The organism is Streptomyces montanus (assembly GCF_005786655.1).
Lineage (GTDB): Bacteria > Actinomycetota > Actinomycetes > Streptomycetales > Streptomycetaceae > Streptomyces > Streptomyces sporangiiformans.
In genome coordinates this window covers 151,638-207,634 of sequence record NZ_VBZC01000003.1, presented here as the reverse complement: position 1 = coordinate 207,634, position 55,997 = coordinate 151,638, and the positions used below count along the sequence as shown (strand labels likewise).

55 protein-coding genes and 3 pseudogenes (2 of these 58 cut by a window edge) are annotated in these 55,997 nt (G+C 69.7%); 30 read left to right on the top strand and 28 right to left on the bottom strand.

Features of this window, described 5'->3' with window-relative positions:
- The 5 genes from FE633_RS03615 to FE633_RS03595 all read right to left on the bottom strand — a co-directional run.
- On the bottom strand, positions 1-611 hold the 5' portion of the coding sequence (locus FE633_RS03615; RefSeq protein WP_138043587.1) for an ABC transporter substrate-binding protein. It extends 373 nt beyond the left edge of the window; the window shows 611 of its 984 coding nt (coding positions 1-611); the start codon lies at positions 609-611; the stop codon falls past the left edge of the window.
- A gap of 126 nt (positions 612-737) precedes the next feature.
- Positions 738-1,490 (bottom strand): amino acid ABC transporter ATP-binding protein, encoded by a 753-nt coding sequence (locus FE633_RS03610; protein WP_138043661.1) that lies wholly within the window; start codon positions 1,488-1,490, stop codon positions 738-740.
- Between the two features lie 59 nt (positions 1,491-1,549).
- Positions 1,550-2,560 (bottom strand): amino acid ABC transporter permease, encoded by a 1,011-nt coding sequence (locus tag FE633_RS03605; protein ID WP_138043660.1) that lies wholly within the window; start codon positions 2,558-2,560, stop codon positions 1,550-1,552.
- Between the two features lie 11 nt (positions 2,561-2,571).
- Positions 2,572-3,108, bottom strand: a complete 537-nt coding sequence (locus FE633_RS03600; protein WP_138043586.1) for a GNAT family N-acetyltransferase — start codon at positions 3,106-3,108, stop codon at positions 2,572-2,574.
- Positions 3,105-4,241 (bottom strand): LLM class flavin-dependent oxidoreductase, encoded by a 1,137-nt coding sequence (locus FE633_RS03595; RefSeq protein ID WP_138043585.1) that lies wholly within the window; start codon positions 4,239-4,241, stop codon positions 3,105-3,107. The genes FE633_RS03600 and FE633_RS03595 overlap by 4 nt, the downstream gene beginning before the upstream one ends.
- Before the next feature lie 683 nt (positions 4,242-4,924).
- On the opposite strand from FE633_RS03595, the gene FE633_RS03590 reads away from it, so the two are divergent.
- From FE633_RS03590 to FE633_RS03555, 9 genes are all read left to right on the top strand, one after another.
- Positions 4,925-5,494 carry a winged helix-turn-helix domain-containing protein gene (locus FE633_RS03590; RefSeq protein ID WP_138043584.1) on the top strand — a complete coding sequence of 190 codons (570 nt, stop codon included), beginning with the start codon at positions 4,925-4,927 and terminating at the stop codon, positions 5,492-5,494.
- Positions 5,495-5,508: 14 nt separating this feature from the next.
- Positions 5,509-6,738 (top strand): acyl-CoA dehydrogenase family protein, encoded by a 1,230-nt coding sequence (locus tag FE633_RS03585; RefSeq protein WP_138043583.1) that lies wholly within the window; start codon positions 5,509-5,511, stop codon positions 6,736-6,738.
- Between the two features lie 132 nt (positions 6,739-6,870).
- Positions 6,871-6,984: a putative leader peptide gene (locus tag FE633_RS49680; RefSeq protein WP_425473145.1), complete on the top strand. Its 114-nt coding sequence runs from the start codon at positions 6,871-6,873 to the stop codon at positions 6,982-6,984.
- A 232-nt stretch (positions 6,985-7,216) separates the two neighbouring features.
- Positions 7,217-8,263, top strand: a complete 1,047-nt coding sequence (locus FE633_RS03580; RefSeq protein ID WP_138043582.1) for an ABC transporter substrate-binding protein — start codon at positions 7,217-7,219, stop codon at positions 8,261-8,263.
- A 4-nt stretch (positions 8,264-8,267) separates the two neighbouring features.
- The gene (locus FE633_RS03575; RefSeq protein WP_138043581.1) at positions 8,268-9,104 is read left to right on the top strand and encodes an ABC transporter ATP-binding protein; all 837 of its coding nucleotides are present in this window, start codon (positions 8,268-8,270) and stop codon (positions 9,102-9,104) included.
- Positions 9,101-10,096: an ABC transporter permease gene (locus FE633_RS03570; protein WP_171059780.1), complete on the top strand. Its 996-nt coding sequence runs from the start codon at positions 9,101-9,103 to the stop codon at positions 10,094-10,096. Before FE633_RS03575 ends, FE633_RS03570 begins: the two co-directional genes overlap by 4 nt.
- A 168-nt stretch (positions 10,097-10,264) precedes the next feature.
- Positions 10,265-11,629 carry an LLM class flavin-dependent oxidoreductase gene (locus FE633_RS03565; protein ID WP_138043580.1) on the top strand — a complete coding sequence of 455 codons (1,365 nt, stop codon included), beginning with the start codon at positions 10,265-10,267 and terminating at the stop codon, positions 11,627-11,629.
- A 152-nt stretch (positions 11,630-11,781) separates the two neighbouring features.
- On the top strand, positions 11,782-12,681 hold the full coding sequence (locus FE633_RS03560) for a TauD/TfdA dioxygenase family protein (RefSeq protein ID WP_138043579.1): 900 nt from the start codon (positions 11,782-11,784) through the stop codon (positions 12,679-12,681).
- A gap of 92 nt (positions 12,682-12,773) precedes the next feature.
- Positions 12,774-13,232: an RrF2 family transcriptional regulator gene (locus FE633_RS03555; protein WP_138043578.1), complete on the top strand. Its 459-nt coding sequence runs from the start codon at positions 12,774-12,776 to the stop codon at positions 13,230-13,232.
- A gap of 121 nt (positions 13,233-13,353) precedes the next feature.
- Here the strand turns inward: FE633_RS03555 and FE633_RS03550 are convergent.
- A pseudogene (locus tag FE633_RS03550) lies at positions 13,354-13,750 on the bottom strand (substrate-binding domain-containing protein); the annotation flags it as partial.
- A gap of 111 nt (positions 13,751-13,861) precedes the next feature.
- Here FE633_RS03550 and FE633_RS03545 point away from each other — a divergent pair.
- Both FE633_RS03545 and FE633_RS03540 read left to right on the top strand, forming a co-directional pair.
- Positions 13,862-14,161, top strand: a complete 300-nt coding sequence (locus FE633_RS03545; RefSeq protein WP_138043577.1) for a hypothetical protein — start codon at positions 13,862-13,864, stop codon at positions 14,159-14,161.
- 93 nt (positions 14,162-14,254) lie between these two features.
- Entirely contained in the window at positions 14,255-15,271 is a 1,017-nt protein-coding gene (locus FE633_RS03540; RefSeq protein ID WP_138043576.1) for a sugar ABC transporter substrate-binding protein, read from the top strand.
- Positions 15,272-15,539: 268 nt separating this feature from the next.
- On the opposite strand, the gene FE633_RS48040 is transcribed toward FE633_RS03540, so the two are convergent.
- On the bottom strand, positions 15,540-15,695 hold the full coding sequence (locus FE633_RS48040; protein ID WP_246113390.1) for a hypothetical protein: 156 nt from the start codon (positions 15,693-15,695) through the stop codon (positions 15,540-15,542).
- 191 nt (positions 15,696-15,886) lie between these two features.
- On the opposite strand from FE633_RS48040, the gene FE633_RS03530 reads away from it, so the two are divergent.
- The 3 genes from FE633_RS03530 (at position 15,887) to FE633_RS03520 (ending at position 17,791) form a co-directional block, all read left to right on the top strand.
- A complete protein-coding gene (locus FE633_RS03530; protein WP_246113389.1) occupies positions 15,887-16,444 on the top strand; it encodes a hypothetical protein in 558 nt (185 codons plus the stop codon).
- 160 nt (positions 16,445-16,604) lie between these two features.
- Positions 16,605-16,991 (top strand): hypothetical protein, encoded by a 387-nt coding sequence (locus FE633_RS03525; protein ID WP_246113388.1) that lies wholly within the window; start codon positions 16,605-16,607, stop codon positions 16,989-16,991.
- 83 nt (positions 16,992-17,074) lie between these two features.
- Complete coding sequence (locus FE633_RS03520) at positions 17,075-17,791, top strand: DUF6766 family protein (protein ID WP_138043575.1); 717 nt, start codon at positions 17,075-17,077, stop codon at positions 17,789-17,791.
- 166 nt (positions 17,792-17,957) lie between these two features.
- Here the strand turns inward: FE633_RS03520 and FE633_RS03515 are convergent, their stop codons facing one another.
- A complete protein-coding gene (locus FE633_RS03515; RefSeq protein ID WP_138043574.1) occupies positions 17,958-18,188 on the bottom strand; it encodes a DUF5133 domain-containing protein in 231 nt (76 codons plus the stop codon).
- 323 nt (positions 18,189-18,511) lie between these two features.
- On the opposite strand from FE633_RS03515, the gene FE633_RS03510 reads away from it, so the two are divergent.
- Entirely contained in the window at positions 18,512-18,838 is a 327-nt protein-coding gene (locus FE633_RS03510) for a plasmid stabilization protein (protein WP_138043573.1), read from the top strand.
- A 128-nt stretch (positions 18,839-18,966) separates the two neighbouring features.
- Here FE633_RS03510 and FE633_RS03505 read toward each other — a convergent pair whose 3' ends face one another.
- Together FE633_RS03505 and FE633_RS03500 are read right to left on the bottom strand one after the other, a co-directional pair.
- Positions 18,967-20,295, bottom strand: coding sequence for a class I SAM-dependent RNA methyltransferase (locus tag FE633_RS03505; RefSeq protein ID WP_138043572.1), 1,329 nt, complete (start codon positions 20,293-20,295; stop codon positions 18,967-18,969).
- A gap of 91 nt (positions 20,296-20,386) precedes the next feature.
- Positions 20,387-22,441, bottom strand: coding sequence for an APC family permease (locus FE633_RS03500; protein ID WP_138043571.1), 2,055 nt, complete (start codon positions 22,439-22,441; stop codon positions 20,387-20,389).
- A 361-nt stretch (positions 22,442-22,802) separates the two neighbouring features.
- Here FE633_RS03500 and FE633_RS03495 point away from each other — a divergent pair, with 361 nt between their 5' ends.
- Positions 22,803-23,471, top strand: a complete 669-nt coding sequence (locus FE633_RS03495) for a potassium channel family protein (protein WP_119101759.1) — start codon at positions 22,803-22,805, stop codon at positions 23,469-23,471.
- Positions 23,471-24,148: a potassium channel family protein gene (locus tag FE633_RS03490; RefSeq protein WP_119101758.1), complete on the top strand. Its 678-nt coding sequence runs from the start codon at positions 23,471-23,473 to the stop codon at positions 24,146-24,148. Before FE633_RS03495 ends, FE633_RS03490 begins: the two co-directional genes overlap by 1 nt.
- Positions 24,149-24,295: 147 nt before the next feature.
- Here the strand turns inward: FE633_RS03490 and FE633_RS03485 are convergent, their stop codons facing one another.
- From FE633_RS03485 to FE633_RS03450, 8 genes are all read right to left on the bottom strand, one after another.
- A complete protein-coding gene (locus FE633_RS03485) occupies positions 24,296-26,686 on the bottom strand; it encodes an ATP-binding cassette domain-containing protein (RefSeq protein WP_138043570.1) in 2,391 nt (796 codons plus the stop codon).
- A 305-nt stretch (positions 26,687-26,991) separates the two neighbouring features.
- Positions 26,992-27,753 carry a DUF3159 domain-containing protein gene (locus FE633_RS03480; RefSeq protein WP_138043569.1) on the bottom strand — a complete coding sequence of 254 codons (762 nt, stop codon included), beginning with the start codon at positions 27,751-27,753 and terminating at the stop codon, positions 26,992-26,994.
- Between the two features lie 3 nt (positions 27,754-27,756).
- A complete protein-coding gene (locus FE633_RS03475) occupies positions 27,757-28,155 on the bottom strand; it encodes an OB-fold nucleic acid binding domain-containing protein (protein ID WP_119101755.1) in 399 nt (132 codons plus the stop codon).
- A gap of 45 nt (positions 28,156-28,200) precedes the next feature.
- Entirely contained in the window at positions 28,201-28,920 is a 720-nt protein-coding gene (locus FE633_RS03470; protein ID WP_138043568.1) for a response regulator transcription factor, read from the bottom strand.
- Positions 28,921-29,106: 186 nt separating this feature from the next.
- Positions 29,107-29,808, bottom strand: coding sequence for an ABC transporter ATP-binding protein (locus FE633_RS03465; protein WP_138043567.1), 702 nt, complete (start codon positions 29,806-29,808; stop codon positions 29,107-29,109).
- Between the two features lie 262 nt (positions 29,809-30,070).
- The gene (locus tag FE633_RS03460) at positions 30,071-30,832 is read right to left on the bottom strand and encodes a DUF3710 domain-containing protein (protein WP_138043566.1); all 762 of its coding nucleotides are present in this window, start codon (positions 30,830-30,832) and stop codon (positions 30,071-30,073) included.
- A 1-nt stretch (position 30,833) separates the two neighbouring features.
- Positions 30,834-31,328 carry a dUTP diphosphatase gene (gene dut / locus FE633_RS03455; RefSeq protein ID WP_138043656.1) on the bottom strand — a complete coding sequence of 165 codons (495 nt, stop codon included), beginning with the start codon at positions 31,326-31,328 and terminating at the stop codon, positions 30,834-30,836.
- Positions 31,329-31,354: 26 nt separating this feature from the next.
- A complete protein-coding gene (locus FE633_RS03450; RefSeq protein ID WP_138043565.1) occupies positions 31,355-31,939 on the bottom strand; it encodes a PaaI family thioesterase in 585 nt (194 codons plus the stop codon).
- Between the two features lie 58 nt (positions 31,940-31,997).
- Here FE633_RS03450 and FE633_RS03445 point away from each other — a divergent pair, with 58 nt between their 5' ends.
- Complete coding sequence (locus tag FE633_RS03445; RefSeq protein WP_138043564.1) at positions 31,998-32,456, top strand: DUF3093 domain-containing protein; 459 nt, start codon at positions 31,998-32,000, stop codon at positions 32,454-32,456.
- Between the two features lie 37 nt (positions 32,457-32,493).
- On the opposite strand, the gene FE633_RS03440 is transcribed toward FE633_RS03445, so the two are convergent.
- The 4 genes from FE633_RS03440 to FE633_RS03425 all read right to left on the bottom strand — a co-directional run bounded on the left by FE633_RS03440 (position 32,494) and on the right by FE633_RS03425 (position 36,003).
- Positions 32,494-33,393: a hypothetical protein gene (locus tag FE633_RS03440; RefSeq protein WP_138043563.1), complete on the bottom strand. Its 900-nt coding sequence runs from the start codon at positions 33,391-33,393 to the stop codon at positions 32,494-32,496.
- A gap of 13 nt (positions 33,394-33,406) precedes the next feature.
- Entirely contained in the window at positions 33,407-33,703 is a 297-nt protein-coding gene (locus FE633_RS03435; RefSeq protein WP_005481602.1) for a DUF4193 domain-containing protein, read from the bottom strand.
- A 392-nt stretch (positions 33,704-34,095) separates the two neighbouring features.
- Positions 34,096-35,343: a sensor histidine kinase gene (locus tag FE633_RS03430; protein ID WP_138043655.1), complete on the bottom strand. Its 1,248-nt coding sequence runs from the start codon at positions 35,341-35,343 to the stop codon at positions 34,096-34,098.
- A 6-nt stretch (positions 35,344-35,349) separates the two neighbouring features.
- Positions 35,350-36,003, bottom strand: coding sequence for a response regulator transcription factor (locus tag FE633_RS03425; protein ID WP_010983842.1), 654 nt, complete (start codon positions 36,001-36,003; stop codon positions 35,350-35,352).
- A 392-nt stretch (positions 36,004-36,395) separates the two neighbouring features.
- On the opposite strand from FE633_RS03425, the gene FE633_RS47005 reads away from it, so the two are divergent.
- A complete protein-coding gene (locus FE633_RS47005) occupies positions 36,396-36,569 on the top strand; it encodes a hypothetical protein (protein WP_162931172.1) in 174 nt (57 codons plus the stop codon).
- Positions 36,570-36,686: 117 nt separating this feature from the next.
- Here FE633_RS47005 and FE633_RS03420 read toward each other — a convergent pair whose 3' ends face one another.
- Together FE633_RS03420 and FE633_RS03415 are read right to left on the bottom strand one after the other, a co-directional pair.
- Entirely contained in the window at positions 36,687-37,499 is an 813-nt protein-coding gene (locus tag FE633_RS03420; protein WP_138043562.1) for an inositol monophosphatase family protein, read from the bottom strand.
- Positions 37,500-37,507: 8 nt separating this feature from the next.
- Positions 37,508-38,635 (bottom strand): ferrochelatase, encoded by a 1,128-nt coding sequence (locus tag FE633_RS03415; RefSeq protein ID WP_138043561.1) that lies wholly within the window; start codon positions 38,633-38,635, stop codon positions 37,508-37,510.
- A gap of 188 nt (positions 38,636-38,823) precedes the next feature.
- Here FE633_RS03415 and FE633_RS03410 point away from each other — a divergent pair, with 188 nt between their 5' ends.
- The 3 genes from FE633_RS03410 to sepH all read left to right on the top strand — a co-directional run bounded on the left by FE633_RS03410 (position 38,824) and on the right by sepH (position 42,854).
- The gene (locus FE633_RS03410) at positions 38,824-40,062 is read left to right on the top strand and encodes an MFS transporter (protein ID WP_138043560.1); all 1,239 of its coding nucleotides are present in this window, start codon (positions 38,824-38,826) and stop codon (positions 40,060-40,062) included.
- Complete coding sequence (locus FE633_RS03405) at positions 40,022-41,341, top strand: D-arabinono-1,4-lactone oxidase (protein ID WP_138043559.1); 1,320 nt, start codon at positions 40,022-40,024, stop codon at positions 41,339-41,341. The genes FE633_RS03410 and FE633_RS03405 overlap by 41 nt, the downstream gene beginning before the upstream one ends.
- Positions 41,342-41,789: 448 nt before the next feature.
- Complete coding sequence (sepH, locus tag FE633_RS03400; protein ID WP_138043558.1) at positions 41,790-42,854, top strand: septation protein SepH; 1,065 nt, start codon at positions 41,790-41,792, stop codon at positions 42,852-42,854.
- 80 nt (positions 42,855-42,934) lie between these two features.
- Here the strand turns inward: sepH and FE633_RS03395 are convergent, their stop codons facing one another.
- Positions 42,935-43,762: a sulfurtransferase gene (locus FE633_RS03395; RefSeq protein ID WP_138043557.1), complete on the bottom strand. Its 828-nt coding sequence runs from the start codon at positions 43,760-43,762 to the stop codon at positions 42,935-42,937.
- A gap of 196 nt (positions 43,763-43,958) precedes the next feature.
- Here FE633_RS03395 and FE633_RS03390 point away from each other — a divergent pair, with 196 nt between their 5' ends.
- Positions 43,959-44,762 (top strand): VOC family protein, encoded by an 804-nt coding sequence (locus tag FE633_RS03390; RefSeq protein WP_138043556.1) that lies wholly within the window; start codon positions 43,959-43,961, stop codon positions 44,760-44,762.
- 86 nt (positions 44,763-44,848) lie between these two features.
- Here the strand turns inward: FE633_RS03390 and FE633_RS03380 are convergent.
- Together FE633_RS03380 and FE633_RS03375 are read right to left on the bottom strand one after the other, a co-directional pair.
- Positions 44,849-44,983: pseudogene (locus FE633_RS03380) on the bottom strand (thymidine kinase); the annotation flags it as partial.
- A complete protein-coding gene (locus FE633_RS03375; RefSeq protein WP_138043555.1) occupies positions 44,982-46,466 on the bottom strand; it encodes an MFS transporter in 1,485 nt (494 codons plus the stop codon). The gene FE633_RS03375 and the pseudogene FE633_RS03380, both read right to left, overlap by 2 nt.
- A gap of 245 nt (positions 46,467-46,711) precedes the next feature.
- Between FE633_RS03375 and FE633_RS03370 the strand changes: the two genes are divergently transcribed.
- Positions 46,712-47,656 (top strand): helix-turn-helix domain-containing protein, encoded by a 945-nt coding sequence (locus FE633_RS03370; RefSeq protein WP_138043554.1) that lies wholly within the window; start codon positions 46,712-46,714, stop codon positions 47,654-47,656.
- A gap of 176 nt (positions 47,657-47,832) precedes the next feature.
- On the opposite strand, the pseudogene FE633_RS03365 reads toward FE633_RS03370, so the two are convergent.
- Positions 47,833-48,459: pseudogene (locus FE633_RS03365) on the bottom strand (LuxR C-terminal-related transcriptional regulator); the annotation flags it as partial.
- A 26-nt stretch (positions 48,460-48,485) separates the two neighbouring features.
- Here FE633_RS03365 and FE633_RS03360 point away from each other — a divergent pair.
- The 6 genes from FE633_RS03360 to FE633_RS03335 form a co-directional block, all read left to right on the top strand.
- Positions 48,486-49,193, top strand: a complete 708-nt coding sequence (locus tag FE633_RS03360; protein ID WP_246113387.1) for an alpha/beta hydrolase family protein — start codon at positions 48,486-48,488, stop codon at positions 49,191-49,193.
- A gap of 42 nt (positions 49,194-49,235) precedes the next feature.
- Positions 49,236-50,144, top strand: a complete 909-nt coding sequence (locus tag FE633_RS03355; RefSeq protein ID WP_138043553.1) for an endonuclease/exonuclease/phosphatase family protein — start codon at positions 49,236-49,238, stop codon at positions 50,142-50,144.
- Positions 50,145-50,231: 87 nt separating this feature from the next.
- Positions 50,232-51,374 (top strand): phosphotransferase, encoded by a 1,143-nt coding sequence (locus FE633_RS03350; RefSeq protein ID WP_138043552.1) that lies wholly within the window; start codon positions 50,232-50,234, stop codon positions 51,372-51,374.
- Positions 51,375-51,548: 174 nt separating this feature from the next.
- On the top strand, positions 51,549-52,889 hold the full coding sequence (locus FE633_RS03345) for an aminotransferase family protein (protein ID WP_138043551.1): 1,341 nt from the start codon (positions 51,549-51,551) through the stop codon (positions 52,887-52,889).
- Entirely contained in the window at positions 52,886-54,709 is a 1,824-nt protein-coding gene (locus FE633_RS03340) for a 1-deoxy-D-xylulose-5-phosphate synthase N-terminal domain-containing protein (RefSeq protein WP_138043550.1), read from the top strand. Before FE633_RS03345 ends, FE633_RS03340 begins: the two co-directional genes overlap by 4 nt.
- A protein-coding gene (locus FE633_RS03335; protein ID WP_246113386.1) for a glycosyltransferase crosses the window boundary here: on the top strand, positions 54,706-55,997 show its 5' portion. The gene runs 154 nt beyond the window's last position; the window shows 1,292 of its 1,446 coding nt (coding positions 1-1,292); the start codon lies at positions 54,706-54,708; the stop codon falls past the right edge of the window. The genes FE633_RS03340 and FE633_RS03335 overlap by 4 nt, the downstream gene beginning before the upstream one ends.

The following is a 55,997-nucleotide window of genomic DNA, read 5'->3' as shown; positions in this document are numbered from 1 at the left end:
TTGCTCCACTCCACGAGCAGCTTCTCCTGGTTGGTGCCGCTGCCCACGGCGACGGTCCTGCCCGCCACGTCCTTGGGCCCGTCGACCTTCAGGCCGCTGCCCTTCTTCGCCTCGAAGGCCAGGTTGTCCTTGCGGTAGGTGGCGAAGTCGTACTTCTCCTTGCGCTCCTCGGTGACGGTGATGTTGCTGAGGCCGGCGTCGTACTTGGCGCTGTCGAGGCCGACGAAGATGTTCTCCCAGGAGACCGTGTTGATGTGCGGCTTGAGGCCGAGCACGTCGGCGACCAGGTACGCGAGGTCGGGCTCCACGCCGATGATGGTCTTGTTGTCGGTGGCGTAGAAGGTCAGCGGCGCGGCGGAGCCGGACGAGGAGACGAGCTCCAGTGTTCCTCTCTTGCGGATCCTCGCCGGGACCTCGGCGGCGATGGAGTCGACCTTGTCGGTGGTGACGCGGTTCTGGTCCGGGCTCAGGTTGATCTTCGTGCGGGCACCGGTCTTGTCCGCGACCTCGGTGGTTCCGCCGTCGGAGGGGTTGCTGCAGGCGGCGAGGACGAGGGCGGAGACGAGTCCCAGCGCGACTGCGGTGGATCGGCGGGCGAGGCGGATGGACACGGTCGTACTCCTTGCGTGGGCGTGCGAAAAAGGGATGAGCGGGGGCGGGTGGTCACATGGCCTTGGGCCGGAGGACCTTGGGTCGGAGGACCTTGGGTCGGAGCGCCTTGGAACAGAGGCCTTGGATCAGAGGACCTTGGAGAGGAAGGCGCGGGTGCGCTCGTGCCGCGGGGCGTCCAGTACGGCCGCGGGCGGCCCCTGCTCCACGACGACACCGCCGTCCATGAACACCACGGTGTCGGCGACCTCGCGGGCGAAGCCGATCTCGTGGGTCACGACGATCATGGTGGTTCCGGTGCCGGCCAAGTCCTTGATGACATCGAGGACTTCGCCGACCAGCTCCGGGTCGAGCGCCGAGGTGGGCTCGTCGAAGAGCAGCACCTTGGGTTCGAGGGCGAGTGCGCGGGCGATGGCCACGCGCTGCTGCTGCCCCCCGGACAGCTGCCGGGGATAGGCGTCGGTCTTCTCGGCGAGCCCGACCCGGTCGAGGAGCCGGCGGGCGTTCTCCTCCGATTGCCTGCGCGGGCGGCGCAGCGCGGAGACCGGTGCCTCGACGAGGTTCTCCAGCACGGTGAGGTGCGGGAAGAGGTTGAAGTTCTGGAAGACGAACCCGATGTGGGTGCGCTGCTTCAGAACGTCCTTCTCCTTCAGCTCGTGCAGCTTGCCGCCGGAGCGGCGGTAGCCGATGAGCTCGCCGTCGATGCTGATCCAGCCGCTGTTGACCTTCTCCAGGTGGTTGATGGTGCGCAGCAGCGTGGACTTCCCGGAGCCGGACGGGCCGAGGATCACGGTGACCTCGCCGGCACGGACCCGGAGGTCGACGCCCCGCAGCACCTCCAGCGGGCCGAAGCTCTTGTGGACGCCGTGGACGTCCACCATCACGCGGTGCGGGTCGGCCTTGACGTCCTTGACGTCCTTGACGTCAACCGTCACATCACTCATCGCTTGCCTCCCGCGAGGCTCAGGGGGACGACGGGCCGGCTGCCCTGTGCCGCCGCGGCCCGCAGGGTGCGTACGAAGCGACGGGCGCGCTGGAACGGGGTGGGCGGCGGGGTGCGGTTGGCGCCTCGGGCGTAGCGCCGCTCCACGTAGTACTGCGCGACCGACAACAGGGAGGTGAGGACCACGTACCAGGCGGTGGCGACCATCAGCAGCGGGATCACCCGGCCGTTGCGGCCGTAGATGACCGTCACCTGGTAGAACAGCTCGCCGATCGCCATGACGTAGACCACCGAGGTGCCCTTGAGCAGGCCGATGATCTCGTTGCCGGCCGTGGGCAGGATGGCGCGCATGGCCTGCGGCAGCACGATCCGGCGGATCTGCCGGAGCCGGGGGATGCCCAGTGCGGCGGCGGCCTCCAGCTGTCCGTGGTCGACGGCGAGGACACCCCCGCGCACGATCTCGGCGGCGTAGGCGGCCTGGTGCAGCGACAGCCCGATGAGCGCCGCCCCGATGGTCCCGATCAGGCTGTTGCTGTCGACGGACCAGAACACCGGGCCGAAGGGGATGCCGACGCCCAACCTCTCGTACAGGGCGCTGAGATTGAACCAGAACACCAGCTGGACGATCATCGGGATGGACCGGAAGATCCAGATGTAGCTCCAGGCGACGGTCTGGAGTACCGGGCTGCGCGACAGCCGCATGAAGGCCAGAACGGTGCCCAGGAGGAAGCCCAATACCGAGGCGTAGGCGGTGAGTTGGAGCGTGAGGCCCACCGCGTGGACGATCGTCTCCGACAGGACGTAGTCGCGGAAGACCTGCCACTCCCAGACAGGGTTGGTGATCAGGCCGTGCGCGAACTGGGCGACCAGCACGATCACGGCAACGGCCGCCACCCACCGGGCGTAGTGGCGGGCGGGGACGACCCTGAGCGAGGCGAGGTCGTCCTCGGCGGGCGGGACTTCGGCGGTCGCGCCCGGAGAGGCGGCGACGGGCGAACGGGTTGTGATCTCACGGAGGTTCACAGGTCGGCTGTCTTTCGTGCAGGTGCTTCGGCCGTCAGGTGCTTCTCGAAGGGCAGCGGGCCGATGGTTTCCGGGTCGGCTTCCGTGTCGAAGAGCGGGGTGTAGCCGGTGGTCAGGTACAGGCTGCGTGCCTCGGGCTGGCGCGGCCCCGTGGTCAGGTAGATCCGCCGGTAGCCGTGGGTGCTCGCCTCGCGTTCCAACTCGGCGACGATGCGTCGGGCCAGACCGCGTCGGCGGTGGGTGGAGTGCGTCCAGATCCTCTTCAGCTCGGCCGTGGTCTCGTCGTACCGGCGGAAGGCACCGCCCGCGACCGGCTCACCGTGTTCGAGGAGCAGCAGCAGTACCCCGCCGTACGGCGGGGTGAACTCCTCGTCGGGATAGCGGGCGAGTTCGGCGTGGGCGTCCCGGCCGTAGCGGGCTGAGTACTCGTCGCCGAGTTCGCGCAGCAGCGGTGCCACGCGCGGGTCCGACACCGTTACCTGAATAACCGTCAGTTCGGTTGCCCGCGGCGGTGGTTGTGCGACGGAGGTCACCCGTTCACCGCCGCGAGTGTCTGCGTGCCGCGCTCCGCCCGCTCGGCGTCACGCTTGGCGACCTCTTCGCGGACGATCGGGATCACGTACCGGCCGAAGTCGGTCGCGTCGCCCAGCAGGTCGTAGCCGCGGGCCGAGAGGATGTCGACGCCGAGGTCGTAGTAGTCCAGCAGCGCCTGGGCGACCGTCTCCGGGGTGCCGACCAGGGCGTTGGAATTGCCCGCGCCACCGGTCGCGGCGGCCGTCGGGGTCCACAGGGCGCGGTCGTAGCGCTCCCCCGCCTCAGCGATGGCGATCAGCCGCTGCGAGCCGGTGTTCTGCGGCTGTGCCTGCCCGTTGTGGCGCTTGGTGATCGCCTCACCCTTCTCCTTACGGGCCTTGATCGCGCCGACCGTGCGGTGGGCCTTCTCCCAGGCCAGTTCCTCGGTCGGAGCGATGATCGGGCGGAACGCCACCTGGATGCGCGGAACGTCGGTGCGGCCGGCGGCCTTCGCGGCGGCCTTCACGTTCTCGATCTGCTCGGCGGTCTTCGCCAGGGGCTCGCCCCACAGGCAGTAGATGTCGGCCTCGGCGCCCCCCGCGGCGTACGCGGCGGGCGACGAGCCGCCGAACGACACGTGGGGGCGGGGCTGCTGCACCGGGAAGACGTCGCTGACGAAGTCGTGGAAGCGGTAGTGATCGCCCTCGTGGTCGAAGGGCTCGCGGGTGGTCCAGATCTTCTTGACGATCCGGATGTACTCGCGGGTGCGCGCGTAGCGCTCGTCCTTGGTGAGGGTGTCGCCCTCGCGGCCCTGCTCCTGGTTGTTGCCGCCCGTGATGAAGTGCACGGTCAGCCGGCCCTCGCTGATCTGGTCGAGGGTGGCGAAGGTCTTGGCGGCGTAGGTCGGGTACGAGACGTTCGGCCGGTGGGCGAGCAGGATCTGGAGGTGGTCGAGCTTGCTCGCGATGTACGCGGCGGCGGGCGCCGGGTCCGGTGACCCGGAACCGTAGGCGAACAGCACCCGGTCCCAGCCGTGGTCCTCGTGCGCACGGGCGAGCCGCAGGGTGTACTCCTTGTCGAAGGCGGCGCCGGAGCGCGGGGTCGTCTCGGACCCGTTGTTGGTGGCGGCGATGCCAAGGAACTCCACAGGCATGGTGGATGGCCTTCCTCAAGTCCTCTTGGGCCGTGTCGTGGGTGGCACGCGGACAGGGCCGAACGGCCCTCGGTGCAGCCGTGTGTGACGGCGCTTCAGGGCGATGGAAAACGGGGTGAACGTGTCAGCACAGGTCAACGCATGTCAGCGCAACCAGCACGTGTCAGCGTGCGTACGACGGTGCTGCGAAGGAAGAGCTCGGCCCGCGACGGGGATACCGAGGGAGAAAAGGGCCGGTCGGGCAGCCCGCTGCCGAGTCAGGCGCAACAGGCGGCGGACCACACCCGACCGAAGTCGATGTGGTCACGGGTGACCAGGTGCCGCTCAGCGTTCATGCGACCAATTGAGCAGTACATCTCGCTTCTCGTCAACCACGACCCGGATGCCGGACCGGCACGGAGCCCTCCTGTCGCCGGTGATTCCTATATTTCCTATCGATTTACTGGGAAAGTGTTGACGGGCGCCCGTCGGGATGCGCAGGATGATGTGCATGTCCCTCACGCAGCAACGACTCGTTCGTCGTCGGCATGTCGACTTTGGTCACGTCGTCAGCGCCGCCTGCTGTCGCGTGTAAGGCACGAGCCCCACACGCTGCGCGTGCCGTTCCGCCCCCCCTCCCCGGTGATCAGGTGAGCTCACCCATCACGCCTGATGGCCCCGCACGCTTCTGAAGGACGACCGTCATGACCACGGCACTTCCGGCCCAGGCCACTCCACTCGGCTCGCCGCTCACCGATATGCGCCATCTGCGCCTGGTGGGCGATACCCCGCGGGGCGGCGCCGAGCAACACGGTTCGCCGCCGCTCGTCGGCTACCTCGTACTCGTCCCCGAGGGCACCGACCCCGCCGATCTCTTCGCCAAGGACGGGGCACGGCCGGAGATCCGACCGGTCGCCTACACCGAGTCACCTCCTGTGCGCCGGACGGAGGATGACATCGTTCGCATCGACCCCGCGCGCCATGTCGCCGAGGTGGAGGGGCGCAAACTGGACCTCACCTACCTGGAGTTCCAGCTGCTGGCCCATCTCGTTCTGGACCCCAACCGTGTGCACTCGCGCGAGCAGTTGGTGTCCGGCGTATGGGGCTACGACCATGTCGGCGACGGCCGCACCGTAGATGTCCACATCGCGCGCCTGCGCCGCAAGCTGGGCAAGGCTCACCGGCACCGCATCGTCACCGTACGGCGCGTGGGCTACAAGTACGTGCCCGACCAGCAGGAGAGCCCCAACGCCGCACCCTGCGGCCGGTCTTGAGGAGACCAGTTTCCATGGGTGTTGCCCCCGCGCCGTCCGGCTCCGTCTCACCTTCCGACCGGAGCGGGCCCGGCCGCGCATACTGGCTGCGCGTGGCCCGCGAGACGGCGGAGGACCTGGCCACGGACGCGGTGGCCCGGGACCAGGCAGGCAAGGTCCCGTTCGACGAGGTGTCCCGGCTGCGTGAGGCCGGACTGCTGACGTTGCTGATACCGGCCGAGCTCGGCGGCGGAGGCGCGGACTGGCGCACGGCCTACGCCGTTGTCCGGGAGATCGCCGCGGCCGACGGCGCGATCGGTCAACTGCTCGGCTGTCACTACTACATGTCGTGGACGGCCCGGTTCTTCACCGAGCCGGCCCTCGCCGCACAGATCGAGCGGCAGTCCACGGCGGAACAGTGGTGCTGGGGTGGCGGTTTCGCCCGCCAGGAACCGCCTCTGACGCTGGCCGACACCGCCGGCGGCTTGGTGCTGGACGGCCGGCAGAGCTACGTCACCGGGGTCCTGGTCGCCGACCGGCTCGCCGTGCGGGCCGTGCGGGCGGACACCGGTGAACCCTTCGCCGTCGTCGTCGATCCCGCCCGCAACGGCGTGGAGGTCGACGCCGACGCCGACCCCTTCGGCCAGCGGCTGGCGGCCGGCGGGAGCGTGGAGTTCGACGCCGTGCCGGTCGGTGCCGACGACGTACTCTGTTCCCTGTCCGCGGACGAGGACTCCCTGTCGCCCTTGGCCGCCCTGGCATCGCCGGTCGGGCGGCTCGTCTCCGTCCAGCTCTGTCTCGGCATGGCGGAGGGGGTGCTCGCCGAAGCCCGTGAGTACAGCAGGGCGGGCCACTCCCCCAGGTATCCGACCTGGCCGCTCAGCTCTCCCCAGGACCCGCATGTGCTGACCGCCTACGGGGAACTCACCGTCCTCACCCGCTCCGCGTCCGCACTCACCGATCAGGCGCTGGAAGCCTTGCAGAGCGGGCTGGCCCACGGAAAAGACCTCACCTACGACGAGTACGCGGAGATCTCGGTGCTCGTGGCGGTGGCCGAAGCCGCAGCCTCCACAGCCGTGCAGGAGTCCACCGCCCGCGCCCTGGATGTCATCGGAGCCCGCTCCACGTCCTCGCGGCTGGGCTTCGACCGCTTCTGGCGCAATGCCCGCACCCACACCTTGTACGAGCCCGTCGCCCACCGACTTCGCGATGTCGGGGACTATTTCCTCAATGGTGCGCATCCCCCTTTCATTCTGCCTTCCTGAGCGCGGCGGCGCCCTCCTGCTTGCTTGACTCCTGGGACTCCAGTACCTCTCGTCCGGGCGATTGTTAACGCCGTACTTCACGCGCATGTCAGAAAATTCAGCATGCGAGACAGAGCCGAATGAGACATTGACGTGACCGGATTTCGCTGCAACTCTTTTGGCGTGAGCAACTCCGAGAACCTCGCCGCGCGCCTGCACGTCGATCTGCGACGCCAGGCCAGCGCCATCTGTGCCGTCGGCCGCTAGCCCGCCGACGGGCACGCTCTCGTGCTCTCCCATTGACGGATTCCTCAAAGACACCTGCAGCTGAGGTCCCTTTTCCGCCATTCGGCGTCTGCCCTACCCCTTTCCGAACACGGGCGCACCAATTCCGGCCGGGGTTTCCCCATGCCCGGGAACCACCTTGACGTCATTTCTCGCGATGCGCTTCCGCAGAACGAACTCCAGCCGATCCACCGAACTCGAACAGGACCTCTCCATGGCCACGACCGCATCGACCCGACGCCAATTCCTCTCTCTGCTCGGTCTTTCGGCGGTGGCCGTGAGCTGCGGCACGTCCGCCGGAGCCACGGCAGGCAAGAACCAGACCAAGACGCTCCGGTACCAGGGCTGGGCGGGCCAGGTCATCCTGCCTGAGCTGGCCGAGGATCTCGGCTATCTGGAGGACGTGAAGCTGAAGTGGGTCGGCAACACGATCAGCGGGCCGCAGGACATCCAGTCCGCGGCAACGGGCCAGACCGACTTCGGCGGCGCCTTCAACGGCGCGGTCGTCAAACTCGCCGCGAACAACGCCCCCATCAAGGCTGTCATCAGCTACTACGGCGCCGACAAGTACGCGTACAACGGCTTCTACGTCCTCGAGGACAGCCCGATCCGTTCGCCCAAGGACCTGATCGGCAAGAAGATCGGCATGAACACCCTCGGAGCCCACTCCGAGGCCATGCTCGACATCTACCTCCAGCGAGGCGGTCTGTCCCAGGCGCAGATCGGCAAGGCCGAGCCACTCGTGGTGCCCCCGGTCAATACCGAGCAGTCGCTGCGTCAGAAACAGATCGATGTGGCCGTACTCGGCGGCATCCTGCGCGACAAGGCCCTGGAAACCGGGGGTATCCGCGCGCTGTTCACGGACTACGAACTGCTGGGCGCGTTCAGTGCCGGCACCTACGTGATGACGGACCGCTTTCTGCAGCAGAACCCCGACACGGCCCGGGTGTTCACCACCGCCGTCGGGCGGGCCATCGACTGGTCCCGTTCCACTCCGCGCGAAGAGGTGGTCGCCCGGATGACGGAGATCGTGAAGAAGCGTGGCCGCAACGAGGACACCGCGCCGCTGAAGTACTGGCGGTCCTTCGGTGTCGCCGAGAAGTCGGGCCTGATCACCGGCAAGGAACTCCAGTTGTGGATCGACTGGTTGGTCGAGCGCGGCGACATCAAGAAGGACCAGGTCAAGCTGTCGGACCTCTACACCAATGAGTTCAACGGCAACAACAAGAAGTCCCCCTCCGCATCGAAGAGCGGGAGCTGATCCCATGCCGGAATCCACCACCCCCAAGATCGTGTTCGAGGGTGTACGGAAGGAATTCACCGTCAAGGACCGTGCGGGGGCTCGGCACGCGACCCGGTTCACCGCCCTCGACGGCATCGACCTGGACATAGCGGCAGGCGAGTTCGTCGTCCTGGTCGGTCCCAGTGGCTGCGGAAAGTCGACCCTGCTGGATCTGCTCGGCGGCCTCACCCGGCCCACCGGCGGACGGATCCTGCTGGACGGCGAACCCGTCACCGGCCCGGGTCTGGACCGCGGCATCGTCTTCCAGCAGTACGCGCTGCTGCCGTGGCGCACGGCGCTGGGCAATGTCGAGTTCGGCCTGGAGGCCACCGGCGTCCCACGGCGCCAACGTGCCGCACGGGCCAGGGAGTTCCTGGAGCTGGTCGGTCTGACCGGGTTCGAGAACCGCCATCCGCATGAGCTGTCGGGCGGGATGAGGCAGCGGGTGGCGATCGCCCGCAGCCTCGCCTACGACCCCGATGTCCTGCTGCTGGACGAGCCGTTCGCCGCGCTGGACGCCCAGACCCGGGAATCACTGCAGGACGAACTGCTGCGCATCTGGCAGCGCACGGGCAAGACCGTCGTCTTCATCACGCACGGCATCGACGAGGCCGTCTACCTGGGACAGCGCGTCGCCGTCATGACATCCAGGCCGGGCCGCATCAAGCAGATCGTGCCGATCGCCTTCGACTCCCGTACGGCGACGGACGACCTCCGCTCCAGTCCCGAGTTCGCGCGCCACCGTCACGAGATCTGGTCGCTGCTGCACGACGAGGTGGCCAGGGCCCAGCAGTTGGAGAAGGAAGAGGCTTCCGTATGAGCCCCACAACGGGCACGACCACCGAGACCGAGACGACCGAGACGACTACGACGCCGGGCGCCGCGAGCAGCGCCGAAGCCGTCCGGGCTCCTTCCCTCACCAAGTCCGTTACGTCCGCCGCGTCCATCGCGTCCCCGCCCGCCGAGGCATCGCCGCCGGACATGCGTCGAACCCCCTCCTCGACGGCCCGTGTCCGTCGGGCGGCCCTCTGGACGGTCCGCCGACTGCCGTACCTGCTGGTGAAGGGGGCGACCAAGTCCGCGGCGATCGTGGCTCTGCTGCTCCTGTGGGAGACCGCGCCGCGGCTCGGTCTGGTCGACCGGACCTTCCTGCCGCCGTTCAGTGAGGTCGCCGACGCCTGGTGGGGGCTGGCCGCCGACGGTCAGCTGGCCGACAACGCACGTGCCAGCCTGGCGCGTTCGTTCAGCGGATTCGGCCTGGCCGTGGCCGTCGCCGTGCCGCTCGGCCTGCTGATCGGCTGGTACCGGCCGGTCGCCGACCTCCTCGGCCCGCTGCTGGAGGTGTTCCGCAACACCGCGGCGCTGGCCCTGCTGCCGGTGTTCGTGCTGCTGCTGGGCATCGGCGAGACTTCGAAGATCTCCATCGTGGTGTACGCGTGCACCTGGCCGATCCTGCTCAACACCATCAGCGCGGTCCGCAACGTCGATCCCACGCTGCTGAAGCTGGCGAAGTCGATGGATCTGTCCGCACCCCGTCTGTTCCAGAAGGTCATCCTGCCGTCCGCGGTGCCGGTGATGTTCACCGGCATCCGGCTGGCCGGAGCGGTGTCCATTCTGGTGCTGGTCGCCGCCGAGATGATCGGCGCCAAGGCGGGGCTCGGCTATCTGATCAACGCCTCGCAGTTCAACTTCGCGATCCCGCAGATGTACGCGGGCATCATCACGATCTCCGCCATCGGCGTGACCTTCAACCAGTTCCTGGTGGCCGTTGAGCGGCGACTCAGCTCCTGGCGCGTGCCCGTCGGCGGCTGATCCGGGGCGGCCCTCTCGCCCCATCGTCTCCCCCGGTCCGTCTGTCTCCCCGTCGTCTGTCTCCCTGTCGTCTGTCTCCCCGTCGTCTGTCTCCCGTCGTCTGTCTCTCTCTCGCCCCACACGTGTCACTGCCCCGATCGCCTCGCCGCCCCCGACCCGAGGAACCTCATGACCGCGACCAGACCCCGTCAGCTGCGTCTCAACGCCTTCCTGATGAACGCCGGCCACCATGACGCCGCCTGGCGGCATCCGCGCACCCAGCCCGAACGTGCCACCGACGTGCGCTACTTCCAGCAGCTCGCGCTGACCGCCGAGCGCGGCCTGTTCGACTCGGTGTTCTTCGCCGACGGCCTCGCCCTGTGGGGGAAGGTCCGGCACAACGCGCTCGGCGGCTTCGAACCGCTCACCCTGCTGTCCGCCCTGGCAGCGGTCACCGAGCACGTCGGCCTGATCGCCACCGTCTCCACCACCTTCAACGAGCCCTTCCACACCGCCCGCAAGTTCGCCTCCCTGGACCACATCAGCGGCGGCCGGGCCGGCTGGAACATCGTCACCTCCGGCAGCGTGAACGAGGCCCACAACTTCGGGCAGGACGAGCACCTGGAGCACAGCCTGCGCTACGAGCGGGCGCGGGAGTTCCTCGATGTCGCCACCAAGCTGTGGGACAGCTGGGAGGACGACGCGATCCTGCTGGACCGTGAACGCGGCGTCTACGCCGACACCGACAAGGTGCGGGAGATCAACCACCGCGGGGAGTACTTCGGGGTGCAGGGCCCGCTGAACGTGCCGCGCACCCCCCAGGGATACCCGCTGCTGGTGCAGGCCGGTTCGTCGGAGGACGGCAAGGAGTTCGCCGCCCAGTGGGCCGAAGCCGTCTTCACCGCCCAGCAGACCCTCGCCGACGGCCAGGCCTTCTACAAGGACCTCAAATCCCGGCTGGCCCGCCACGGCCGTACCGAGGACCAGCTGCTGGTGCTCCCCGGCATCGCCCCCGTCATCGGCTCGACCGAGGCCGAAGCCCGAGCTCTGGAACAGGAGTTGACGGACCTTCAGGTGCCCGAGTACGGACTGGCTCAGCTGTCCGGGATGCTGGGCACCGATCTGACCGGGCTGCCGCTGGACGGGCCGCTGCCCGCACTCCCCGAGGAGCGGGACATCAACGGCAACAAGAGCCGCTTCACGCTCGTCGCCGAACTCGCTCGCCGCGACGGCCTCACCCTGCGCGAGCTCATCGCCCGCCTCGGCGGCGGACGCGGCCACCGCGTCTTCGCCGGCACCCCGGAGCAGATAGCGGACGAGATCGAGGAGTGGTTCACCGAGGGCGCCGCAGACGGCTTCAACATCATGCCGCCCCATCTGCCGGGCGGACTTGAGGACTTCGTCGACCACGTCGTGCCGATCCTGCAACAGCGCGGACTGTTCCGTACCGAGTACACCGGCCGCACCCTGCGCGAGAACTACGGCCTGGCCCGCCCCACCAACCGACTGGCCGCGGCGGCCGCGGCGGCCGCGGAAGAGGGGGTGCCCGCATGACCGGACTGGAACTCACCACGAACGTCCTGGTCGTCGGTGGCGACCCCACGGCCACATGAGCCGCGCCCGCTGCCTTCCTGATCACCTCCCCGACTGACCATCTCCCGACTGACCATCTCCCGACTGATCACCTCCTGAAAGGACACCCGCACATGACCACCAGCACCGGCTTCGACGTCCGCAGGATCGGCGGCCGTATCGGCGCCGAGATCCTTGGCGTGGATCTCTCCGCCGACCTCGCCCCCGCTCTCGTCACCGAGATCAACTCCGCACTCCTGGAACACAAGGCGCTCGTCTTCCGTGACCAGCAGCTCGACGACGCGGGCCAGCTCCGCTTCGCCTCCCTTTTCGGCGAACTCACCACCGCGCACCCGACGGTCCCCTCCGTCGACGGCCGGCCCAACATCCTGCCCGTCGACGGCGACGAGGGCATCCGCGCCAACCAGTGGCACACCGATGTCACCTTCGTCCGTACGCCCCCGAAGGCGTCCACACTGCGCAGCATCGTGGTCCCGCCCTACGGCGGCAACACGCTCATCGCCAACTCGGCCGCCGCGTACCGGGATCTGCCCGAGCCGCTGCGCGAGCTGGCGGACAAGCTGTGGGCGGTGCACACCAACGACTACGACTACGCCGCCCCGAAGAACGAGAAGGCGGCCGAGCACCGAAGGCGGTTCGTCTCCCGCAAGTACCGCACCGCCCACCCGGTCGTCCGCGTCCACCCCGAGACCGGGGAGCGCGGGCTGTTCATCGGCGGCTTCGCCCAGAGCATCGTCGGTCTCGGCACCTCCGACTCCCGCGACCTGCTGCGCATCTTCCAGTCGTACGTCACCCGCCCGGAGAACATCGTCCGGGTGGCCTGGACGCCGGGCGACCTCGTCCTGTTCGACAACCGCATCACCCAGCACTACGCACCCGACGACTACGGCGACCTGCCGCGGCTGCTGCACCGGGTGACCGTCGCGGGCGACGTCCCCGCCGGTATCGACGGCACACTCAGCCATGTCGTCGAGGGCGACGACGCCTCCCATTACACCCCCGCCGCGGCCTGACCCCCCTCGGCCGCCGGGCAGGGCACACCTGCACCTGCCCGGCGGCCCGCCCGCAGCGGAATCCGACCGTAGCCGTACGGGATAATGCACACATGCGGATCTCAGCCAGGGCGGACTACGCGGTACGTGCCGCGCTGCAACTCGCCGCGTCACGGGACGACGGGCCACTGAAGGCCGAGGCCATCGCCGACGCCCAGGACATCCCGCACAAATTCCTCGAAAGCATCCTCAACGACATGCGCCGGGGCGGCCTCGTACTCAGCCAGCGTGGCGGCAACGGGGGCTACCGGCTGGCCAAGCCCGCCGAGTCCATCAGCATCGCCGACGTCATACGCGTCGTGGACGGACCGCTGGTCTCGGTGCGCGGGGTCCGCCCGCCGGACCTTTCCTACTCGGGCCCTGCCGAGTCATTGCTCCCCTTGTGGATCGCCCTGCGGTCCAATGTGCGCGCGATCCTCGAGGGCGTGTCGCTCGCCGACATCGCATCGACCGAACTACCCCCCGACATATCAGCACTGACCGACACTCCCGGGGCCTGGGCCAACCCCTGACGCGCCGGACGATTTTCGCCGTGATCTCGCCGAGCGAGCGAGATCACGGCGTTCGCCGTACGGACGACTCCCTCAACTCCCTCAACTGATCGCGCCCGCGCCCGCCGGAGCGGGGAGCGGGTCAGGCCGCGGGCCCGGCCATGGTGCCGCGGATGACAAGGTGCGGGGTGAGCACGGCCTCGCGGGGTTCGGTGCCGCCCTGGTCGCGGCGTTCCACGGCGGCGGCCAACGCGTGCCGGGCCTGTTCCCGCGCGCAGGCAGGCGCCGTCGAGGAGGTGGCGGGCGGCCCGTTCACCGGCCGCTTCGGTGTGGTTGCCGTGCAGGACCCTGATGTGCGCGCCCAGGCCGTGGCGGCGCATGGCGGTGCGGTAGCCGCGGCGCCGGTCGGCGGCAATGACGCCCCTGCCGCCGTCGACGTATGCGATCGCGCGGTGCCCACGGCCCACCAGATGGTCGACGATCCAGCCGACTCCCTCGTCGTCCGCGGTGCGGCCGATGGCGATGACCGGGGTCTTGCGCGCAACACCCTTGACACGCTCGCGAAACGAGCCGATAGTACCAGCACTTAAAGCGCTTAAATTGTTCCGTTGTTCGATCCACCGAAGTCAGTTCGGGAGTGGGGAGCCTCAGTGAGGACGCGATCGATCGGGGTCGGCGCCACAGGCGTCGGCATGACCGACCGCGCCCACCCGGGCGACTGTCGAACGGGCCCGCCCGTGCAGGACACCGGGCTTCGCGAGTTGCGCCTGGTCGCCGTCGAGGAGGCCCACAAGACACTCGCGCGCGACACGGCCCACCGCTACGGCTCCACGGATGCCGATGCCGGCCGAGGCATCGTCTTACCGACCACGTTTCTGGTACCCCCGCCCGCTTCTGAGACCGGCCGAACCGGATTCAGTCTGATCTCCCCTCCCGCACCGCGAGCCTGACCGAGGCCGTCGCGACCGCCCCCGGTCCCATCCAGCAGCCGCGGATCCATAGCCCCCTGAACCCTCCGAGTTGCACAGCGAGGTGCACGAACCATGAAGACATCCCCTCCCCGTTCCCGCGGAATCGTCCCCGTCGTGGCCGTGGCCGCCGCGGCCGCGCTCACCCTCGCAGGCTGTTCCAGCAGCTCGGGCGGCAAGAAGGCAGAGGAGGGCGCGGCCGAAGCGTCGGCCGGCAAGGCCAGCACCCCCCGTATGACGGTCGCGATGGTCACCCATGCCCCGCAGGGCGACACCTTCTGGGACATCATCCGCAAGGGTGCCGAGACGGCCGCCGCCAAGGACAACGTCAAGCTCATCTACTCCAGCGACGAGAGCGCCGCCAACCAGGCCAACCTCGTGCAGAACGCGATCGACCAGAAGGTCGACGGCATCGCGGTCACCCTGGCCAAGCCGGACGCCATGAAGGCCGTGGTCGCCAAGGCGGTGAAGGCCGGCATCCCCGTCGTCGGCCTCAACTCCGGCATGGACCAGTGGAAGGAGCAGGGCCTGCTGGAGTTCTTCGGCCAGGACGAGTCCGTCGCCGGTGAGGCCTTCGGCAGGAAGCTGAACACGACCGGCGCCAAGCACGCCGTCTGCGTGGTCCAGGTCCAGGGCCATGTCGGCCTGGAGCAGCGCTGCGCGGGCGTGAAGAGGACCTTCAAGGGCAAGACGGACAACCTGTACGTCAACGGCACCGACATGCCGTCCGTGAAGTCCACGATCACCGCCAAGCTCAAGCAGGACTCCTCCATCGACCAGGTGGTCACGCTCGGCGCTCCGTTCGCCCTGACCGCGATCCAGTCGATCTCCGACGCGGGCAGCAAGGCCAAGGTCGCCACCTTCGACCTCAACAAGGACCTGACCAGCGCCATCAAGGACGGCGACATCGAGTTCGCCGTCGACCAGCAGCCCTATCTGCAGGGCTACCTCGCCGTGGACGCGCTGTGGCTCTACAAGAACAACGGCAACTACATGGGCGGCGGCGAGGCCCCGGTCCTGACCGGTCCGGCTTTCGTCGACAAGTCCAACGTCGACACGATCGCCGAGTTCGCCGCGAAGGGCACTCGGTGATCCGTATGTCCCAGCAGGCTGCGCCGGCGGTGACCTCACCGCCGGCCCCCGGCCCCCGGCCCCCGGCCCCCGGCCCCCGGCCCCCGGGAGAACGACGTCCGGGTCGCCATCGAGATGCACCCGCACAAACGCGACGCTCTGCCCCGGCGCCGACATCCGTGGCGTGCTGGATACGTCGTTCGCCCGCGTTCCCGCCGACGCGCCGGGCAAGGTGCCCACCGGTTACGGGTTCTGGTGCAACGCCTGGCCCGAGAACCCGGCGTAGAAGTTAGTCGCCGTCGGCGAGGGACACGACGTCGCCTACTGGACGGAGTTCCTGCGCGCACTCGCCGAGGTCGACCCGGACATGGCGGTGAACACCGAACACGAGGACGCCGCCTACTCGCAGACCGAGGGCCTGGCCCTGGCGGCGAAGAACCTGCACAGCGCCGCGTCCGCTCTCTCACCCGCGCGCGCCACATGGCCCCGCGCCCGTCGGACGGGCGCGGGGCCACGGCCGTGCCCACATCGTGCGTAGCCCGCACTCCGCTCGGAGGCGTAAAAATCGGGCAAGAGGTCCATCAGAGACGCGTCAAGGGACGCGGCACTCCCCTCGCGCTCCCTACCGTCGGCCCTATGGCTCGCTCCGACGACGCGCGGGACGACGAGGTCCGCACACACGCACACCAGCCCGCCGAAGCGGCGCACGACCGCCGCTGGGCCGGGAACCTTCGCAACACGATCCGCTGCTCGGGCGTGCTCCTGGGACTTCTGCTCCTGGTCGACTGGGGTACCGGCGACCTCACGTGGTGGCGTGCCGCGCTGTGGACCACCCTCGCCGTCCTGCTCTTCCTCGTGCTGTTCCCGCCCCGGGTGGCCGCGGGCGCGGGCTGGCTGGCCTCACGCGGGCTCCTGCGGGAGCAGTGGGTACGCACCGACCACCTGGTGTCCGTGCGCTGCCTGGACGGCGTGGGCCGCCGACTGGTGCTGCGCGACGCCTTCGGTGGCCGCGTCGAGATCGACCCGCGCGTGCTGACCGCCAATCCGCCGCTGTGGCACCGGGTGGACGAGGACGCCCGTATCTCGGCGGCCCGGGGAATGCTGCTGTGCGGAGGAACCGCCCTGCACCGGCTGTCGGAGCGCATCGACGGGGAGACCGCCCGGACCGTGTTCAAGGTCTCCGGCATGGAGTGACATCGGCCGCCGCTGTACGCCAGTACGCACAGAGTTCGAGCATGTCCGGGCGTGGAATCCGGCCAAGAGCCGTTATGGCCTGTGTACTACCAGTGTCCAGTCGCGTCACGACGATGAAGGGCGGAGGCAGGTGAATGGTCGGATCGGGGTGGGGTGGGGTGTGGCCGTTGTCGTCGTGTTGGCTGCCGCGCTCAGTGGGTGCAGCACGCTTTCGGAGCGGCGTGACCAGGTCCGCGGCGCCGTAACCGCCTTCGAAAGAGCCCTGGCCGACGGGGAGTTTGAGCGGGCGTGCGCTGAACTCGCGCCCGGAACCGCGGAAGAGCTGGAACAGTCGGTCCGCCGGCCGTGCGGGAAGGCGCTGCGCGAGGAGTCGTTGCCCCCAGGCGGTGCGGTGCGACTGGTGGACGTCTACAGCAACCAGGCGCGGGCAGTGCTGACGAAGGACACGCTGTTCCTCTCCCGCTTCAGCGAGGGCTGGAAGGTGGTGGCCGCAGGGTGCCGGCCGCGGTCCGACATGCCGTACCAGTGCCGGATCAAGGGCGGATGAGCCGTGAAAGTCATGTTCACCGTGACGCTGTTGCTGGTCGCCGTCGGTCTCGCGTACCTGGCGGCATTGGGACTGATGCGGCGATGAACCACCGATCGTCCCGGACAGCAACAGGGGAGGGTGGGCTGCGGAGCTTCGTGCGGGACAACGGGCTCGGGCTGTTCTTCCTCACCGGCTTCCTGCTGGCGTTGGCCGGCCAGGCAATCGCTGGACAGGCCGACTGCAACAACCAGCTGCTCGCGGAGCAGCTACAGCCGGTCAGCTTCGGCGAGTATGTGACGTCCACCGACTTCGCGGTCGATACGGCGGAGAACTGGCAGTCGGAGTACCTGCAGTTCTTCCTCTACGTCTCGGTGACCGTCTGGCTCGTGCAGCGCGGATCTCCGGAGTCCAAGAAGCTGGGCAGGTCCGGCATCGAGTCGGATGAGGACCAGATGGTCGGAGAGCATGCCAGGGACAACTCACCCAGGTGGGCCGCTGCTCGCGGCTGGCGCCGCACTCTGTACTCGCACTCCCTGCTCCTGGTCATGGGCTCGATCTTCGTTCTGTCGTGGCTCGTCCAGTCCGTCACGGGCGTCGTCGCCTACAACCAGGAGCAACTGCGCCGGCTTCAGGCCCCGCTCAGCTGGTCGGACTACCTGGGAGCAGCGGACTTCTGGAGCCGCACACTGCAGAACTGGCAGTCCGAGCTACTGGCTGTGGCATCGATGGCGGTGCTGTCGATCTACCTGCGGCAGCGAGGTTCTCCAGAGTCCAAACCGGTCGGAGCGGCCCATGACGCCACCGGCGTCGAAGGCTGACGCCACGGAGCCGGCGCACGCAGCCACACCCAGGTGCGGCTGACGCCGGAGCAGCGTGGAGGGGGCAGCCGGGCCAGGTACCTGTCAGCCGACAGGGGACAGTGGCGCCACCGCAGTCGACGGCGGCTTCGCCGAGCGTGGACGCGCGCACCAGGCGGCAGGGGTGTCAGGCGTCGGCTATGAGGGAGTCGTCTTCGGGGGAGGCGCCAGGGAGCCGGTGGTGTGCGGCTATCAGCGCGGCGTCGACGTCGCGGGTGCCGGTGGCGATGCACAGGGTGTAGGCGATGTCGTCCAGGCGCTGGCGTGCCCGGGCGCTGCCTTCCTCGGCGTGGAGAGCGTTCAGGGTTTTGTACTGCTCCAGCAGATCGACGAGGACGGCGGGATGGGCCATGAGCATGGGAGTTGCTCCCTTCACACAAGATGGGGGTGAGGCTGGTCAAGCGGCGGCCCATACCTGGTGGGCGTGCGAGTCGCGATTCTCGGCGGCTCCCGCGGTGGGCCTGCGGTCCCAAGCACCTGCCGGGCCGGTTGCCCGCGTCGCAGGGGCTCAAACCGCTACGCGCGAACCCGAGTGCCGTCACCAGGCATTGGTGCTCCCATGGGGAGTACCGAGTACCCGGCGCGTGATGCCTGGCCCGGCCGGTGAGCGGGGCCGGCGGTGCGGTTCGGTCGTAGTGGGCGGGGGTACTCGCGGGGCGCGCATGAGAGAGGAGATCCGCCATGCCCGCAGGATCGAGCCGAAAGCGCGAGCGGCAGTACGAGCACATCAAGGAGAGCGCCGAGCAGCGGGGCGAGTCCGCCGGCCGGGCGAAGGAGATCGCCGCGCGCACGGTGAACAAGGAGCGAGCCCGCTCCGGCGAATCCCGCGCGTCGAGCAGGACCTCGACGCGCGATCCCAAGTCCGCGTCCCAGCGCGGCGGCGAGCGCTCCCACCGGGGTGCCGCGGGTCCCACCAGGGACCAGCTGTACGAGGAGGCGAAGAAGCGCAACATCGAGGGCCGCTCCTCCATGAACAAGCAACAACTGCAAAAGGCGCTCGGCCGCTGACGACACCGACAACACCGGTGAGAGGAAAACCTTGCAGTCCAAAACGAGTGATCAACGCGGCCTTGGACGCCGCGCAGATCGCACGTAACGCCCACAACGCACATCCCGCACACGCAGAAACCCGCAGGTCAGGCCCTCTTCGCGGCCCGTTCGAGGATCGCCACGCACTCCACATGATGCGTCATCGGAAAAAGGTCGAACGCCCGCAGCGACCGCACCCGGTACCCGCCCTCGCGGAAGTACGCCAAGTCCCGTGCCAGCGCTGCCGGATCGCAGGCGACGTAGGCGATCCGGCGGGCGCCCAAGCCGGACAAGTGCTGGACGGTCTTCTTGCCGGCGCCCGCGCGGGGTGGGTCGAGGACGATGAGGTCGGCCTCGGTGATGCCGGTGCGCGGGAGGACCGCCTCGACCCTGCCCTGTTCGATACGGACCCGCTCGAAGGCCTCCAGGTTGTGCCGGGCGTCCTCGACGGCGCGCTTGCCGGACTCGATGCCGAGGACCGCGCCCTTGTCGCCCAGCCGGTCGGCGAGAGCGCCCGCGAAGAGGCCGACGCCGCAGTACAGGTCGAGTGCCGTCTCGCCCTTGCGCGGGAGCAGGCCCTGCATCACCGCCTTGACCAGCGTGTCCGCGGCCTTCGGATGGACCTGCCAGAAGCCGCCGCTGCCGACGCGGTACGTACGGTCGTCGGCGCGCTCCCGTACGAAGGGGCGGCCGTGGACGCGGTGGACTCCGCCGTCCTTCTCCCCCACCCGCATGACGGAGACCGGCTTGTCCAGCTCCACGATCGGCAGGCGGGCGCCGGCCCGAGGCGTCAGGATCACCTGGCGGTCCTGGGATCCCGTCGCGGCGATCGCCTCGATCGACTCCATCCCGGACCAGTCACGCCGCTCGATGCCGAGTTCGCTCACTCCAGGAGCGGCGATCATGCAGTGCTCGACCGGCTCGACCTCGTGCGAGCGATGGCGGCGCAGACCGGCCCGGCCGGAGTCGTCCACCGCGTACTGCACGCGCGTCCGCCACGCGGGCACCTCACCGGCGGGCAGCTTGTCGCCCTCGGCGGGCATCACCGTGCCGTCCCAGCCGGCCTCCTCGGGCGTCAGGCCCGCGAGCCGCTGCAGCTGCTCGGCGATCACCTCGCCCTTGAGGCGGCGCTGCGCGCCCGGCTTGGCGTGCTGCCAGTCGCAGCCGCCGCAGCGGCCCGGACCCGCATACGGGCAGGGCGCCTCGACGCGGTCCTTGGACGCCTCCAGGACGGTTACCGCGTCCGCACGCAGAAACCGCGAGTCCTCCTCGCCCTCGGTGACACGCGCGACGACCCGCTCGCCGGGCAGGGCGTGCCGGACGAAGAGGACCTGGCCGGCGTCGGTACGGGCGATGCAGTGCCCACCGTGGGCGACGGGGCCGATCTCGACCTCGTACTCCTGCCCCACCAGCGACTTCTTCGGTTCTGCCTGCATGGCGGGGTGACTCCAGGTGCGAAAAAGGGAACAGCCGGACAACAGCCCACCAGTCTACGTGGACGCCGCCCGGCCGTTCGAATCGAGTCCGTCAACCCTTGGACTCGCTGGGCTCCTTGGTGGTCCGTTCGTGCGCCGGTCCGCGTCGCACGGCGCCCGGAGCGTTCCATTCCTGGCGCTTGCGGGCCCGCTTCTTGGCCACCTCGGAGGACTCCAGCTGATACGGCACGGACGTCACCATCACACCCGGCGTGAACAGCAGGCGCCCCTTGAGCCGCAGGGCGCTCTGGTTGTGCAGCAGGTGCTCGTACCAGTGCCCCACCACATACTCGGGAATGATCACGGAGACCGCGTCGCGCGGGGACTCCTTGCGCAGGCCCTTCACGTACTCGATGATCGGCCGCGTGATCTCGCGGTACGGCGAGTCCAGGACCTTGAGCGGTACGTCGATGCCGCGTCGCTCCCACTCCTCCCGGAGCGCCTTGGTCTCGGCCGGGTCGACGTTGACGCTGAGCGCTTCCAGGGTGTGCGAGCGCATCAGCTTGGCGTAGGCCAGCGCCCGCAGCGTCGGCCGGTGGATCTTCGAGATCAGGAGGACGGAGTGGACGCGCGAGGGGCGTACGACGTCGTCGCTCGGCCCCTCGGGCGCGGCGATCTCCTCGGCGACCCGGTCGTAGTGCTTACGGATCGCCGACATGGTCGCGTAGAAGATCACCATCCCGACCAGCGCGACCCAGGCACCGTGCGTGAACTTGGTGACGAGCACGACGACCAGCACGAGCCCGGTGAAGAAGGCACCGAAGGTGTTGATCGCCCGGGAGCGGTGCATATGGCGACGCACGGCCGGGTCTCGCTCGGTGGCCAGATGACGGTTCCAGTGCCGGACCATGCCGGTCTGACTCAGCGTGAAGGAGACGAAGACGCCGACGATGTAGAGCTGGATCAGCCGGGTCGAGTCCGCGCCGTAGATCCACACCAGCAGGGCGGCCGCACCGGCGAGCAGCACGATGCCGTTCGAGAAGGCGAGGCGGTCGCCGCGGGTGTGCAGCTGGCGCGGCAGATAGCGGTCCTGCGCGAGGATCGAGCCGAGCAGCGGGAAGCCGTTGTACGCCGTGTTGGCCGCGAGGAAGAGGACCAGCGCGGTGGCCGCGGCGAGCAGGATGAACATGAAGCTGCCGTCGCCGAACACCGCCTCGGCGACCTGGGAGATCACCGGGTTCTGCACATAGTCGCCGCCGACCGCGACGCCGTTCCTCAGCAGGTCGCTCGCCGGGTGCTCGGCCATGCGGACGTCCGTCGCCATGGCCAGGCCGATGATGCCGCAGAACATGGTGACCGCGAGCAGGCCCATCATCGCGAGTGTGGTCGCCGCGTTCTTGGACTTGGGCTTGCGGAAGGCGGGGACGCCGTTGCTGATCGCTTCGACACCGGTGAGCGCCGCACAGCCGGAGGAGAAGGCGCGCAGCATCAGGAAGACGAGCGCGAAGCCCGCGAGCCCTTGGTGTTCGGCCTTGATGTGGAAGTCGGCGGTCGGCGCCTTCATGGTGTCGTCGAGGATCAGTCCGCGGAACGCACCCCAGGCGATCATCGCGAAGACGCCGGCCACGAAGACGTACGTCGGAATCGCGAAGAGCGTCCCGGACTCCCTGACCCCGCGCAGGTTCATCAGCGTGAGCAGCACGATGACGCCGACCGCGCAGAGGACCTTGTTCTCGATCACGAAGGGGACCGCGGAGCCGAGGTTCTCGATGCCGGAGGCGATGGACACGGCGACGGTGAGTACGTAGTCGACGAGCAGCGCGCTGGCGACGGTGAGGCCGGCCTTGGGGCCGAGGTTGGTGTTGGCCACCTCGTAGTCGCCGCCGCCGCTCGGATACGCGTGCACGTTCTGCCGGTACGAGGCCACCACCGTGAACATCAGCACGACGACCGCGACCGCGATCCAGGGGCTGAAGTGGTAGGCCGACACGCCCGCGACGGAGAGGACCAGGAGCACTTCTCCAGGTGCGTACGCCACGGAGGACAGCGGGTCGGAGGCGAACACCGGTAGTGCGATGCGTTTCGGCAGGAGCGTTTCTCCGAGCCGGTCACTACGCAGTGCGCGCCCGATGAGGATCCGCTTGGGCACGTCGGTCAGTTTGGACACGCAGAGGATCGTAAGCGTTCGCGAGGCAGGCCGCCCACCCTGCCCCCACGGTCGGCTCCGCCGGCAACCGGGGAGATCGGATTCCACGGCCGGGAAGATCCGTGTGACCAGAGGACAGAGCCCTGGATTTTGCCCCCTTTTGCCCCTTTCATTGAGATTGATGGAGATGGCCGCATGCCAGATTGCCCGCATGTCATCGCGGAGCTCATCAGTGCGTCGCCGATGACCGAAAGACCGCGGGGACCGTGTGCCGCGAGCGACCGTGCACAGGGGTGCCCTCCGCGGACCGCGCGTGTGAAGCTTGGGCGTTGGTCTGAGACCCTGAACCTGAGCTGCATCCATTCACACCGGAAGGACGGTCGTGCACATCGTCATCATGGGCTGCGGACGAGTGGGTTCCGCTCTCGCCCAGACCCTGGAGCAACAGGGGCACACGGTTGCCGTGGTCGATCAGGACCCCACCGCCTTCCGACGACTGGGCTCCGGGTTCGGCGGCCGTCGTGTCACCGGAGTCGGCTACGACCAGGACACCCTGCGCGAGGCGGGTATCGAGGAGGCCGGTGCGTTCGCCGCCGTCTCCAGCGGTGACAACTCGAACATCATCGCCGCCCGGGTGGCCCGCGAGATGTTCGGCATCGAGAACGTCGCGGCGCGCATCTACGACCCACGCCGTGCCGAGGTCTACCAGCGCCTCGGCATCCCCACCGTCGCCACCGTCCGCTGGACCGCCGACCAGATGCTGCGCCGGCTGCTCCCGTCGGGTGCCGAGCCGCTGTGGCGCGACCCCACGGGCGGGGTGCAGCTCGCCGAGGTGCACGCGTCGACGATGTGGGTGGGCCAGCGGATCAGCAGGCTCCAGGAGGAGACCGGCGTGCGCGTGGCCTTCCTCACCCGGCTGGGCGAGGCGATTCTGCCGACTTCACAAACGGTGCTCCAGGAGGGCGATCTGGTGCACGTGATGATGCGTACGGACGATGTCGAGAAGGTCGAGGCGTCGTTCGCCGAGGGACCTGAGGAGGGCGGTCACTGATGAGGGTCGCCATTGCCGGTGCCGGTGCGGTGGGCCGCTCGATCGCGGGCGAGCTGCTGGAGAACGGGCACGAGGTTCTGCTGATCGACAAGGCTCCGACCGCCATTTCGGTCGAGCGCGTACCGCAGGCGGAGTGGCTGCTCGCCGACGCCTGTGAGATCACCTCGCTGGACGAGGCAGCCCTGCAGCGCTGCAACGTGGTGATCGCCGCGACGGGGGACGACAAGGTGAACCTGGTCGTCTCCCTGCTCGCCAAGACCGAGTACGGGGTCCCGCGGGTCGTCGCTCGCGTCAACAACCCCAAGAACGAGTGGCTGTTCAACGAGTCCTGGGGCGTCGACGTCGCCGTCTCCACCCCGCGTCTGATGTCGGCCCTGGTCGAGGAGGCGGTCAGCGTCGGCGACCTCGTCCGGCTGCTCCGCTTCAGCCACGGCGACGCCAACCTGGTCGAGCTGACGCTCCCGCCGGAGTCCGCCCTGGCGGGCACCCGGGTCGGCGACGTCGAGTGGCCCGAGGACACCTCGCTGGTCACCATCATCCGCGGCACTCGTGTCCTCACCCCCAGCCGGGACGACTCCCTGGAAGCCGGCGACGAACTCCTCTTCGTGGCCGCCCAGGCCCGCGAGGAGCAACTGGAGGACCTGCTGTCGGTACGCCGGGAGGACGCGGTGAGCTAGCAGGCTCCTGGTTCTTTACGACGGCGGTTCTTACGACGGTGGGGGCGCCCGGAGATCTCCGGGCGCCCCCACCGTCGTATCCGGGCGGATGCGACCTGTCGAAGCAGGTAGAGACAACTCGTCTTGCGGTGTCCGCGTGGGCCTCGGTCAGGTGCCGACGTAGGCCGCGAGGTGCTCGCCGGTGAGGGTGGAGCGGGCGGCGACGAGATCGGCGGGGGTGCCCTCGAAGACGATCCGGCCGCCGTCGTGGCCGGCGCCGGGGCCGAGGTCGATGATCCAGTCGGCGTGCGCCATGACCGCCTGGTGGTGCTCGACGACGATGACCGACTTGCCGGAGTCGACGAGCCGGTCGAGCAGGCCGAGCAACTGCTCGACGTCGGCGAGATGCAGGCCTGCGGTCGGCTCGTCGAGGATGTAGACGCCGCCCTTCTCCGCCATGTGGGTGGCCAGCTTGAGCCGCTGCCGCTCGCCGCCGGACAGCGTGGTGAGCGGCTGGCCGATGCCGAGGTAGCCGAGCCCGACGTCGGCGAGCCGGTCGAGGATGCGGTGCGCGGCCGGAGTGGCCGCCTCGCCGGCGCCGAAGAACTCCTCGGCCTCGGCCACCGACATCGCGAGCACCTCGCTGATGTCGCGGCCGCCGAGGTGGTACTCGAGGACCGATGCCTGGAACCGCTTCCCCTCACAGTCCTCGCAGGTGGTGGCGACGCCGGCCATCATCGCCAGGTCGGTGTAGATGACGCCGGCGCCGTTGCAGGTGGGACAGGCGCCCTCGGAGTTGGCGCTGAACAGCGCCGGCTTGACGCCGTTGACCTTCGCGAACGCCTTGCGGATCGGGTCGAGCAGTCCGGTGTACGTCGCCGGGTTGCTCCGTCGCGATCCCTTGATCCCTCCCTGGTCGACCGACACCACACCCTCGTCGGCGGAAATCGACCCGTGCACGAGCGAGCTCTTGCCGGAGCCCGCCACGCCGGTGACCACGCACAGCACCCCGAGCGGGATGTCGACGTCGACGCCCCGCAGGTTGTGCGTCGTCGCGCCGCGGATCGGAAGCCGGCCGGTGGACTTCCGCACGGTCTCCTTGAGGGCGGCCCGGTCGTCGAAATGGCGGCCGGTGACCGTGCCGCCGGCCCGCAGCCCTTCGACGGTGCCCTCGAAGCAGACGGTGCCGCCCGCCGTACCGGCGCCGGGGCCGAGGTCGACGACGTGGTCGGCGATCGCTATCACCTCCGGCTTGTGCTCCACGACGAGCACCGTGTTGCCCTTGTCCCGCAGTCGCAGCAGCAGGTTGTTCATCCGCTGGATGTCGTGGGGGTGGAGGCCGATGGTGGGCTCGTCGAAGACGTAGGTGACGTCGGTGAGCGAGGAGCCGAGGTGGCGGATCATCTTGACGCGCTGCGCCTCGCCGCCCGAGAGCGTGCCCGACGGCCGGTCGAGCGAGAGATAGCCAAGGCCGATCTCCACGAACGAGTCGAGGGTGTGCCGCAGCGCGGTGAGCAACGGCGCCACCGACGGCTCGTCGACGCCGCCGACCCACTCGGCCAGGTCGCTGATCTGCATCGCGCAGGCGTCGGCGATGCTGATCTTGTCGATCTTCGACGAGCGGGCCCCCTCGCTGAGCCGCGTGCCGTCGCACTCGGGGCAGGTGGTGAAGGTGACCGCCCGCTCCACGAACGCCCGGATGTGCGGCTGCATCGCCTCCTTGTCCTTGGACAGGAACGACTTCTGGATCTTGGGGATCAGGCCCTCGTAGGTGAGGTTGACGCCGTTGACCTTGACCTTGACCGGTTCCCCGTAAAGGAAGTCCCGCATCTCCTTCGTGGAGTACTCGCGGATCGGCTTGTCCGGGTCGACGAAGCCGGACTGGGCATAGACCTGCACGGTCCACTGGCTGTCGGACTTCCAGCCGGGAATGGTGAACGCGCCCTCGGCGAGCGACTTGGAGTCGTCGTAGAGCTGGGTGAGGTCGATGTCGGAGACCGTGCCCCGGCCTTCGCAGCGCGTGCACATGCCGCCGGTGCGGGTGTAGGTCGCCTTCACCGCCTTCTTGGCGCCGCGCTCGACCGTGATCGCACCGCTCGCCCGGACCGAGGCGGTGTTGAAGGAGTACGCGCTGGGCGGGCCGATGTGGGGCTTCCCGAGACGGCTGAAGAGGATGCGCAGCATCGCGTTGGCGTCGGTGGCGGTGCCGACCGTGGAGCGGGGGTCGCCGCCCATCCGCTGCTGGTCGACGCTGATCGCGGTCGTCAGCCCGTCGAGTACGTCGACCTCGGGCCGCGCAAGCGTGGGCATGAAGCCCTGCACGAAGGCGCTGTAGGTCTCGTTGATCAGCCGCTGCGACTCCGCGGCGATCGTGTCGAACACCAGCGAGCTCTTGCCCGAGCCGGAGACGCCGGTGAACACCGTCAGCCGGCGCTTCGGGATCTCGATGCTGACGTTCTTGAGGTTGTTCTCGCGCGCGCCGTGCACGCGGATCAGATCGTGGCTGTCGGCAGCGTGCAGCGCAGGCGACTGCGAGTCCGTCCTCGTGCCCATGCTCATCATGTCTCCATCTGTTACACGGGTCGAAGCCAGTGTGCTCACCGGTCCTGAAGCGGCCCGAGGCCGTTGCCATCGGGGTCGGTGGCGGTGGCCACCGGGAGGAAGCCCGCGTGAAGGGTGATGTCCATGGCGGTCACGCTAGCGGCGGCCCGGGGGGCCGCGCTTCTCGATTCGTGATCGGTTTGGTCACCTGTTTCCGACCAGCTCGGTGAAGCGCGTGCTGAAGGTGCCCGGCGACGGGCAGCCGATCCCGAAGGCGCGTGCGTGCCCGCGCGTCCCGGGGCCGGCCCGGGACGCGCACGCCGCTACGGCTTGCGGTGCTTCGCGCCACCCGTGTCGGCGGAACCGGTCGTGTCGGCCGTACCCCTGCGCTCGCGCTCCTCCTCGGCCTTCTCCGCCGCCTCCATCTCCGCGAACACGTCGATCGGCGCGGGCGCCTTCGCGAGGAAGACCCAGGTGAGGTAGACGGCGAGCAGGAAGGGCGGGATCTTCAGGGCGACCAGGACCCAGCCGAGCTGGGTGGTGTCGGCCCACCAGTACAGCGGGAAGAGGATCGCGCACTTGGCGAGCAGGATCAGGCCCCAGGCCCAACTCGCCTTCGCATACGCCGCCTTGCGGCCCGGATTGCGCGTGCGCCAGGAGAGGTTCTCCTTGAAGACCGGGCCGAGGATCAGGCCGATCAGCGGGACACCGGCGAGCGTCGTGATGATGTAGGCGAGGCCCAGGCCGAGGGTGTAGAGCATGCCCGGCAGGTAGAAGTCCTTCGCGTTGCCGGTCATCATCGCGAAGACCACGCCGAAGGCCACGCCGAAGACGCCGCTGAAGGCGTGCTTGACGGTGTCCTTCATGATCAGGCGGACCACGACGAGCAGCAGGGAGACACCGAGGGCCGCGATGGCCGACGAGTGCAGGTCCTTGTTGATCGTGTAGATCGTGACGAAGAGCAGACCCGGCAGGACTGTCTCGATCATGCCCCGCAGACCGCCGAACGCCTCGAAGAGCGCGGCCTCGGTCACCGCCCGCGAATCCCGCTGAGCGTCTTCGGTCGGCTTGTCGAGCGACGTCACCGGCTACTCCCGTCCGAGGGGTCTGAGTTCGTATTTCGGATTGAACAGCACCCGGCGGCCCCGGCTCATGGAGATCCGGCCCGATGCGATCAGCTTGCGCCCCGGCTCTATTCCCACGATGGAGCGCCTGCCCAGCCACACCACGTCCAGCGCGGCCGAACCGTCGAACAGCTCGGCCTCCAGGGCCGGGACACCAGCCCTCGGGCGCAGGGTGACCGTGCGCAAGGTACCAGTAACGGTGACTATCTGTCGGTCATGAGCGTCACCGATACGCGTACATCCAGCTGTCTCGGCGTCCTCGCGCAGTTCCTCGGACTCCAGGTCCTCCTGCGACGAGGAGAGCCGGTCGATCATGCGCCGGAACCGGCCCGCCGGCTTTTGGGAACGAGGAACAGCACTCATGTCTGAAGCGTACCGGGGGCATCTGACAGCTACGTACCCCTGGAACTAACGCTCGAATCGGTACCCCGTCCCCGGCTCCGTGATGAAGTGCCGCGGATGCGACGGGTCGGCCTCCAGCTTGCGGCGCAGCTGGGCCACGTACACGCGCAGGTAGTTGGTCTCGGTGCCGTACGACGGTCCCCAGACCTCCTGGAGCAGCTGCTTCTGGCCGACCAGACGGCCCGTGTTGCGCACGAGCACCTCCAGGAGGTGCCACTCCGTGGGTGTCAGCCGCACGTGGCGGCCGGCCCGGTCCACTTTCTTGGCGGCCAGGTCGACGGTGAACCCCTCGGTCTCCACGATCACCTCGCCCTCGCCGTCCTCACCGCCGTCGCCGCCTTCGCCGTTGTGGGTGGGCTCGGTGGGCTCGGCCCGACGAACGACGGCTCCCAGCAGGGCGAGCAGTGCGTCCATGTCGAAGGGTCTGGTGACGTAGTCGTCGGCGCCCGCGTCCAAGGCCTCGGCCTTCTCGTCGGAGGAGTGCCGGGCCGACAGCACGAGAATCGGTGCGCGCGTCCGGCCCCGCAGCTCCTTGAGCACCTCGACGCCGTCCATGTCGGGCAGCCCCAGGTCGAGCACGATCACGTCGGGGTGGCGGGCGGTCGCGAGCCGGAGCCCGGTGGCGCCGTCGGCGGCCACGTCCACCTCGTACTCGTGCGCCTCCAGGTTGCTCACGAGGGCTCGGCCGGTCTGCGGCTCGTCGTCAACCACGAGGACGCGGGTCATGAGGCCTGCCTTTCCCAATAACAGCAGCGTACGTGCGGCGACGGCGCGTGCCCTGCGGAGAGTGCGGGGACCGCGGGCGCCCTGAGCGCTCGACGGCGCCGCGAGCCGTCAGTGCGCCCGGCCAGGTGACGTCCGTGCTCGGCCATGTGACGTCTGTGCTCCCCCGCGTACCGTCAGGGCCCGCACTCAGTGCTCCACGATCTCGCCGTCGCTCAGTTCCAGGACCCGGTCGGCCAGGTCCAGGAGAGCGGCGTCATGCGTGGCGACGAGCGCGGTGACCTTTTCGCTGCGGACGACCGCGCGCAGCAGCTCCATCACGGCGATGCCGGTCTCGGCATCGAGCTGACCGGTGGGCTCGTCGGCGATGAGGAGCGAGGGGTTGTTGGCGAGGGCGCGGGCGATGGCCACGCGCTGCTGCTGTCCGCCGGAGAGCTCGCCGGGCCGCTGCGCCGCGTGGTCGGCGAGGCCCACGAGGGAGAGCAGCAGCGCGACGCGTTCCTCACGCTCGCGGGGCGCGGCCCGGCGCAGCCGCATCGGTACGCCCACGTTCTCGGCGGCCGTCAGGATCGGGATGAGCCCGAAGGACTGGAAGACGAATCCGATACGGTCCCGGCGCAGCTCCAGCAGCCCGTCCTCGCCGAGCCCGGACAGGTCGAGCCCGTCGACGGTGATCCGTCCCTCGTCCGGCTCGTCGAGCCCGCCGACGAGGTTCAGGAGCGTTGTCTTCCCGGACCCCGAACGGCCCTTGAGCGCGACGAGTTCCCCCCGGGGCACGTCGAAGGAGACACCGCGCAGGGCGTGGACGGCGGTGGCCCCGCTCCCGTACGAGCGGTGGACGTTCTCGACGCGCACCATGGTCTCGGTGGCGACCGTACCGCTCCGGCTCATCCGCACTCCCCCGTCTGCGCTCCCCCGACTCCCCCATCGGACATGCGCTGATGCGCTGCCCTCCCCGTCGGCCGGGCGCCAGTATCGTCACGGGCCGCCGGGCCGGGCAATGGTTCAGCTCGGGTTTGGCCGAGGGCGTCAGGGCCGTGGCTCAAGCTCTCCCCTGCGGGGCCCGCCTGAGCGCGAGGCACCGAACACAGAGGGCCGTACCCCCAGGGGTGCGGCCCTCTGTGCCTGTCTGTGTCTGCCGGACTCGCCGCGGCTACCGGACCTCGGTGATCTCCGGCCCGCGCTGCAGCTGGCCCATGCCGCCGGAGAAGCGCGAACCTGCCTGCTCCTCCTGCTGGACACCCTCGGCGACCATCTGCGCGTCCTCCGGCAGCTTCAGCACGATCGGGTCGCGCGGGGCCATCGGGCCGTCACCGCGGACGACCACGGTGTCCCGGAAGATCTGCTCGAGCAGCCCGGCTGCCTGCGGCTGCACCGCGCCCTGCCCGGAGATCACTCCGCGCAGGAACCAGCGAGGGCCGTCCACCCCGACGAACCGTACGACCTGGAAGCCGCCGGTCCCGTCCGGCAGCTGCACCGGCACCTGGGCGCGCAGCTCCCAGCCCAGAGGGCCTTCGACCTCGTCGATGACGCCTCCCTGCTGGGTGATGCCGGTGGCGATCTCCTCGCGCACCTCGCCCCAGATGCCCTCACGCTTGGGGGCTGCGAAGGCCTGCAGCTGGACGGCGCTGTCCCGCAGCACGACGGTGGCCGCGACGATGGCGTCGCCCGCGACCTCCACGCGCAGTTCCATGCCGTCGACCCCGGGCACGAAGAGGCCGCCCAGGTCGACCCGGCCCTCGGCCGGATCGCGGACCTCCGTGCTGTCCCAGGGACCGTCGGGGCGCGGCTCCGGCTCGAGCCGTACGCGCTCCTGCTCTACGTCGTCCGCCTCAGTGTCGACGTCGTCGACGACCTGCTCGGCCTCGCTCGCCGCGTCCTCGGCGGCACTGCCCTTCTTGCGACGTCCGAACACGTCACTGTCCTTCCCGGTCGGATACGACCGAAGCGTATCGATTCCCACCCGTTGTGCCGTCCACGGCGGCATGACCTCCGGTGGACCCGAAGCCCCCCTCGGCCCGCGCCGAGTCGGGAAGCTCCGTCACCTCCCGGAAGCACACCTTCTCGACCTGTTGGACGATCAGTTGGGCAATCCGGTCGAAGCGCTCGAACCGCACGGACTCGCGCGGGTCGAGATTCACCACGATTACCTTGATCTCCCCACGGTACCCGGCATCCACCGTCCCCGGGGCATTCACGAGGGCGACACCGCAGCGGGCGGCGAGCCCGGAGCGCGGGTGCACGAACGCCGCGTACCCCTCGGGGAGCGCGATGGACACTCCGGTGGGCAGCACGGCCCGCTCGCCGGGCGCGAGTTCACGGCTCTCGGTCGTCCGCAGATCCGCGCCGGCGTCGCCGGGGTGCGCGTATTCCGGAAGCGGCACGTCCGGGTCGACGCGCTTGATCAGCACGGCGATCTCTTGACGGGTCGGCTGCGTCACGGATTCACCTCGAAGGCGCGGGCTCGCCGGACCTGGTCCGGGTCGCTCATGGCCGCCTGGATCTCCTCCTGGCGGCCGTTGTCGATGAAGTGGTCGACCTTCACCTCCAGGAAGAGGGCGTCCGCGCGGACCGCGACCGGTCCCCCGGGGCCGCCGATCCTGCCGGTCGCCGTGGAGTAGATCTTCCGTCCCGCCACGGCGGTGACCTCGGCCTCCAGGTACAGCACGGTGTCCACGGGAACGGGCCGCACGAAGTCGGTCTCCAGGCGCCCGGTCACCGCGATGGTCCGCAGCAGCCAGTTCAGCGAGCCGAGCGTCTCGTCGAGCGCGCTCGCGAGGACGCCGCCGTGAGCGAGGCCGGGCGCACCCTGGTGGGCGGCCTGGACGGTGAACTCAGCGATGATCTTGACGCCTTCGCCCGCGCGGGCCGCCAGGTTCAGTCCGTGCGTCTGTGCGCCGCCGCAGCCGAAACAGTGCTCGTAGTGCGAGCCGAGCGGCTCGCCGGGGGCGGGCGCGTCAGGGTGCCGCACCGGCGCCACGGCGTCGGCCGGGGGCCGCAGGGTCGAAGAGGTACCACTCACAGGCGCAGACCTTACCCGCGCGTCGGACAAGCTCACGCACCGTGCCAAGCTTGGCTTCATGCAGCCCTCCGCCCCGCCCTACGAAGAACGCCTGACCGCGCCTCGCACCTGGTGGCTCATCTGCTTCCTGGTCGGCGTATCGATGGCACTGATCCTGCTGCCGTTCGGCACGCTGCCGCTGCTGGGCGGCCTGGTCGGCGGCACCGCGGTCGCGGCGGTGGTGGCCAGCTCGTACGGCTCGGTACGCATCCGGGTCGTGGGCGACTCGCTGATCGCGGGCGACGCCAAGATCCCGGTGTCGGCCCTGGGCCAGGCCCATGTCCTCGATGCCGAGGAGACCCGCGCCTGGCGCACGTTCAAGGCCGACCCGCGCGCTTTCATGCTGCTGCGCGCCTACATCCCCACGGCCCTGCGGGTGGAGATCACGGACCCCGCGGACCCGACGCCGTACGTGTACCTGTCCACAAGGGAGCCGGAACGCCTGGCGGCGGCACTGGACGCCGTACGAGCCGCTTAGGGCCTGTCGGCCGGCGGATCAGGGTCGGACAGAGGGATCAGCGCCCGAGTCCCTTGGGGATCTCATCCAGGGGCAAGGGGTCGGCGGGTTTCTCCAGGGGCGGCAGCGCGGGCAGGGCGTCCCAGGGAACCTGTGCCTTGCGGAGGTCCTTGCGGATGCGCTCCGCGAGATGTCTGGTTTCGCGGCGGTTCATGAACGCGCCGACGGCCGCGCCCACCAGGAACGGCATCAGGTTCGGCAGGTTCCTGACCGTCCGCTTCATGATCCGTTGGCGCAGCTCGCGCTTCAGCTGGACCCCCAGAGCCGCGTCGAGCGTCGACGGCTTCTTCACGTCGACTCCCCGCTCCTCGGACCAGGAGTTCAGGTACGTGGTGGTGCGCTGTTTGAGATTGCCCGGCGGCCGCAGGCCGTAGACCTCGTACAGCTCGGCGATCAGCTTCAGCTCTATGGCGGCGACGCCGGTGATCTCGGCGGCCAGCTCCGTGGGGATCGCCGGCGGTACCGGCATCATCGCGGCGGCGCCGACTCCCGCGCCCACCGTGGCCGTCGCGTTGCACGCGCCCGCGACGAGCTTGTCCGCGAGCTGCTCGGGTCCCAGGCCCGGGAACTGCTTGCGGAGCGTCGCGAGGTCCCGTACGGGGACACGCGGGGCGTTCTCGATGATCCGGTCCGTAAGGAGCGCCAGGCCTGCCCTGGCTCTGCTGCCTCCTTTGCGGACCCCTTCCCTGACCCCGCGTCCGACGGCGGCCACACGCTGCTTGGCGACAGGCGCCTTCGTCTCCGCCACCTCAAGGGCACCGGAGGCGCCTGTCGCGCCCGCTGCTTCGAGCGAGGCCTCCCGGCCTCGCTCGTCGTCACGCGCGCCGTCCGAAGACGGAGGGGCCGCTTCCTGTGCACGGGAGCGGCGCTTCTTCCAGGGCGGGGTCGAGCCTTTCACGGCCGACCCTGCCTCAGTCGCAGTCGCGGCAGATCGGCTGACCGTTCTTCTCGCGGGCCAGCTGGCTGCGGTGGTGGACCAGGAAGCAGCTCATGCAGGTGAACTCGTCCTGCTGCTTCGGCAGGACCCGGACGGCCAACTCCTCGTTGGAGAGGTCCGCGCCGGGCAGTTCCAGGCCTTCGGCGGCCTCGAACTCGTCGACATCGACCGCCGAAGTCGACTTGTCGTTCCGGCGAGCCTTCAGTTCCTCAAGGCTGTCCGAGTCGACGTCGTCGTCGGTCTTGCGTGGGGTGTCGTAATCCGTTGCCATGTCGCTCTCCCCCTCTGGGTGTCTGTGGTGTCTCAGCGCACGTAACGCGTGAGAGGCCGGACTTGTGCCCGACCCGAGGCGGAGATTTTGCCTCACATCAAGGTCTGTTACTCAATCGACACCCAACCGGACTCCTCAAGAGTGATCGGCTTGGATGGCGAACGGGACCGTACACGGTCCGGATGCCGCACTTCAAAGGCGCCTCACGGTGTACTTCCCGTGATCAGCACCCCCGAAAACCAGGATGTTCCCGGCTTTCCGACAGGCTTCTTGATCACGGAGAGTAGATGGCCGGAAAATCGCCCTTGTGATCGATCACACACGGATCTCCTGGGCAGGCACCCCGGAAATTCCGCGCAAAGCGAACAAGGCCGCGTGTCGGCGACATGATCTCAGACGGGCAGGGTCACCCGCATCACCAGTCCACCCCCTTCGCGCGGTTCCGCGACGATGTGGCCGCCGTGGGCGCGGGCCACCGACCGGGCGATCGACAGGCCGAGGCCCACGCCCTTGTCGCTGCCCGTCCGCTCGGTCCGCAGCCGCCGGAACGGCTCGAAGAGGTTGTCGATCTCGTACGCCGGCACCACGGGCCCCGTGTTGGACACCACGAGGACCGCCTGACCGTGCTGGACCTCGGTCGTCACCTCGACCCACCCGTCCTTCGGCACGTTGTACCGAACGGCGTTCTGGACGAGGTTCAGGGCGATGCGCTCCAACAGGACGCCGTTGCCCTGGACGACCACGGGAGCCCGCTCTCCCCGGATCTCCACGCCCTTCGTGTCCGCCTCGGATCGCACCTGGTCGATGGCCTGCGAGGCGACCTCGGAGAGGTCGACCGGCTTGCGCTCGACGATCTGGTTGTCGCTGCGGGCGAGCAGCAGCAGGCCCTCCACGAGCTGCTCGCTGCGCTCGTTGGTGGCGAGCAGCGTCCTGCCCAGCTGTTGCAGCTCCACTGGTGCCCCTGGATCGGACAGGTGCACCTCCAGGAGCGTGCGGTTGATCGCGAGGGGCGTCCGCAGCTCGTGCGAGGCGTTCCCGACGAACCGCTGCTGGGCCGTGAAAGCTCTCTGCAGTCGCTCCAGCATGTCGTCGAAGGTGTCCGCCAGCTCCTTCAGCTCGTCGTCCGGACCGTCCAGCTCGATACGGCGGGACAGGTCCGAGCCCGCCACCGCGCGCGCGGTACGGGTGATCCGGCCGAGCGGAGCCAGGACGCGGCCCGCCATCGCGTAGCCGAAGGCGAACGCGATCACGGCGAGGCCGAGCAGCGCGAGCAGCGAGCGGCTGAGCAGGTTGTCCAGGGCGACCTGGCGCTGGTGGTCGATGCAGTTGCTGATCGCCGCGTTGAACTCGTCGAGCGACTGCTGGCCGGAGCCGACGGCGGGGCACTTGTCGCTGGAGACCCTGATGGCGTCACCGCTGACGATCTTGAAAAGCGGCTCGTTGCCCGTGCTCACCGCCTGCGCGGCCAGCAGATAGATGATCGACAGCAGCAGGATGCCGGCGATCAGGAACATCCCGCCGTACAGCAGGGTGAGCCTTATCCGGATGGTCGGCCGCAGCCAGGGGAACGGAGGGTCCGGCCGCCGGGGGTCCCAGGTGGGCTTCGGGGGCGTCTTCGGGGGCGCCGGTGTCGTGGCCACCACGGATCAGATCCGGTAGCCGGAGCCCGGCACGGTCACGATGACCGGGGGCTCTCCGAGTTTGCGGCGCAAGGTCATCACGGTGACGCGTACGACGTTGGTGAACGGGTCGGTGTTCTCGTCCCAGGCCTTCTCCAGGAGCTGCTCGGCGGAGACGACGGCGCCCTCGCTGCGCAGCAGCACCTCCAGGACGGCGAACTCCTTGGGGGCGAGCTGGACCTCCTTGCCGTCCCGGAATACCTCGCGACGGTTGGGGTCGAGCTTGATCCCGGCGCGCTCCAGGACGGGCGGCAGCGGCACGCTCGTACGCCGACCGAGGGCACGCACGCGTGCCGTCAGTTCGCTGAACGCGAAGGGCTTGGGCAGATAGTCGTCGGCACCGATCTCCAGGCCTTCGACGCGGTCGCTGACGTCCCCGGAGGCCGTGAGCATCAGCACGCGCGTGGGCATGCCGAGTTCGACGATCTTGCGGCAGACGTCGTCGCCGTGCACCAGCGGGAGGTCACGGTCGAGGACGACCACGTCGTAGTCGTTGACGCCGATGCGCTCCAGGGCGGCCGCACCGTCGTACACGACGTCGACGGCCATGGCCTCCCGGCGCAGTCCGGTGGCCACCGCATCGGCGAGCAGCTGCTCGTCCTCGACGACGAGTACGCGCACGTCGCTTGTCCTTCCTCTGTCCACCCGCGTAGCGGATCCTCCGCGCACGCAGATGGGTTCTGTAGTGGGTGAGACCTCCATCCTGCCCTTTTCGGCCATAAGTCGGCTGTAAGACGGGTGAGGGGGTCCGCCCATGCGAATTTTCTCGTCCGGTTGAGGTTTCCGTCGAACGGAGCGGGGGGAGGACGGCTTTACACCCCGCGATCACGCTCTGCATGTGGCACACCACCATGTGGCATGCCGCGATCCGCTTCCGCAGAGTGGGCGTGGGTGTCCGGCACCGTCGCCGCCCAGCAGGGGCAGCGCTGGGCATCCACAGGAGACGTGATCGCCCCTTCCGAACGGCACACCCCCGTGCCACCGACCCACGACCCAGGACGAGGGGGCGCAGCATGGACGCATTCACCGCAGGACTTCTGCAGCGCATAAAGGCGACCGAGTCCGATCTGACGCGGGCTCGCGACGAGGGCGACGACTTCCTCGTCGAGGTCGAGCAGGGTGAGCTGGACGACCTGCACCGCCTCGCCGCTGAGCACGGTGTGGAGGTCGGCGCGTCACGCGTCTGATCAGCTCGCACGAGAGCGGGCCCCGGCAGATCCAGGCCGGGGCCCGCTTCGTTGCGCTATGCGATGCCAGTCGTGGCGGTACGCGCCGTCAGATGCCAGTCGTGGCGGTACGCGCTGTCAGTCGTGCCAGGCGCCCAGCTCCTCCAGGCGGGTCTGGAACGGCTCGAAGAGGCCGGGCGGGGCCGCGACGGTCAGCTCGGTCGAGAGCTGCTCTCCGGGGCGGCCGCCGACCAGAGCGCCGGCCTCCCGGGCGAACAGGTCACCGGCCGCGTAGTCCCAGGGGTTCAGCCCGCGCTCGTAGTACGCGTCCAGGCGGCCTGTCCCGACATCGCACAGGTCGATCGCGGCCGAGCCGCCGCGCCGGATGTCACGCACCTGCGGGATCAGCTGCCGGACCACCTCGGCCTGCCGGGACCGCCGCTCGGGGAGGTAGCCGAAGCCCGTGCCGACGAGGGCCCGTTCGAGGGCGGGGGCGGGCCGCACGCGCGCGGGGCGGTCGTTCACGTACGCGCCCTCGCCCAGGACGGCTCGATAGGTCTCGCCGCGCAGAGGGGCGTGCACCACGCCGACGACCGTCTCGCCGTCCTTGCGGGCGGCTATCGAGACGGCCCAGGTGGGCTGCCCGTACAGGTAGTTGACGGTTCCGTCGAGCGGGTCGATGACCCACTGGACGCCGCTGCTGCCCTGGACGCTGGCGCCCTCCTCGCCGAGCACGCCGTCGTCCGGCCGGCGGTCCGCGAGCAGACCGGTGATCAGCTTCTCGGAGGCGATGTCCATCTCGGTGACGACGTCGATGGCGCTGGTCTTGGTCGCGGCCACGCCGAGGTCATCGGGGCGGCCGTCGCGCAGAAAGGCGCCCGCGCGGTGAGCCGCCTCGAGCGCGATCTCCAGGAGCTCGGCCTTGAGCGGGTCGTTCGCTGTGGGGGTCACGGTGTTCCTCACGCGTAGGGGCTGTCGGCGCCCGCGGCGGCGGGCTTCGGGGCACGGGCGGGGCAGCAGCCCACCGGGCAGAGGTCGTGGCTCGGGCCCAGCGCGCCGAGCGCGCAGAGCGTCACGTCGCTGCCGCGCTCGGTCGCGGCCCGCTCCAGGACGAGCTCGCGGATCGCGGCGGCGAACCGCGGATCGGCGCCCACGGTGGCCGAGCGGCGGACCGGCAGCCCCAGCTCCTCGGCCTTGGCCTTGGCCTCCGTGTCGAGGTCGTACAGGACCTCCATGTGGTCCGAGACGAACCCGATGGGGGCCATCACGACGGCCGGGACCCCGGTGCCGTGCAGCTCCTCCAGGTGGTCGCAGATGTCCGGCTCCAGCCACGGGATGTGCGGGGCACCGGAGCGGGACTGGTAGACGAGCTGCCAGGGGTGGTCGATCCCGGTTTCCTCTCGCACGGCGTCGGCGATCAGCCGCGCGACGTCCAGGTGCTGTGCGACATAGGCGCCGCCGTCGCCGTGGTCCTCGACGGGCCCGGAGGTGTCCGCCGAGGCGTTCGGGATCGAGTGGGTCGTGAAAGCGAGGTGCGCACCCGCGCGGACGTCCTCGGGAAGGTCGGCGAGCGACTTCAGGACGCCGTCGATCATGGGCTGCAGGAAGCCTGGGTGGTTGAAGTAGTGCCGCAGTTTGTCGACCTGCGGCAGCTCCAGGCCCTCATCCCGCAGGGTCGCGAGTGCTTCGGCGAGGTTCTCGCGATACTGGCGGCAGCCCGAGTACGAGGCGTACGCGCTGGTGGCGAGGACGAGGATGCGGCGGCGGCCGTCGGCGGCCATCTCGCGCAGGGTGTCGGTCAGATACGGCGCCCAGTTCCGGTTGCCCCAGTACACGGGCAGGTCCAGGCCGTGGCCCGCGAAGTCCTTGCGGAGGGCATCGAGGAGGGCGCGGTTCTGGTCGTTGATCGGGCTGACCCCGCCGAACAGGAAGTAGTGCTGCCCCACTTCCTTGAGACGTTCCTTGGGGATGCCTCTTCCCCGCGTCACGTTCTCCAGGAACGGGACCACGTCGTCGGGGCCTTCGGGGCCGCCGAACGAGAGCAGGAGCAGGGCGTCATACGGAGTGGCATCGAGCGCGTCGGGCATGTCTTGATCCTGCCACCCGCCACTGACGGCCGGGAAACGGCGGTATGACGGCCTGACGCGGGCTGTATGGGGGTTGCCCGACCCGTAAGCTGTATCAGCCGCATACACGCCTTACGTGATCTTCGCTGCACTCGCCGTACTCACCGTCTCGCCGTACTCGCCCTACCGGATCCTCACCGGAGACCCCCGTGCCCAGCCCCTACCGCGCCCTGTTCGCCGCCCCCGGCTCCACGGGCTTCTCCGCCGCGGGTTTCCTCGGCCGGATGCCGCTGTCGATGATGGGCATCGGTGTGGTGACGATGATCTCCCAGCTCACCGGGCGGTACGGGCTCGCGGGCGCGCTCTCGGCGACCATCGCGCTGTCCGCCGCGGTGATCGGCCCGCAGATATCCCGGCTGGTGGACCGGTACGGGCAGCGACGCGTCCTGCGTCCCGCGACGCTCTGCGCTCTCGCCGCGGCCGCCGGGCTGCTGCTGGCCGCACACTTCGGCCGGCCGGACTGGGTGCTGTTCGTGTGCTCGGCCGCCATCGGCTGCGTGCCCAGCATCGGCGCGATGACCAGGGCGCGCTGGGCGTATCTCTTCCGGGACAGGCCGGAGCTGCACACCGCCTACGCCTTCGAGTCCGTCATCGACGAGATCTGCTTCATCTTCGGGCCGATCATCTCCATCGGCCTGTCCACGGTCTGGTTCCCCGAGGCCGGGCCCCTCCTGGCGGGCTGCTTCCTGGCGGTAGGCGTCTTCTGGCTGACGGCCCAGCGCGCCACCGAACCTCCGCCGCATCCGCGCGAGCAGCTGGGGAGCGGCTCGGCCCTGCGCTCGGCCGGGCTGCAGGTCCTGGTGACCACCTTCGTGGCGACGGGAGCGATCTTCGGAGCGGTCGACGTGGTCACGGTGGCGTTCGCCGAGGAGGAGGGCCACAAGGCGGCCGCGAGCATCGTGCTGGCCGTGTACGCGGCGGGTTCCTGCCTGGCGGGAGCGGTGTTCGGCCTGTTGCGCTTCACGGGGGCGCCCGCCCGCAGGTGGGTGCTGGGCGTCTGTGCGATGGCCGTGAGTATGATCCCCCTCCTACTGGTCGGAAACTTGCCGTTCCTGGCCGTGGCGCTGTTTGTCGCGGGCCTGTCCATCGCACCGACGATGATCACGACGATGGCCCTCGTCGAACGGCACGTACCTCGCGCGAAACTGACCGAGGGCATGACCTGGGTGAGCACCGGGCTGGCGGTCGGGGTCGCGCTCGGTTCCTCCGTGTCGGGCTGGGTGATCGACGCCGCCGGAGCCCGGGCCGGGTACGGGGTTCCGGCGGTCGCCGGAGCAGTCGCGGTCACGGTCGGTTTCCTGGGGTATCGCCGGCTCAGCAGGCCGGTTCCGCAGCGGGGAGGAACCCATGAGCAGCACACTGAGCGGGCAGAGCGGCACCTGGCGTAACTGGGCGGGGAACGTCACCGCCCGTCCCGTACGTGAGGTCACCCCCGCCTCCGTCGAGGAACTCTCCGCGGCCGTGCGCGAGGCCGCCGAAGACGGCCTGAAGGTCAAGGCCGTGGGAACGGGCCACTCCTTCACGGCCGTCGCCGCGACCGACGGTGTGCTGATACGGCCCCAACTGCTCACCGGTATCCGCAAGATCGACCGCCAGGCGGGCACGGTCACCGTGGAGGCCGGCACCCCGCTGAAGCGGCTGAACGTGGCCCTGGCCCGCGAGGGTCTGTCACTCACGAACATGGGCGACATCACGGAGCAGACGGTCTCCGGTGCGACCAGCACGGGCACGCACGGCACCGGCCGGGACTCGAGCTCGATCGCCGCCCAGATCAAGGCCCTTGAGCTGGTGACGGCCGACGGCTCGGTGCTCACCTGCTCCGAGAAGGAGAACCCGGAGGTCTTCGCGGCCGCCCGTATCGGCCTCGGCGCCCTGGGCGTCATCACCGCGATCACGTTCTCCGTAGAGCCCGTTTTTCTGCTCACGGCCCGCGAGGAGCCGATGACCTTCGACGAGGTCACGAGCACCTTCGACGAACTGTTCGCGGAGAACGAGCACTTCGAGTTCTACTGGTTCCCGCACACCGGCAACTGCACCACCAAGCGCAACAACCGCAGCCCGGGACCGGAGAGGCCGGTCGGCAGGATCAGTGGCCTCTTCGAGGACGAGTTCCTTTCCAACGGCCTCTTCCAGGTGGCGAATACGGTCGGCCGCGCCGTGCCCGCGACCATCCCGGCGATCGCGAAGATCTCCAGCCGCGCCCTGTCCACACGCACGTACACCGACATTCCCTACAAAGTCTTCACTTCCCCTCGCCGGGTGCGCTTCACGGAGATGGAGTACGCCGTCCCGCGTGCGGCCCTCGTCGAGACGCTGCGTGAACTGAAGGCCATGGTCGACCGTTCGCCGTTGCGGATCAGTTTTCCGGTGGAGGTGCGTACGGCGCCCGCGGACGACATCACCCTCTCCACGGCGTCCGGCCGGGACAGCGCGTACATCGCGGTCCACATGTACAAGGGCATGCCGAACCGGGCGTACTTCACGGCCGCCGAGCGGATCTTCACCGCGCACGGGGGTCGGCCGCACTGGGCCAAATTGCACACGCGCGACGCGGAGTACCTCTCCGAGGTCTATCCGCGCTTCGGCGAGTTCACGGCCCTTCGGGACCGGCTCGACCCGGACCGGCGTTTCGGAAACGACTATCTGCGGCGGGTGTTGGGGGCATAGGCGCGCGGTCGCGCACGCGTGGGCCGTGAAGGGGACAGAAAGCGAAACCGTTGGTTCCGTTTCCAGTGATTTCGTGAAGTCGACACGCCCCGTGGTCACGGAAACGGCGCCTCGGCGGCCAACTCCCACCCCTCGCGAGAAGTTGGGTGGCGTGCCGATCCACGCAGGTGGCCCGAATGGAGTACTGTTGCGAGCCCTGGGTCCGGACACCCGCCAGGGCGTCCGGTGCCTTCCAGGACCGCCGGGAGGGGGCTCGTTGCACAGGGTGATGAGGTTCGTCACTTAGCGTTGCGAATAGGTAACCGTGCCATAACGGCGATCCCGGGCCACCGCCCGACACGCCGGGCAACTCGGCAAGGTTGTGGCAGGCTGCACCCGGGCAGGCCACACTCGACTAGCGGAAGCAGCGACGCACGTGACGTCGGCAGGCACCACCCGGGAGGTCCCCATGCCCGAACTGCGTGTCGTGGCCGTCTCTAACGACGGCACACGGCTGGTGCTGAAAGCTGCCGACAGCACGGAGTACACGCTTCCGATCGACGAGCGTCTGCGCGCCGCCGTCCGCGGCGATCGTCCCCGGCTCGGCCAGATCGAGATCGAGGTGGAGAGCCATCTCCGCCCCCGGGACATCCAGGCGCGTATACGTGCCGGCGCCACCGCCGAAGAAGTCGCGCAGTTCGCCAACATCCCCGTCGAACGGGTACGCCGTTTCGAGGGCCCCGTGCTGGCCGAGCGTGCCTTCATGGCGGAGCGGGCTCTGAAGACCCCCGTCCGACGGCCGGGCGAGACCACGGGACCCCAGCTCGGCGAGGCGGTGCAGGAGCGGCTGCTGCATCGCGGCGCCGACAAGGAGACCGTCCAGTGGGACTCGTGGCGTCGTGACGACGGCACGTGGGAGGTCCTGCTCGTCTACCGGGTCGCGGGTGAACCGCACTCGGCGAGCTGGACGTACGACCCGCCACGGCGGCTCGTACAGGCCGTCGACGACGAGGCGCGCTCGCTGATCGGCGAGTCCGACGACGAACTCGCCGCGCCCGAGCCCAGCTTCCCGTTCGTGCCGCGGATCGCCCGGCTGCCGCGTGACCGCCCGCTGGACCGTGCCCTGGACCGCCAGACGGAACGTCCCGTCCTGCCGTCTCCTTCGCCCGAGCCCGCGGAGGAGAGCACCAACGGCGAACGTGACTCGCTCACCAGCCTCCTGGAGGCCGTGCCCAGCTTCCGCGGCGACCTGGTGGTGCCCGAGCGCCCCACGACACCCACGGAGCATCCGGCGACGGTTGAGGAGGAGCCCGCCCCGGAGCCCGAGGAGGAAGAGCCCCCGGCTCCTGCGGCCTCGGCCGGCTCCGCCTACGCCGACATCCTCATGCCCCGCTCGGTGGCCAGCCACCGCGACCGGCTCGTGGGCGCCACCGACCGTCAGGCCGAGGCGGACGGCGTCCGTCCGGGACGCAGAGCGGCGGTACCGAGCTGGGACGAGATCGTCTTCGGGACACGCCGGAAGAAGCAGGAGTAGGAAGCGCGGGGAGCAGGCAACAGGAGTCGTACGCGGAGGGGCTCGCACCGTTTCGGTGCGAGCCCCTTCTCGCTGCGGGGCTATAGCGGGTCCGGTCCGGTCGCGATCGGGCGGCTCTCGTCCCGCGACCACTCCGACCACGAACCCGCGTACAGCGCGGCCGGAATGCCCGCGACCTCCAGTGCGAGAACCTCGTGGGCGGCCGAGACGCCCGAGCCGCAGTAGACGCCGACCTCACAAGTGCCTGCAGCGCCCAGGGACTTGAAACGGTCGGCGAGTTCGGCGGCCGGGCGGAAGTGACCGGATTCCGTCACGTTCTCCGTGGTCGGTGCCGAGACCGCGCCGGGGATGTGGCCGCCGATCCGGTCGATCGGCTCGACATCGCCGCGGTAGCGCTCGGCGGCGCGTGCGTCGAGGAGCAGGCCGGTGCGGGCCAGGGACGCGGCCGCGTCCGCGTCGAGGAGCGAGAGCGCGCCGGGCGAGGGTACGAAGGCCCCGGCGACCGGAGAGGGGACGCCGGCCTCCAGCGGGCCGCCCCAGGCCGCGAGACCGCCGTCCAGGACACGCACCGAGGGGTGCCCTGCCCAGCGCAGCAGCCACCACGCCCGCGCCGCGGCCCAGCCGAGCCCACCGTCGTACACCACGACCGCACGGTCCTGACTGACCCCTGCCGCCCGCATGGCCGCCCCGAAGACCTCCATGTCCGGCAGCGGATGCCGGCCTCCCGCCCCGGGCGGAGCGGCGAGTTCCGAGTCCAGGTCCACGTAGACGGCCCCCGGGATGTGCCCCTCCTCGTAGGCGGAGCGCAGGCTCGGACCGCCCAGTTGCCAGCGGATGTCGAGCACGACCGGCGGGTTCGGCCCCGCCAGGTTCCTCTCGAGTTCGGATGCGGAGATGATGGCGTTCATGGCCACCATCCTTACTTACGGGGTGGCCGCATCGTCCAGGTCCGGCTACTCTGCCCGCCGGACGGCCCGAGTACACCGCGTACAGATCTGGCCACACACTGTAGAACTGATCGGCGTCACCAGACCACCGGCGGCGGTTCGCGCGTTCAAAAGGGGAAGGGAGGCGGCACCAGTGGGGGCCGAGGAGAGGGTGACGATGGCCGAGGGACGGGGGCCGGCCGGCCGGGACAGCACTGCCTACGCGCCCGGCACACCCTGCTGGGTGAGTCTGATGGTGCACGGGATGACCGCGACCCAGGAGTTCTACGGGGCGCTGTTCGGCTGGAAGTTCGAGCCGGGCTCCCCGCACCTGGGCCCGTATGTACGAGCCGTGGTCGACGGCCACGATGTGGCCGGTATCGGACAACTTCCGCCCGACCGTCATCTGCCCCTCGCCTGGACGCCCTATTTCGCCTCGGACGACGTGGATCTGACGGCGGAAACGGTACGGCACTGCGGCGGCACGGTCGGGGTGGGCCCCCTGGACGCCGCGGACGCCGGCCGACTGGCCATCGCCTCCGACCCTTCGGGCGCCGTCTTCGGCATCTGGCAGGCCGCGGCCCACCTCGGCACGGAGATCACCGAGGTCCCCGGGGCGCCCACATGGAACGAGCTCCTCACGCGCGACTCCTCGAGCGTCGCCAAGTTCTACCAAAATGTCTTCGGTTACGAGATGGAGCCGGTCGTCTCCGCCGATCTCGACTACATCACTCTCCACATCGAGGGCCGCCCGGTCGCGGGCATCCAGGGTGTGGGCAGTGCTCTCCCCCGCGACCGCGGCCCTCACTGGATGACCTACTTCGAAGTCGCCGATGTGGACGACTCGCTCGCCCGCCTCATCGAACTGGGCGGCCATGTCCTCAAGACACCCCGCGACACCCCTCAGGGCCGCATCGCCAAGGTCGCGGACCCGGAAGGGGCGACGTTCTCACTGGTGCGCACGAGCCACTCGTCCGGCTGAGCTCGATCCGGACGAGCTCGATCCGGACGAGCTCGATCCGGACGAGCTCGATCCGGCTGAGTTTTCGGACGCGCGGGCGCCTCAGTGAGGCCGCCTATGGTGCGGGCGTTGTGCGTGGCACGGGCGCCGCACCAGCACAGGGCCTCGACCTGGAGTACCTCGACACGGTCGGCCGGCTCCACCAGGCGCTGGGAGCCGGGAAAGAGCTTGGAGCGGAAGTCAGCCACGGGGCAGGAGGAGGCGGGAGAGGGCGGCGGTGGCGAGGAGGAGGGCGGCGACGGTGAGGAGGCCGATGCGCATGCCCGGGAGGGAGAAGCCCCCGGCGGGACCGGAGAGCAGGCTGCCGAAGAGGGCGACGGCAAGCGCGCCGCCGGTCTGGCGAAGGGAGTTGAGCAGCCCAGACGCGGTCCCCGCGCGCTCCTGCGGGACGGCGTCCATCAGCAGCGCGGTCAGCGCGGGCACCGCGAGCGCCCCGCCGACGCTCAGCGGCAGCAGCAGGACGAGCACCAGCCATACCGGGGTGTGCGCGGCCAGCGGCAGCATGGCCAGCATCGCTCCGGTGAAGACCAGTTGCCCGGCGACGATCACCGGCCGCCGTCCGATCCGCTCCGCCAGCCGCGGCGACACCAGGTTGGTCGCCGTCACCACCGCCGACATCGGGACGAACATCAGCCCGGCCGCTATCGCCGACATCCCGCGCAGCTGCTGGTAGTACAGCCCGAGCAGGAAGATTCCGCCGTAGAAGGCGGCGTTGACGGCGAAACCGACCGCGAGCGGGACGGCCACCCGGCGGTCCGTCAGCATGCCCAGCGGGACCATGGGTTGGCGGTGCCGGGCCTCCACCAGGCGGAAGGCGCACCCTGAGGCGAGGGCGAGCGCGGCGGCGGCCAGCACGGGGCCGCTGGTCCAGCCCAGGTGGCCGCCCTCGATCACCGCGAAGGCCAGCCCGGCCAGGGCCAGTACGGCGGTGAGCTGGCCGCCGCCGTCCAGTGCGGCGGGCCGGCGCGGGGAGCGCGGCACCCGGACCAACAGGCCCAGGATCACCGCGCCCACGGGGAGGTTGAGCAGGAAGACCGCTCGCCAGCCGGCCGAGTCGGTGAGCAGCCCGCCCAGCACCGGACCCGCGGCCATCGCCACCGAGCCGCCGACCGTCCACAGCGCGATGGCGCGGGCACGCGCCCGGGCGTCCTCGTAGGCCTGCCGGATCAGCGCCAGCGAGGCCGGCATCACGACCGCGGCGGCGGCGCCCTGCGCCACGCGTGCGCCGACCAGCACGCCGATGCCGGGCGCGAGCGCGCAGCCGAGCGAGGCGAGGGTGAACAAGGCGACGCCCCATGCGTAGGCGCGGCGGGCGCCAGTGCGGTCGGCGAGAGCTCCCGCGGAGAGCATCAGGGCCGCGAACATCAGGGTGTACGCGTCAACCACCCACTGAAGCCCGGCCATCCCGCCGCTGAGAGAGTCCCGGATCGCGGGCAGCGCGATGTTCACGGCCGAGACGTCGATGGTGATCACGGTGAAGCCGAGAAGCGAAGCGACCAGCGCGACGCCGCTCCGCCGCGGCACGGCAGGTGCCTCGGCAGGCGGCGCGGTGGGGCGAGCTCGGTCCGGCTGTCGTCGCCGCAGCCCGGGCGTCGACGGCTCCGAGTCGTGCCCGGGGGTGGAGGCGGTGGACGGGGACGGGGGCGGCGCAGGGGTGGCGGGCATGGTGAACTCCAGGGCGACTGCAGGTGACGGCTCATCAGAGATGACCGGGCGGGCGGTGGCAGCCCGCCGGGGCCGCGGTCCGGTGTCTCGCACCCCCTGGGCCCCGGCGGACGGGCCGCCCGCTCCGGCGGATCAACTCTCCGCCCGCGCGCGGTCGCCCGGAAGACCGCGCTGTGCCCGGGGTGCGGCGTTCCAGGCCCTGACACGGCCCCCCACGCTCTTTGACCGCCTGCGACAATGGCCGAATGGCAGCAGCAGCGGATACGAGGGGCACGGAGCTCGGCCGATACCTGAAGGCCCGCAGGGCGCAGGTACGCCCGGAGGATGTCGGCCTCCCGGCCGGTGCGGGCCTGCGCCGCACTCCCGGACTGCGCCGGGAGGAGCTGGCCGCGCTGGCCGGAGTGAGCGTCGACTACTACATCCGCCTGGAGCGCGGCCGGGAGACCAACCCCTCCCCCGCCGTCGTGGACGCCCTCGGCCGCGCCCTGCGGCTGCGGGGCGACGGTTACGAACGCCTGTACGAGCTCGCGGAACTGGCCTCCGGCCGGTCCTCCGAGCTGCCGGCCTGCTCGGACCACACCGTCCGCGACTCGGTACTGCGGATGCTGGAGTCGGTGCGCCCGCTGCCCGCCTATGTGGTGAGCCGCTACAACCGCGTACTGGCCGCGAACCCGCCCGGCCGACGGCTGATGCCCGGGCTCTGGGACTGGCCGGAGGACCAGCGCAACCTGACCCGCTATGTCTTCCTCCACCCGGTCGGCCGGACGCTCTACGAGCCGTGGGAGGAAACCGTCGCCCTCTCGGTGGCGCATCTGCGAGCGGTCGCCGGAGCCGACCCGGACGATCCCGAGCTGACCGCGCTCGTCGGCGAACTGCTCCTGAAATCACCGGAGTTCGCGCGGCTCTGGGAACGGTACGACGTCTACGAACGCGGCGGCGGGCAAAAGCGCTTCCGGCATCCGAAGGCCGGCCCGATGACCCTGACCTACGAGGTCATGCGACTGGCCCGGACGGGCGGCCAGCGAATGGTGGTCTACCAGGCAGCCCCCGGCACCCCGGACGAGACCGCCATGCTCCGCCTGGAGTCCGCGGACACCCGACCGGAGTCGGCGCCCTCGGACCATCCGGAGCCAGCCGCCGAGCCACGCCCCGCCGGCACGCCCTCCCCGGCCCACGCCTCCGCCGGCTGAGCCCGAACCGCCACCCTCGCCTCTTCGGGCACCTCGGCCCCCGGCGAGGAACGTGAGCAGCCCTGGGGGGAGCGCGTCAGCACTCCTCCGACGCCCCGGTGGTGGAGGCGATATCCATCGCTCGGCCGGGACGGTGTCCGGACTGCCGGAAGAAGGCGAGCCGTGCACAGTTTGTATCAACGAACTCTCGACGAGAGGCCGTTGGGCTCCCGAAGGGTGCTGGTCCGGTTGCGGCATGGGACGTCCACGTTGAGGTGCGTCGGGTGGTTTGCGGTGGGGCTGACGAGTCCGGTCTGGTAGGCGACGATGACGGCTTGGACGCGGTCGCGGAGTCCGAGTTTGGCGAGGATGCGGGCGACGTGGGTTTTGACGGTGGCCTCGGACAGGTGGAGGTGGTCGGCGAGTTCGGCGTTGTTCAGTCCTTGGGCCAGCAGCTGGAGGGCTTCCAATTCGCGTGGGGTCAGTGCGGCCAGGTCGCCGGGGATCGCGGGGGTGTCGGAGTCGTGACGGGCGAACCGTTCGACGAGACGGCGGGTGATGGCCGGGGCCAGCAGGGCGTCGCCGGAGCGGACCAGGCGGACGGCGGCGACAAGGTGTTCGGGAGTGATGTCCTTGAGGAGGAAACCAGCGGCCCCGGCGGACAGGGCAGCGTAGACATAGCGGTCGAGGTCGAACGTCGTCAGGATGATCACGCGCGGTTCGTGGTCCGTGCCGGTCAAGGTGCGGCGGGTGGCTTCCAGGCCGTCCAGTTCCGGCATTCGGACGTCCATCAGCACCACATCGGGTCGGGTGCGCCGCGAAGCATTCGGGCGGGCAACGGGCCCAGTACATGACGCCGACGGAGTCGGAGCTCCTCCTCGAAGACGGTGGCATCACCGGCGTGCCGCTCGACGTGTTGAGCACGACGCGAACCAACGCGGTCGGCGACGCCGAACCGGTAGGACGTCGGCACGGTCTGCCCCTGGTCGTGCTCTCGCCCGGCTTCACCAAACCCCGCGCCACGCTCAGCGCCCTGGCCGAGGATCTGGCGAGCAGAGGCTACGTTGTGGCCGGAATCGATCACACGTATGAGAATGTCGCCACCACCTTCCCCGACGGGCGAGTCGCCACCTGTGCCGCCTGCGAGGTCGACCATGACCAGGCGTTCTGGACCGAGCTGGTGACGGGCCGGGCGGCCGACGTCTCCTTCGTGCTCAACGAACTGACCGAACGACACCCGAAGTGGAAAGGCGCTCGGTTGATCGACCCACATCGGATCGCCATGGCAGGCCACTCCGTCGGAGGCGCGAGCACCATCACCGCCATGCTGGCCGACTCCCGGATACGCGCCGGGATTGACATCGACGGCACCACCCAAGTGCCGATCCCCGACAGCGGCCTGTCGCGGCCGTTAGCGCTGCCCCGACTCGCGCAACCACCGTGCGGTCATCGAGTCCGGCAGTATCTGCGCCAACACCCGAGGGCAGCAGGAGACTGCGACGACGTCGGCAATACCGCGCATTCGTGTGTTCTGCGGCGGTCGTGCGCGCTTCGATGATGAGGCCGATGCGCAATTGGCGATCACCAACCGGAGGCATCTGTGCAAGAGGTGAACATCCTCTGCTGTAACTTCGAGAACAACGGCTTCGGGGATCCGGCACGTCGGGCGAAGATGTACAAGCTGTTGGCGGAGTTGGAGCCGCATGTGCTGTTCCGCCAGGAGATGTGGGACGCCGCCGACGACGGCAGTGGTATCGCGTACGAGATGGAGCACGCGCTGGGGCTGCGCTGCTGGCTTGGGCCCGAAAGTTGCACGGCGCTGTTGGTCGACACGAACGTCTTCCGGCCGCTGAAGGAGTGGCCGTGCACAGGGCCGATGTGGACTCAGCCGCCCACCGCTCTGACGTTCCAGTACGCGCCGGCCGGACCCGCCGCCGTCCCGTTGCTGCTGGTCAGCTATCACCTGAACTATGCCTCGTCCGCGCTGCGTACCGTCGAGGCCGAGTGGCTCACCACATGGAACGACCAGAAGTGGCGCGGCGGCGATGGTCCGGCCATACCCCTACCTGCCGTCTTCGGCGGGGACAACAACTCCTTCCCGGTGCCGGGCTCCGAGGGAGATCCGGCCGTGCCGGCACTCCTGGAGATCGAAGACCGGCCGCACCGGGTCCACCGGTCGCGGGTCGGCACGGGCGGCACGCGGATCATGGACACGTGCCCCGACGACATCCTGCGGAGCGCCGGGATGGAGGATGTCGCGCGTCATGTCGCCGAGGCGAAGGGAGAGCGGTCGGCCTTGCGACCCACCGTCTACGCGAGTCCCACCCATGGCCCCGCCGCCCGCATCGACCGGGTGTACGTGTCACGGGCCCTGCTGCCCGCTGTGGCTTCGGCCGAGTCCGTCGACCCGGCCGGTTTGTCCGACCATCATGTGCTGCTGGTGAAGCTGGACGGGGATGCGCTGAGCGAAATCCTCTGTGCGGAAGGCCAGTTACGAAAGGGCGAGTAGTGCCACTCACTGCTTGATCGGGTGATGCGGCGGCCGCGGCCCCGGCGACAGCATTGACATCGCAACCCATCGAACCTGGGAGTGCCGATGGCAGGCAGCGAACTGGGGCACCCGACCGCGGAGACGCTACGGAGCACCGATTTCGACGAAACACCGCGACCCGGCAGCGCGGAATGGGTCACGCAGGTCGTCGAGACCCATTGGGGCGTCACTCTTGGTTCGGCCGTTCCCCGGCCGCTGGCCTCCGCGTCGGGGGAGCGCCCCCTCAGCCACACCTCCGGGCTGTGGCGGGTGAGCCCGCCGTGGGGGCGGGACGGCGAGCGAACCGCGTTCGTGTTCAAGGCGCAGCTCAACGCGGCGGCAATCCGGCCGCTGGATTTCCATGTGCTCAAGCGGCGGATCATGGAGATCTGTGCCGAGCAGGGCGTGCCCGTCGCGGTCGCCGTACCGGCCGTCGACGGCTCCCCCGTGGTCAGGCGGGACGGTGTCGACTGCGAGCTCGCCCCGCTGCTCCCCGGCACTGCCCGTAGAACCCTGACATCCGCTCAGGCGGCGGGAGTCGCGTCCACCGGGCTGACCTTGCGGTCGGTCCTGGACGGGCTGTCCGACAGCCTGGTCCAGGCACTTGAGCCGTATCCGGTGGATCCGCTGGTCGAGGAAGAGCGATGGCAGGTCGCCCTGGACGACGCGCTGGGGCGCCTGCTGCCGCTGGCCGTGCACCGCACGGATGAGTGGGGTCGGGTCATCGCCCCCGTTCTGCGACAACTGGAACACTGCAAACCGCTCCTCGACCGGTTCGTGGCGGCAGATGGTGACGCCGCACGGAACACCTCCGTCGTCCATGGCGATCTGCACCGCCATCACTTTCTGTTCGACGAACTGCGGGAGGATCGGGTCAGCGCGGTCCTCGACTTCGACAACCTCCGCCTCGGCAACCGCCTGCTCGACCTCGCCTGGATCGCCAGGACCGCCGACCACGTGGCCGGGACCCGGGCCGTACGGCAGCGCAGTACGACCGCGTTCGTAAAGGCCGCCGAAAGCGCCGGCCTGCTGGGGCCAGGTGAGACACGGCTGCTGATGCCCACTCTCATGGCCTACGCCGTCCCGGTCGTCGTCGACATCGCCAAGGACATCCTGGAACGGGACATTCTCGACGACCTCTGGATCGAGTACCTCGACCTGCTCTCCCCGGCCCACATGACCGAGACTCACGCCCTACTCACGGGCTGACCTCCCCCTCTCTCCCCCGGGCCGGGCCACACGCCCCGCTCAGCGACCCGACTGCCCCTTTCCCCCTTCCTTTCTCATCGCCCCTTCCCTGCTCTGGCGGCCCGCCATGGCCGGCTCCCTCCGAACCACGCCGCATCCCCCGTGAAGAGTGGCCCGATCCGAAGGATGAAGACGATGCCGTCTACTCAGAAGAGCACCCAGCCCACTCCTTGGGACTTCACCGACAAGTCCGCGTTCTGCTTCGAAGTGCCCTACTCCACCGACTCGATTCTGTTCGAATCTGCCAAGGGCATCCGGCTGACCGACGCCTCGGGGCGCGAGTACCTCGACTCGATGTCGGGTGTCTTCGTGACCTGCTTCGGGTACGACTGCGAGCCGATCGTCAACGCCGTCACCGAGCAGATGCGCCGGCTTCCGTTCAACCCTCCGCTGCACGGCACCAGCCGTCAGGCCGTCGAGCTGGCGGCTGAGCTCGCGGGCCTGGCCCCGGCTACGTTCTCGCTGACCAAGCTGGTCAACGGCGGTTCGGAGGCCGTGGAGGCCGCCGTCCGACTGGCCCGCCTGTACCACCGGGAGAAGGGCAACGCGGGCAAGTACAAGGTGCTCAGCTACTTCCACGGCTACCACGGCGCGACCTTCGGCTCGCTCACCGTGACCGGCCGACCCGATACCAGCCGATTCGGGCCCGGGGTTCCTGGAGCCGTCCACGTGTGGACGCCCCACTCGGTCGCCCGGCAGCTGGGGGTGCCGCTGGAGGAGGCCGGTGATCTGGCGCTCACCCTCATCGAGCAGACCATCGAGGCGGAGGACCCGGGCGCGATCGCCGCCCTGGTGGTGGAGCCGGTGGTCCATCTCCTCGGGATGGCGACGCCGCCGCCCGGCTTCCTGCCCGGGCTGCGCCGTCTGTGCGACAAGTACGGCATCCTGCTGGTCTTCGACGAGATCGTGACCGGCTTCGGCCGTACGGGCCAGCCGTTCGCCGCCGACACCTTTCACGTCGTCCCGGACCTGATCTGTGCCGGAAAGGGCATATCGGGCGGCTACGCGCCGCTGGCCGCTGTACTCATCAGCGAGCGGATCGCCTCCGTCCTGGCGACCGGTGACGACGCATACGCCTTCGCCCCCTCCCACACGTACGCGGCCAACCCGGTCAGCGCGGCGGCGGGACTGGCGTCGGTGCGGCTGTTCAAGGAGCTCGACGTGCCCGCCAGGGTCCGGCGCCTGTCCACGAAACTCACCGCCCTGCTGGAGAACGCGGTGCGCGAGCGGGGTGTCATCCGCGCGGTCGGGCTGCTGTACGGCGTGACGCTGACCGCCGAGCCGCTCGCCGCGGAGGCGAAGGCATCCCCGGGGCAGGCGCTGGCCCAGGCGTGTCTGCGGCGCGGACTGATCATCCGTGCTGAGGACGACTGGGCGGTACTGGCTCCGGCCTTCGTCGCCACGGACGAGGACCTGGACGAGATCGTCACCGTCCTGGGCGACGCGCTCGACGAGGTTTTCGGCGGTGCCCGATGACGACCGTCGCCTCACAGTCCCTCGCCCTCGCCGGACGCGCCCCGCTGCTCGACCGCTTCGAGGACGTGGCCCGCGCGGCCATGCCCAAGCTCACCCCGGACGAGGCCGCGACCGTCGAACGCGAACTGGCCGCTTGGACGCGCCTGGACGCGCGGTACCCGACGCCCTCGGCGGAGCTGGCCGGCGTGGCCGCGGCCGTGCCCGAGCGGCTGTACGATGACAGCGCCCAGGTCCTGCTGCGCATGCACGAGATCGCCGGATCCGGCAACTACCAGAGCTGTCTGTCCTCGCTTCCCCTCGTGAGGGCCTGCTTCGACCTGGGCCTGGTCCCAGGCCACCACCCCGGTGACGCGGAGGCCACGGACGCCGAACTCATTGTCGGCCGAGGCCACATCGCCCCCAGCTTCTACGCCGAGCGCTACGTGCGCGGCGCCTTCCCGTTCGCTCCCCTGACCACCCTGCACCGCGACGGCCTCACCGGTGTGGTCCACCAGAACTGGGGCTTCCGCAACACCATGCGCTACAGCCTCGGCGTCGGTGTGGCCCAAGCCGTAAGCCTGGCCTGGGAGCTGCGTCGCCGGGGCAAGCAGCGCAAGGTGGTGTGCCTGGCGGGTGACGGAGAACTGCACGAGGGCGTCACCTTCGAGTGCCTCCGCTTCGCGTACGAGGTGGGGCTCGACAACCTCATCCTCGTCGTCGACGCCAATGGCAAGGGCATCGAGCCGCTGCGCGCCCCGGTCAGCCGGGAATACCTGTCCCACTACCTCGGCACGGCCACAAACGCCGACGGCCAGGACACCGAGTCCGTCGCCAAGGCACTGCGGGAGCTTCTGGACACGCCGGGCAGCGGGGTTCTGCTGTGCGCCACCCGGAAGGAGGGCCACAGCTTCAAGCCGCCGGCAGCCCCGTCCGCACCCCCGCCCCGGCCGTCCTTCGCCACCACCTCCGGCAAACTGCTGGCCACATTCCAGGAAGCGACGGAACGTCAACTAGCGGTCTTCACGGGGGACATGGCCGCCCGCTTCGGGCTCACTGGCGCGGTGCCGTACGAGAACGTGGGACTCGCCGAGACGCTGTCCCTCGGGCTCACACTGAGCCTGCCCGACGACACCGTCAAGGTCGTCGCGACCGACGCCATGTACTACATGGACTCCCTGAGCATGCTCACCGAGGCCACGACGAGCACGCGGAACCTCCTCGTGCTGGCCGGCCGCAGCTGGGGCGCCTGGGGCGGTGCGAGCAACGCACTGAACCTGCTGGACCAGATCATGGGCACCAAGGTCTACGAGCCGGTCACCGCCGCCGAGTTCACGGCCTGCGCGGCCAGGCTGCTGACCGACCCCTCCACCGCGCACGTTCTGAGCATGGTGGACGCCCGCTTCGCCGAACCGGGCACGCACTGCGCGGCCGACATCGACGGCGCCGTATGGATCACCCCTCCCGGAACGGACGGACAGGACGCCCCGGACCTCGACTGCGCCGTGATCAGCTTCGGCTACGCCACCGTGCTCGTCGAGGAGGCCAACCGCGAGTTCGGCGTGCCGCATCTGCACTGCGCGGCGCTGCGTCCCCACCTGGACCCGGCCCTGACCGAGCGGCTGCGGCGCTGCCGGTCATTGCTGAGCGTGGAGTACAACGGGGTGCCCGGCGGCTTCGGCGAAGGGCTGCGGGCCCGCCATCTGCTGCCGGTGACCACGCACGGTGTCACCGGGGACATCCTGAACTGCGTCCACGACAAGCAGCTGGCCCGGCACGACATGGCACCCGCCCAGCTCACCGAGCGGTTGCGGGACCTGCGGGAGAACGGGCCCGCCGCATGAGCGTGCGATGGCACTTCCACGACTACCGGTCCCCGGATCTCGACGGGATCGTGGACGGCGCGATCCTCATGCATCGGGAGATGGCCGAGCTGCTGAACGGCCGGGGCGCCGTCCCGCACGACCTGACCCGGGGCCCGGACGGGCTCCACAGCCTGCTGAAGGAGGGCGGGCCGCAGGACGCCGTGTACGCCGGCAGCGGCCCGTACGCCTTCCTCTACCATCTGTGGCGCGAGCGGACCGGAGCCGCGTACCGCATCGTGCGGGAGGTCCACACCAGCCTCTGGTCCGGCTACTGGGCGCAGGAAGAGCTGTGCCGGCCGCTCGTCCGCGACGGCGATCTGGTGCTGTTCCCGACGGAGTTCACCCGGCGGCTCTACCTCCGCGAGTTCGACAGCGTCCGTGAGGAGAACTCAGCGGTCGCCTACCCACTGCTCCACCGGCTGCCGACGCGGCGGCCGGTGGCCGCGCCACCAAGCACCGCGCCGCTGCGCATCGGGTACCTGGGGGCGCTGTCCGAGGCGAAGAACTTCGATCAGGTGGTGAACATCTTCGCCCGGGTGCACCGGCTGAGCGGCGGCCTGGCCAAGCTGTTGTTCGCGGGGAAGCCGAACGCGGACCGGTTCGCGCCCGTCCACGTCCTCGAATCCCTTCGACAGCAAGGCATCGACCCACGGCACGTCACTTCAGCGGGCGTCCTCGGCCCGAACGATCTGGGCCGGTTCTTCCAGGCCGTCGACGTGCTGCTCTTTCCGAGCACGGCCTCGCGCGAGACGCTCGGCCGGGTGGTCGTCGAGGCGCTGGCGCACGGTGTCCCGGTCCTCGCGGCGGACGCCGGCCCCGCCGTGGAGCTCCTCCCGGCGACCAACCTGATCCCCACGGTCCTGGACACGGCCACGGAGTTCACCATGGGCCGGATCCTGCCGCTCGGCCGGGTCGACGAGGAGTGCGCCGCCGACCAGCTGCTCCGCCGCGCCTACGCACCGGCCCGGCTCGCGGACACCGCCCCGTACGGTATCGACGCGCTGTGGCAAGCCCTGGAGGGGCGGGCCCCGAGTGGGCAGACCCCCTACGACCGGCGCGTCATCGACGCCCTGCGGGTGGAGCCGCGGCCCACCGACCACCCCGGCCTCGACCCGGAGCGGGCCGAGCGGCTCTTCCTCGACTACTTCCAGCGGCACGACGACGAGCTGCTCGTGGCCATCGCGGACCTTGAGGCCCGTACGGGCCGACCGCACCGGGAACTGCGCGAGATCGTCGCCCGTCCTGGACGCAACCTCGCCGACTACCG

Bases quoted from the DNA above. Each gene is read 5' to 3' on its own strand.
- FE633_RS03610 (WP_138043661.1), bottom strand. From the start codon at position 1,490: ATGGTGGACGTCCACGGCGTCCACAAGAGCTTCGGCCCGCTGGAGGTG.
- FE633_RS03595 (WP_138043585.1), bottom strand. From the start codon at position 4,241: ATGCCTGTGGAGTTCCTTGGCATCGCCGCCACCAACAACGGGTCCGAG.
- FE633_RS03590 (WP_138043584.1), top strand. From the start codon at position 4,925: ATGACCACGGCACTTCCGGCCCAGGCCACTCCACTCGGCTCGCCGCTC.
- FE633_RS03585 (WP_138043583.1), top strand. From the start codon at position 5,509: ATGGGTGTTGCCCCCGCGCCGTCCGGCTCCGTCTCACCTTCCGACCGG.
- FE633_RS03580 (WP_138043582.1), top strand. From the start codon at position 7,217: ATGGCCACGACCGCATCGACCCGACGCCAATTCCTCTCTCTGCTCGGT.
- FE633_RS03575 (WP_138043581.1), top strand. From the start codon at position 8,268: ATGCCGGAATCCACCACCCCCAAGATCGTGTTCGAGGGTGTACGGAAG.
- FE633_RS03570 (WP_171059780.1), top strand. From the start codon at position 9,101: ATGAGCCCCACAACGGGCACGACCACCGAGACCGAGACGACCGAGACG.
- FE633_RS03565 (WP_138043580.1), top strand. From the start codon at position 10,265: ATGACCGCGACCAGACCCCGTCAGCTGCGTCTCAACGCCTTCCTGATG.
- FE633_RS03560 (WP_138043579.1), top strand. From the start codon at position 11,782: ATGACCACCAGCACCGGCTTCGACGTCCGCAGGATCGGCGGCCGTATC.
- FE633_RS03555 (WP_138043578.1), top strand. From the start codon at position 12,774: ATGCGGATCTCAGCCAGGGCGGACTACGCGGTACGTGCCGCGCTGCAA.
- FE633_RS03540 (WP_138043576.1), top strand. From the start codon at position 14,255: ATGAAGACATCCCCTCCCCGTTCCCGCGGAATCGTCCCCGTCGTGGCC.
- FE633_RS03530 (WP_246113389.1), top strand. From the start codon at position 15,887: ATGGCTCGCTCCGACGACGCGCGGGACGACGAGGTCCGCACACACGCA.
- FE633_RS03520 (WP_138043575.1), top strand. From the start codon at position 17,075: ATGAACCACCGATCGTCCCGGACAGCAACAGGGGAGGGTGGGCTGCGG.
- FE633_RS03515 (WP_138043574.1), bottom strand. From the start codon at position 18,188: ATGCTCATGGCCCATCCCGCCGTCCTCGTCGATCTGCTGGAGCAGTAC.
- FE633_RS03510 (WP_138043573.1), top strand. From the start codon at position 18,512: ATGCCCGCAGGATCGAGCCGAAAGCGCGAGCGGCAGTACGAGCACATC.
- FE633_RS03505 (WP_138043572.1), bottom strand. From the start codon at position 20,295: ATGCAGGCAGAACCGAAGAAGTCGCTGGTGGGGCAGGAGTACGAGGTC.
- FE633_RS03490 (WP_119101758.1), top strand. From the start codon at position 23,471: ATGAGGGTCGCCATTGCCGGTGCCGGTGCGGTGGGCCGCTCGATCGCG.
- FE633_RS03485 (WP_138043570.1), bottom strand. From the start codon at position 26,686: ATGAGCATGGGCACGAGGACGGACTCGCAGTCGCCTGCGCTGCACGCT.
- FE633_RS03475 (WP_119101755.1), bottom strand. From the start codon at position 28,155: ATGAGTGCTGTTCCTCGTTCCCAAAAGCCGGCGGGCCGGTTCCGGCGC.
- FE633_RS03470 (WP_138043568.1), bottom strand. From the start codon at position 28,920: ATGACCCGCGTCCTCGTGGTTGACGACGAGCCGCAGACCGGCCGAGCC.
- FE633_RS03465 (WP_138043567.1), bottom strand. From the start codon at position 29,808: ATGAGCCGGAGCGGTACGGTCGCCACCGAGACCATGGTGCGCGTCGAG.
- FE633_RS03445 (WP_138043564.1), top strand. From the start codon at position 31,998: ATGCAGCCCTCCGCCCCGCCCTACGAAGAACGCCTGACCGCGCCTCGC.
- FE633_RS03435 (WP_005481602.1), bottom strand. From the start codon at position 33,703: ATGGCAACGGATTACGACACCCCACGCAAGACCGACGACGACGTCGAC.
- FE633_RS47005 (WP_162931172.1), top strand. From the start codon at position 36,396: ATGGACGCATTCACCGCAGGACTTCTGCAGCGCATAAAGGCGACCGAG.
- FE633_RS03415 (WP_138043561.1), bottom strand. From the start codon at position 38,635: ATGCCCGACGCGCTCGATGCCACTCCGTATGACGCCCTGCTCCTGCTC.
- FE633_RS03405 (WP_138043559.1), top strand. From the start codon at position 40,022: ATGAGCAGCACACTGAGCGGGCAGAGCGGCACCTGGCGTAACTGGGCG.
- sepH (WP_138043558.1), top strand. From the start codon at position 41,790: ATGCCCGAACTGCGTGTCGTGGCCGTCTCTAACGACGGCACACGGCTG.
- FE633_RS03395 (WP_138043557.1), bottom strand. From the start codon at position 43,762: ATGAACGCCATCATCTCCGCATCCGAACTCGAGAGGAACCTGGCGGGG.
- FE633_RS03390 (WP_138043556.1), top strand. From the start codon at position 43,959: ATGGCCGAGGGACGGGGGCCGGCCGGCCGGGACAGCACTGCCTACGCG.
- FE633_RS03375 (WP_138043555.1), bottom strand. From the start codon at position 46,466: ATGCCCGCCACCCCTGCGCCGCCCCCGTCCCCGTCCACCGCCTCCACC.
- FE633_RS03370 (WP_138043554.1), top strand. From the start codon at position 46,712: ATGGCAGCAGCAGCGGATACGAGGGGCACGGAGCTCGGCCGATACCTG.
- FE633_RS03360 (WP_246113387.1), top strand. From the start codon at position 48,486: ATGACGCCGACGGAGTCGGAGCTCCTCCTCGAAGACGGTGGCATCACC.
- FE633_RS03350 (WP_138043552.1), top strand. From the start codon at position 50,232: ATGGCAGGCAGCGAACTGGGGCACCCGACCGCGGAGACGCTACGGAGC.
- FE633_RS03345 (WP_138043551.1), top strand. From the start codon at position 51,549: ATGCCGTCTACTCAGAAGAGCACCCAGCCCACTCCTTGGGACTTCACC.
- FE633_RS03340 (WP_138043550.1), top strand. From the start codon at position 52,886: ATGACGACCGTCGCCTCACAGTCCCTCGCCCTCGCCGGACGCGCCCCG.